At 41.8% G+C, this 44,739-nt stretch carries 16 protein-coding genes; 5 read left to right on the top strand and 11 right to left on the bottom strand.

Annotation, left to right across the window (positions count from 1 at the left end):
- The first annotated feature begins 813 nt into the window (after positions 1-813).
- Complete coding sequence (locus ACFX4X_RS19600) at positions 814-2,301, top strand: flavin monoamine oxidase family protein (protein ID WP_377385601.1); 1,488 nt, start codon at positions 814-816, stop codon at positions 2,299-2,301.
- 189 nt (positions 2,302-2,490) lie between these two features.
- On the opposite strand, the gene ACFX4X_RS19595 is transcribed toward ACFX4X_RS19600, so the two are convergent.
- Both ACFX4X_RS19595 and ACFX4X_RS19590 read right to left on the bottom strand, forming a co-directional pair.
- The gene (locus ACFX4X_RS19595) at positions 2,491-3,141 is read right to left on the bottom strand and encodes a Ger(x)C family spore germination protein (protein WP_377385598.1); all 651 of its coding nucleotides are present in this window, start codon (positions 3,139-3,141) and stop codon (positions 2,491-2,493) included.
- A gap of 1 nt (position 3,142) precedes the next feature.
- Entirely contained in the window at positions 3,143-3,493 is a 351-nt protein-coding gene (locus tag ACFX4X_RS19590; RefSeq protein ID WP_377385595.1) for a spore germination protein, read from the bottom strand.
- 241 nt (positions 3,494-3,734) lie between these two features.
- On the opposite strand from ACFX4X_RS19590, the gene ACFX4X_RS19585 reads away from it, so the two are divergent.
- Genes ACFX4X_RS19585 through ACFX4X_RS19575 form a run of 3 tightly spaced genes read left to right on the top strand, consistent with a single transcriptional unit; the run spans position 3,735 to position 7,420 of the window.
- On the top strand, positions 3,735-5,228 hold the full coding sequence (locus ACFX4X_RS19585; protein WP_377385604.1) for a spore germination protein: 1,494 nt from the start codon (positions 3,735-3,737) through the stop codon (positions 5,226-5,228).
- Positions 5,229-5,246: 18 nt separating this feature from the next.
- On the top strand, positions 5,247-6,338 hold the full coding sequence (locus tag ACFX4X_RS19580) for a GerAB/ArcD/ProY family transporter (RefSeq protein ID WP_377385592.1): 1,092 nt from the start codon (positions 5,247-5,249) through the stop codon (positions 6,336-6,338).
- Positions 6,335-7,420 (top strand): Ger(x)C family spore germination protein, encoded by a 1,086-nt coding sequence (locus ACFX4X_RS19575; protein ID WP_377385589.1) that lies wholly within the window; start codon positions 6,335-6,337, stop codon positions 7,418-7,420. The genes ACFX4X_RS19580 and ACFX4X_RS19575 overlap by 4 nt, the downstream gene beginning before the upstream one ends.
- A gap of 176 nt (positions 7,421-7,596) precedes the next feature.
- Here the strand turns inward: ACFX4X_RS19575 and cysI are convergent, their stop codons facing one another.
- Together cysI and ACFX4X_RS19565 are read right to left on the bottom strand one after the other, a co-directional pair.
- Entirely contained in the window at positions 7,597-9,315 is a 1,719-nt protein-coding gene (gene cysI / locus ACFX4X_RS19570) for an assimilatory sulfite reductase (NADPH) hemoprotein subunit (RefSeq protein WP_377385586.1), read from the bottom strand.
- A gap of 26 nt (positions 9,316-9,341) precedes the next feature.
- Positions 9,342-11,156 (bottom strand): assimilatory sulfite reductase (NADPH) flavoprotein subunit, encoded by a 1,815-nt coding sequence (locus ACFX4X_RS19565; RefSeq protein WP_377385583.1) that lies wholly within the window; start codon positions 11,154-11,156, stop codon positions 9,342-9,344.
- Positions 11,157-11,511: 355 nt separating this feature from the next.
- Here ACFX4X_RS19565 and ACFX4X_RS19560 point away from each other — a divergent pair, with 355 nt between their 5' ends.
- A complete protein-coding gene (locus ACFX4X_RS19560; RefSeq protein WP_061463051.1) occupies positions 11,512-12,420 on the top strand; it encodes a LysR family transcriptional regulator in 909 nt (302 codons plus the stop codon).
- A gap of 460 nt (positions 12,421-12,880) precedes the next feature.
- Here the strand turns inward: ACFX4X_RS19560 and ACFX4X_RS19555 are convergent, their stop codons facing one another.
- The 7 genes from ACFX4X_RS19555 to ACFX4X_RS19525 form a co-directional block, all read right to left on the bottom strand.
- Positions 12,881-13,303, bottom strand: a complete 423-nt coding sequence (locus tag ACFX4X_RS19555; RefSeq protein ID WP_377385580.1) for a hypothetical protein — start codon at positions 13,301-13,303, stop codon at positions 12,881-12,883.
- Positions 13,293-14,804, bottom strand: a complete 1,512-nt coding sequence (locus ACFX4X_RS19550; protein WP_377385577.1) for an FTR1 family iron permease — start codon at positions 14,802-14,804, stop codon at positions 13,293-13,295. The genes ACFX4X_RS19555 and ACFX4X_RS19550 overlap by 11 nt, the downstream gene beginning before the upstream one ends.
- A gap of 311 nt (positions 14,805-15,115) precedes the next feature.
- The gene (locus tag ACFX4X_RS19545) at positions 15,116-15,625 is read right to left on the bottom strand and encodes a DoxX family protein (RefSeq protein ID WP_377385574.1); all 510 of its coding nucleotides are present in this window, start codon (positions 15,623-15,625) and stop codon (positions 15,116-15,118) included.
- Positions 15,626-17,169: 1,544 nt separating this feature from the next.
- On the bottom strand, positions 17,170-32,040 hold the full coding sequence (locus tag ACFX4X_RS19540) for a non-ribosomal peptide synthetase (protein ID WP_377385572.1): 14,871 nt from the start codon (positions 32,038-32,040) through the stop codon (positions 17,170-17,172).
- Positions 32,037-38,507 carry an amino acid adenylation domain-containing protein gene (locus ACFX4X_RS19535; RefSeq protein ID WP_377385569.1) on the bottom strand — a complete coding sequence of 2,157 codons (6,471 nt, stop codon included), beginning with the start codon at positions 38,505-38,507 and terminating at the stop codon, positions 32,037-32,039. Before ACFX4X_RS19535 ends, ACFX4X_RS19540 begins: the two co-directional genes overlap by 4 nt.
- A 2-nt stretch (positions 38,508-38,509) precedes the next feature.
- On the bottom strand, positions 38,510-43,069 hold the full coding sequence (locus ACFX4X_RS19530; RefSeq protein ID WP_377385566.1) for an amino acid adenylation domain-containing protein: 4,560 nt from the start codon (positions 43,067-43,069) through the stop codon (positions 38,510-38,512).
- A 14-nt stretch (positions 43,070-43,083) separates the two neighbouring features.
- Positions 43,084-44,331, bottom strand: a complete 1,248-nt coding sequence (locus ACFX4X_RS19525) for an MFS transporter (protein ID WP_377385563.1) — start codon at positions 44,329-44,331, stop codon at positions 43,084-43,086.
- Positions 44,332-44,739: the final 408 nt, after the last annotated feature.

Raw genomic sequence — 44,739 nt, 5'->3', positions numbered from 1 at the left:
TCACAGCAGCTTGGGCTATCAAACCCCACAAGCCATTGAAGATCGAATTAGGAATACAGCTTAAGATTTAACTTTTTAGTGTCCAAAATATTGACCCAAATCCACTGTAATGGAAATAAGGAATACTAAAAAAAACTCTATCATAGAATAGAATTTTGTAGGCAAAAGGAGTTCTATCCAAATTTTTAAACATAGTTGATTGGATCGGGTGTGCGAGACTCCTGCGGGAATAGCGAGTCCAAGGGAGACCCCACAGGCGCAAGTGCGCCGAGGAGACTCCCGGACCGCCCGCGGAAAGCGAGTGCCTGGAGTGGAAAATCAACGGCCAAATTGTACAACTCATAAAAAATAGACAAACTCGATTTTCATCGAGTTTGTCTACAGTCTGAAACTCTATCATAGAATAGAGTTTTTTATTATATGTTCTGGGATTAGCACTTTTCGAATGATGATAATAGTGTATCCCCCACCAAGTATAAATAAGATCCGAAATAAGTTTGTGAATAGCAATCTTCGTTATTTCATCACATGTTCAATAAGGCGGAACAATGCTTCCCTACCTATCTAAATTAATTTCGGCTCCATCATAAATCGCAGTCTTTAGAAGTTAGCTTCAAAAAAATGGCTTCATCTTTTAACAATAAATCAGCTTATTCATCTTGAGCATTCCACATAAAGGATAAACCTAGAGGAATATGATAGCAATAATAAATCATGACAAATTATTGAAGATCCTTCATAAATGGTGACCCAATAGGAATAAGATAGCTTAAATCCCCTATAGAAAGTGTAACAAGAGAGGAGAACAACCCTTTGTCCCTTTACAAAGATCCGCTTTCAACCGACCAAAAGCTGGCTTTCATCAGAAATGGACTGGGACCATCCAAAATACCAAAAAAAATCATTATCATTGGTGCCGGCATGTCTGGGTTAGTTGCAGCATCCCTTTTAAAAGAAGCCGGACACGATGTAACGATATTGGAAGCAACCGGGAGGGTCGGGGGGCGTGTTTTGACCATACGGGAGCCATTTTCGGATGGTTCCTACCTTGAAGCAGGTGCCATGCGCATTCCGAATTATCATTACTTAGTTGCTGAATACATCAAGAAGTACGGTTTACGAATCATCCCTTTTGTGAACGCGACTCCTAATGATCCCATTTATGCCAATGGAATCAAAACGACCGCTGCCATATATCAACGGAACCCGGATATACTGAAGTACCCAGTAGCTCCCCATGAAAGAGGTAAAACAGCTGAAGAATTATTCAACATGGCAATTAAACCAGTGACTGATTTCATCATTCAAAACCCAAGTAGAAATTGGGAAATAGTTATTAAAGAATTTGATAAATACTCCTTGAGCTTCTTTTTACAGTACAATCCAGTAGGGATGAGTCTATCAACCGGTGCAATTGAAAGCATTAAAGTCCTAATGGGTTTAGAAGGTTTACCTGAACTTTCCTTTACTGCCATTCTTCGAGAGTTTTTGCCACTCCTTGATCCAAACATCGTTTTTTATGCAATCGAGGGGGGAAACGACCGGCTTCCTTATGCTTTTGTACCCGAATTGAAGGAAAATCTAAATTTCAGATATGAAGTGACAAAAATTGTTCAACATGATAATCGAGTAACCATCCATTCTAAACACACTCAAAGCGATAGACCCTTAACCGTTACCGGTGATCTTGCCATCGTGACAATACCTCTTCAATTGTTGTCATTTATGGATATTGAACCCCGCAATTCCTTTTCCCATAATAAGTGGAAGGCAATAAGGGAACTCCATTATCCTGCTTCAACAAAAATCGGACTTCAGTTCGGACATAGATTTTGGGAAAGGGAAGGAATATTCGGGGGTAAATTGATGACCGATTTACCCATTAGATTTTCTTATTACCCCTACCAAACGGTAAACCCAAGTGAATCTGGTATCATTTTAGCAAGTTATACATGGGAGGATGATGCCACTTTATGGGATATCCTCCCGGAAAAAGATCGTATACAAAACGCATTAAAAAATTTGGAAAGGGTCCATGGAAAACAAGTATACGATCATTTTTTATCAGGAGCTTCTTTTAGCTGGACCCGGAATCAGTACGCATACGGAGCTTTCTCCATGTTTAAACCTGGTCAGGAAACGGACTTGTTTCCATACATCCCAACTCCTGAAGGAAGGGTCCACTTCGCTGGAGAGCATACATCAACAGTACCTGCTTGGATTGAAGGAGCCATTCAATCCGGCATCCGGGTTGCACATGAAGTGACGAATCTTCCAAGAACTTTCGATGAGCCTTTTTAAATGATGGGACTTTTTCTTTGATGAGCCTTGACAAAAAAACCTTCCCATCCAATAAAAAATCAAAGGGTTTCGGAATGAGAACATCCCGAAACCCTTTTGTCTACAAACTGAAGCCTTCCCATTTGGAAGGTTTTTCATTCTTATGAATTGCCTGTCCATTTATGGAATGTTAGCCTTTACCCTGACAATTCACTTCACCCCTCCTTTTGAACCAAAGTCTATAATCCTTATGTCAACTTGATAATTAATATCAGCTTTACTGAAAATTTCATCCCATTTCTGCTTATGTTTCTCCCAAAACTTCGGATGCTGATTTTCCACATACAGAAATAATCCAGCTACCCCTGTTTTATATTCATGCTGTAATTTGTCTACGATTTTCTCGACATCCTTCTCAACTTCAGCCTCGGCAATACGCTCAATCTCTTTTAAATAGGTTTCATTAAATGAGTTTTCCTTACTATACCAATCTTCCGAAAGTCTTGCTGTATACCCGACCTTAACATTGATCGTCAAATGATTCCCGTTCAATTTTGTCGTGATTTTCCTCCTAGTCCTTTTAAGCACTTCAACACTTAAAGGCTTGCCGTGGTGGACTGATTCGATTATTCCACCTTTAACCATTCCGTTCAACCAATTTAATGCAGCTATATCCTCATCATTCATAACCCCGACCAACTTTGAATTGTTGATCACCCCTGCACCCTTCAATATTAATTTCTTACCTTTAATATCCACTGCCTGAATGGCAAAGCTTCCATCTGATTGCAAACTTGAGGAAACTTTGCCCATCGTTAAAGGCGGAAGGATTTTATTCGTTCTGTGCTCATTATCTTTCAATTCATAAATTTGCCATTCCATCTATAAATAAAAGTGTTTTCCCGTCAAAAATATGCTCTTTGGCTTTTTCATATGTTTCCACATCCTGTTCCCTGACTGAACAGACTTTGGAAATGACCAGCATCTCGATGGAAACCGGGTGCCTTGATTCGACCTGCGCAGCCGATAAATCCAGGACTATTTCATTGAAGGCTGGATAATTCATCGTTCCATTGACAAATACAAATAATACTGAAACTTCATAACCGGGAATGAATACCTCTTTAAAAACAACATCATCCTGCATATCCAATTCAGATTTCAATTTTGCCTGTTTTTGATCCAATTCTATATGCAAGGGTTTACTTTTCATCGTGAACTCCTTTGGTTAATGAGTTTTTTTTTAGTTTCCTCTATTTTCAATTTTTTTATTCGATAAGGAAATGTTGATAGCTTTTAAAACAAAGGTTCTTTTAATGAATCCCCTTTACGAAACGAGCAGCATGTGCAAACTAAAATGGTTAATATGTAATTAAATTGCAAATGCTAGGATAATAAGCTTTAGTTTAGAGGTGACAGCATTGTTTAACCGTAGAAAGTTCAAAAAAAAAACCATTCAACATTCTGTTAAAAATGACGAATTATATAAAGCTTCGGATGTAAGGGACCTATTCAATTCCCTTTCTTCATCCAATGATTTCATAAACCATCAAGGAACATATAATGGCGTCGGCTATTGGGTATCGTTTTATCGCTCTTTAATTGATGCACAGGTACTTCACGAAAGTGTTCTTTCTGTCATACCAACTCTGGAAACGATAAATTTGGAGCAAATTAAAGAGAACGTTCCTATTGAAAATACACTTATCACCTGTACTAAGGTTGTAATCGAAGAAAGGATCATGAGAGGTGCAATTGCCATTCGTTTAGATGGAAATCTTGATGAATGCCTATTAATCAATGCTGCGGCCCAACGAGACAGGCAAGTTAATAAACCTGAACTTGAATTTGGAATCATAAGTGCTCAAGAAGCTTTTGTCGAGGATATTGATATTAATCTGAATCTAGTCAGAAAAAGGCTGCCTATCCCTGGGTTGCAAGTAAATGAAATGACTGTAGGGTCCTTGTCTAAAACGAAAGTGGCAGTGTTATCGATAGAAGGGATCGTTAATCAGGAAAGTGTTGATAATGTTATACAAAGGATCAATGACGTAGAGTTTGATGAAATATTGGACGGGTCACATCTCGCGCAAATGCTATATGATAATTCAAATACCTTATTTCCCCTTTTTCTAAATACGGAAAGGCCTGATCGCATCGCAAGTGCATTGGCTGAAGGTAAAGTAGCCTTGTTAATCGATAGGTCATCCTCTGTACTTATTACTCCAACCATATTGTTGGAATACTTTGTCACCATGGAAGATTATGATATGCCTTGGATTCCGGCATCTGCTTTCCGTTTATTAAGGATATTCGCGGTCGCTTTTTCCATATTTGCAACTCCCATTTATGTAGCCGTGCTGACCTATCATTATGAACTGATTCCTATAGATTTGTTGGAAACGATCGTCTCTTCAAGGAACTTAATACCTTTTCAGCCTTTGATCGAAGCGTTATTCTTAGAGATTTCCATTGAGTTATTACGTGAAGCAGCAGCCAGGCTGCCAACTAAGGTAGGTCAGACATTAGGTATCGTCGGCGGTATCGTTATCGGTCAAGCGGCAGTTGTAGCTGGTCTGACCAGTAATATCTTATTAATCATCGTTGCCCTCTCGGCATTGGCATCATTTGTTACTCCTATTTATAAAATGGGGAATGCCATTCGGTTACTGCGCTTCCCCTTTTTAGTGGGGGCCCAAATCTGGGGGGGACTTGGCATTATCATAACGGCCGTGTTTTTGGTTACCCACCTTATCAAATTAACGTCAATGGGACACCCGTACCTTGAACCCATATATCCATTTCGCATCCAAGATTGGAAAGATAGCTTTGTTCGGCTTCCTTATAATCTTTTTAAATCCAGACCTGAAAATTTACATCCTGATGATATGTCCAGACAGCCAACGCCAAAAAAAGCGAAAATCAAAAAAAATGATTTTAATGAATGATTTAAATGAGGGTCCTATATGAACCAAGTAGAAGTTAATGAAATGTATAAGGTATCACCGTTCTATGTGTTTTTTTTAGTGCATTCCATGCAAATGGGAGTAGGCGTTTTAAGTTTTCAAAGAGTTTTAGCAAAGTCGGCGGGAACGGATGGCTGGATTTCGATACTACTTGCCGGACTGATCGTTCATATATTGATCTGGATCATATATAAAATATTAAGTATCGTCCCAGGTGATATCATTTCTGCCAATAATCATGCATTCGGAAAATGGATTGGGAATTTTTTCAGTCTATTATTCATTCTTTACTTTTTGATCCTTGGGATGGATATGATTATCAGCTATATAAATGTCATACATGTATGGATGTTTGCAGAGGTAGCTTCTTGGGCGTTTACAGTGGTTTTATTGCTTCTGATTTATTATATAAATACGGGAGGCTTCCGTACAATTACGGGAATTGCCTTTTTAAGCGTCATTTTGACTTACTGGATTTTCTTTGTCCTATTCTATGCCATGAAATACTCTGAATTCACCAATTTGCTCCCTATATTCGACCACAATCTATTGGATATACTGAAGGGAACCAGAAGTACTTCCTTAACTTTTCTTGGTTTTGAAATGATCCTGATGTTTTATCCGTTCATTAAAGATGCTAAAACTTCACAAAAATATGCTCATGGAGGTGCCTTAACAACAACCTTATTAACCGTATTCATTTATTTAGTTTCACTGATTTTTTATTCACAAAAACAGTTGGCAATGACTATATGGCCGACACTTACATTGACCAGCATTGTCGAATTGCCCTTTATTCAGCGATTTGAATATATAGAAATTTCTTGGTGGGCCATTTTTATCATACCCAACATGACCATCTACTTGTGGGCTGCCAGCAGGGGTATCAAGCGCATATTCAATGTTCAGCAAAAGTATCCATTATGGGCGATGTCCATTATTATCCTGCTCACCAATATATTTGTTTTTGATGAAGATTCCCTATATATATTGAATAAAATAATCAATCCATACGCCGTGCTCTTCCTTGGATTATATTTGCCTCTTCTTTTGGTCATCATTTATATAAAGAAAAGGAGGAAAAGTTTATGAGAAAATTCTTTCTTGTCATCTTGGCTTTTTCCCTCCTTTGCAGCTGTGCCCAGCCAAAAGTGGTTGATGAAGTCAATATGGCCCAAGCCATTGGCTACGATATACGAAAGGATAAAATAATCGAAGGAATGTTCGTCATCCCTATCTTCCAACAGGACAAGATGGGTATGTATCAAATCTTAACTGGAACATCGACGACAACGAGTGATGTTCAGGCCATCGTATCCAAAAAATCGGATAAGCCGGTGATGCTAGGACAGACACGCATCTTTTTATTTAGCGAGAAAATGGTACATGAAATAGGTATGACAGAACTGACCGATTATCTCTACCGTGAACCTCAAATTGGAAACAGGGTCTTTTTGGCAATCGTTGAAGGAAAGGTCAAGGATTTCATAAATACCAAACCACCAAATACGAATGTAAATATTGGAATCTTTTTATCTGACTTAGTCAATCAACAAATTGAAACTGGGAATGGACCGGATACAAACCTCCATCTTTTTTTAAGAAACTCCCTGGAAGATGGCGGAGATTCGTTTCTTCCTTTATTTAAAATAATTAATAAAGAAGTTGCAGTTTCAGGAGTGGCCTTGTTTCATGAAAATAAAATGGTCAGTAAAGTTCGAACGGATGATATGTTCATTTTCAAGACATTAGTTCAATTTCATAAACGGGGAATTTACAAGTTTAAATTAAACGACAAGCAGAAAAGTGATATCGTCGTGGAAAGTATTCGAAGCAGTTCAAATTATGAGGTATCCAACTCCGAGCGAAATCCGTCCATTACGATAAAGCTCAAAATTAAAGGACAAATTAAAGAATCAATGCGAAAGGACAATCTTACCAATAAAAAGATGATAAAAATAATTGAAAAGGAAATGCAAACTTCTTTAAACAGGCAGGCAAACCGTCTTATTAAAGATTTTCAGAAAAAAAACATTGACCCGATTGGCTTGAAGGCAAAATATCACGCCAAAAATAAAAAAATGACCTATGAACAATGGAGAAAGATCTATCCCATGATGGACATTAAAGTAGAAACCAAAGTTGACATCATCCAAACCGGGGTCTCTGAATAATCAAGAGGGCATACTATCGATGTCAATTGCCTGTTTATTAAGGCTCCTATGCCGCCAGTAAGTAACCATACTCTGTTCAATCTCTAAAATAGTCAAAGCTAGGTTATATCTCGACTTCCGTTAACATTTCCATTAAAAAGAGACAGGAATCCATTCCTGTCTCTCGTTCGTTATAATTAATCATGAAAATTCGTACCATCCGTCACTTCTTTAACAATGCCCGCATTGATGACAAAGTCCCCAAAATGCTCTCCTTGCTGACGTTCTTTCGCATAACGGGAAAGAAGTACACGCAACTCTTTTAAAATCTCTTCTTCACCGATGTTTTCACGGTACATTTTGCTTAGCCTGCTTCCATCAAATGCTGCACCGAGATACATATTATATTTGCCAGGTGCTTTACCTATAAAACCAATTTCTCCGAGTGCATGCCGGGCACAACCATTCGGGCAACCGGTCATTCTTATCGTGATTTCTTCGTTCCGCAGTCCGTTTTCATCAACGATGATCTCAATTTTATCAAGCAGAACCGGCAAATAACGCTCTGCTTCTGCCATTGCCAATCCGCATGTTGGAAGCGCCACGCATGCGATCGACCTGCGGCGGAGGGCTGAATGATGTGCACCATCCGTCAAACCGTATGTTTCAAGCAATTCTATGATCTTTTTCTTTTGCTGACTTGATACATCGGCAATGATCAGGTTTTGATTGGCGGTCAAACGGAAATCACCCGTATGGATTTTTGCGATTTCGCGCAAACCGGTCATCAGCTTGTAATCATTGATATCGGCGATTCGGCCACCCTCGACGAATAATGTAAAATGCCATTTTCCTTGCATGCCTTTTACCCAGCCATAGCGGTCACCATTATTATCAAAATGATATGTTCTCGCTTCCTCCAGCTTCCATCCTAACCGATTTTCAAGTTCAGCCTTTACCGCTTCGAGCCCAAGCCTGTCAACCGTATACTTGAACCGTGCATTTTTCCGGACGGAGCGGTTTCCGTAATCACGCTGAATTGTAATGATCTTCTCAGCCACATCCACTATTTTGTCTGGCTGGCAAAATCCAATTACTTTGGCTAGCTGGGGGTATGTCGCCTTATCACCGTGGGACATTCCCATACCGCCCCCGATCGCCACATTAAAACCAACGAGTTTTCCACTTTCAACAATTGCTATGAAGCCAAGGTCCTGGGAGTAAACATCAATGTCATTGGATGGAGGAACCGCAATGCCTATTTTAAACTTCCTTGGTAAATAAAGCGGTCCGTACATTGGTTCAACTTCTTCCAATTCAGGTGTACCGACGACTTTTTCTTCATCTAGCCAGATTTCATGGTACGCCCTTGTACGTGGCAATAAATAATCACTCAATTTTTTCGACCATTCATATACTTCCGAGTGGATTTCGGATTGAAATGGAATCGAATTACACATTACATTCCGGTTTACATCTCCGCATGCAGCAATTGTATCCAGCATGGACGCATGAATTTCCTGAATGGTTTTTTTCATATTCCATTTTAAAATACCGTGCATTTGAAATGTCTGTCTTGTTGTCAATTTCAATGTACCGTTACCGTATTTCTGAGCAAGGTCATCCATAACAAGCCATTGAGAAGGCTGTGCAACCCCGCCGGCCATCCGGACACGCAACATGAACTGATAGGCAGGCTCAAGTTTTTGTTTTTGACGTTCATTGCGCAAATCCCGGTCATCCTGCAAATAGCTGCCGTGATGTTTCATTAATCGATTGTCATCATCTGGAATACCGGCGCTGATCCGATCCTGCATAACTTCTCCAAGTGTTCCTCGCAAATAATCACTTTTTTCTTTAATTTGCTCAACATCACTAGGCAGGCCTTCTGGTGCTTTTAATAGTGGGTTCACCATGTCGTTATCTCCTTTTCATCCAAATTTCAGTAAACATCACGCTGATAACGTTTAGTCTGTTGCATATCGTCAAGATAAGCTTGCGCAGCAGCATGGCTCATCTGACCTTCTTTTTCTATGATCTCAATTAGCGTATTATGGACGTCATGTGCCATGTTTTTCTCATCGCCGCAAATGTAAACCGCTGCCCCTTGTTGAAGCCATTCGTATAATTCCCTGCTGTGCTCCAGCATCCGGTTTTGAACATACACTTTTTCATCCGCATCACGAGAAAAGGCAACATCCATTTTCGTAAGTACACCTGTTTTCAACCACTGTTGCCACTCAGTCTGATATAGGAAATCCGTCACGAAATGCTGATCGCCGAAAAAGAGCCACGTTTTCCCGTTCGCTTCCGTTTCTTCGCGATCCTGGATGAAGGATCTGAACGGAGCAATGCCCGTTCCAGGTCCAACCATGATAATGGGCGTGTCTGGGTTCTTAGGCTGCTTAAAGTTCTGGTTATGCTGGATGTAAACAGGCAGCATGTCCCCGGGCTGTATTCGGTCCGCACATAAAATGGAGCAGACACCTTTTCTTTGACGACCGTGACTTTCATACCGGACAGCACCGATTGTCAAATGCACTTCATCCGGATATGCGGATAAGCTATTCGCAATTGAATATAGTCGGGCAGGCATTTTCCGGAGTATGGATACGAACTCTTGCGCCGATTCACCCCATGAGCCATAATCACGGATAAAATCAAGCAAATCACGGCCTTCACGATATTCATTCAGTCTCTCTTCATTACCAGGTAATAAAAGTTCCTTTAAATCCTCGTTACCTGAAAGCTGGGCCGCTCGCTCAAGGAGAGATTTTGTTAAAACCGTAATTTCAAAATCGGAGATGAGTGATTCCTTTAGCCGACGAAGTTCTCCCTGCTTATTGACCTTCACGGTTTCTTCAGGGTCCAAATTGAGTTCCAAAAGAAGTTTATCCACTAAATCCGAATCATTTTTCGGATAAATACCAAGGCTGTCACCAGGTTCGAATGTAAGGCCAGAGCCTTCAAGTGATAACTCGAGATGATGTGTCTCTTTATTAGAGCCACGGCCGTTCAAGTTTATATTTTCCAGTACTTCCGCTTTAAACGGATTTGTCCTGGAATAAGTGTGTTCACCTGCTGAAGGTATCGCTACGGGAACTGCAGCAACGGTACTGCCTTGCCCTTCACTTAAACTGGAAATGACTCCTTCCAGCCATTCGCAAGCAGGCTCATCATAATCAAGGTCACAGTCCATTCGCGGAAATAGTCGTGTCCCGCCAAGTTCCTCCAAGCGTTTATCGAATTGTTTTCCCGTTTCACAGAAAAACTCATACGAGCTGTCCCCTAGCGCCAATACTGAAAAGCGGAGACCTTCAAGGCTTGGTGCCCTTCTACCATGGAGGTACTCATGGAAGGAAAGCGTATTATCCGGCGGATCACCTTCCCCATGCGTGCTTACGGCAATAAGAAGATTTTTGACTTTTTTCAAGTTGTTTACTTTAAAGTCACTCATGGATGAAATGGTAACCTGAAAGCCATTACCCTCAAGCTTTCTCGCCGCATTTTCCGCCAGCCCTTGAGCATTCCCTGTCTGTGAACCATAAAGAATGGTAACATCTTTTGATACTGTCTGCCCGCTGCCTTGAGCCTCCATTACCGGGGCATCGGCTGTTCCAATATTCGAAACTGATAAAGATGCGGTCAGATAACCGCTCAACCAAATTTTTTGTGTTTCTGTCAAACTAGGCAGAAGACTGTTAAGAAGCTCTGCCTGTTCATGATTAAAGGGACTGTTCATTACCTGAAGTTGCACCATTTCCACCTCACAAAAGAATATAAACTTATCTTAATTGACTCTTATATACAACGAGCGGATTTAATATTTATTCCCATCCATTTAATTAACTCGTTTACTCCTATAGACCAAGTCGGTTTTAACTGCAAAAAAAATCAGAAAGTACAGTACAGTTCATACAGGAAGGGAACACTTTTTCAAACCACGATACAAATAAAATAAAAAATAAGGTTATAAAGGACGATAGCCTTGCCCCGCTTGAACTCTTCCTAAAATAAGTTTCTCATTAAACTTTACTGGAATGTACATCATTAGTAAAATATATATAATTTATTGCAACTATTAAGAATATTAATAATAAGGAGGAATTCCTATGTACTATGATGCTTTAAAAACATTTGTAACCCTTGTAGAAGTCAAGAATTTTACAAAAACAGCAGAAATCCTTCTTATGTCGCAACCAAGTGTTAGTTTGCACATAAAAAAATTAGAAGAAGAGTTCCAAACCAAACTATTTCTCCGCTCTCCTAAATTCCTAAAAGTCACCTCAACAGGTGAAATTCTTTACGATCGGGCTAAACAAATGATCACAATCTATGAGCAGACCCGAGAGGACATTCAGGAACATGATAAGTCCATAAAAGGCGAATTAAAGATAGGGGCAAGTTTTACAATAGGAGAGTATATCCTCCCTTCGTTACTCATTGACCTTCAAAAGGACTATCCTGAGCTTGAACTTCAAGTTGTAATTGGAAACACCGAAGAAATCGTTCAAGCCGTTCGGCTATACAAAGTGGATATTGGTTTAATCGAAGGTCAAACTAATGAAAAAGAGCTTTCCGTACACCCCTTTATGCAAGATGAGCTATTCGTTGTTTCTTCAAATGGTCATGAACTTGCTTATAAAGACGAAGTGGCGATTACTGATTTACATGACCAAGCATGGGTAACCAGGGAAGTTGGATCTGGTACACGTGAGTACCTTAACCACGTCATACGCACTAATGGTTTGAAAATTAAATCGATACTGACAATAAGCAGCAATCAAGGAATTAAAGAAACACTTATAAAAAACGGCACAGGGCTGGCTCTCCTTTCCCAAAGTGTCATTGAAAGGGATGTACAAAATAAAATCCTTTCTATAATTCAATTAAAAAATGAATCCTTTAATAGAACACTTTCATACGTTTATTCACCGATTATGGAAGATAAAAAGAATGTTAAAACTTTTATAACTGAATTAAACAAAAAATGGCCAATGAAAGCAAAGCCGATAGTTTGATCATAGCGAAAGATACAGTCTTATGAATGAAGTACATGCTGGGGAACCTTATGAAGGAAATCGTTTTAGTGGTTGCTTGTGTACTCTGTTTGCATTTACAGTCCTTAATGACCGGCTAAATAATTGGATATGTGCAGCTAAATAGGAAGTTCGCATTGTCATACCGCTTGGGGATACTTATAGTTTTGTTCGGCAGCTCCGTACGATTTTCATGCAAATGTTTGGTTGATAGTTTTAAAGGCGCGACTGAGAGTTCCGGTGGTAACAGATGGTTAATGGAGGATCAGACGGAGGTGGACTGTATCCGCTTCCTAACATAACAAAATGATAATGTTATTATCTAAATAGCTGTAATATACATATAGTTCGTTACTGAATTACTATATAGATTTTATTAAAAACAAAAAAAAGAGCGCTTTAGTCTATATTAGTCATAGATAAAGCACTCCTTTTCATTATTTTATTTCAAATTTTGTACTTCTGTTAGTACACCGTCTAACTCTGTTGCTGCTTTGTCTAGCGTTTTTGCATCAAGTGGTTCAACCTTTGCTCCAGCTTCAATTGTATGAAGTGGCGTTTCTACCTTTTCATATAAATCAGGACTTTTCTCTTTTACTGAGTCCTCAAATACTTGCCATTTCTCCTCTAATTCCTCTCCACTATCTTTTACTTTCGCAGCATCTTTTGTTGTAAGTTGTGTTTTCATATCAGCAAGTACTTGTTTCATGTCTTGTGCACCGTCAGCAATTGAAACTGCTTTTGAATTCGATGCTTCTTCTGTTGTTTTTGGAGCTTCTTTCTTTGTTTCTTCTTTTGTTCCGCACGCTGCTAATGTTAAGGACGTTGCTAAGATGATTGGTACAATAAGTTTTTTAGATTGCATGTTTTGATTCCTCCTGATTTGTCTGTTGTAATTTTGTTATTTTATCCTTTTTTTTATTCAATATCATTGCGACAATTGCCACTATAAGTAGAATGATTTGTGGAATTAAACCCTCCCATGTTGAATAAATCGCAAAGAAATCTATAGTAGGGATTGGAGCTTGTGTAGCTGGTAATAGTCCAGCAAGTTGTAGCCCGTGAATGCCCATACCTGCAAATTTGAAGCATAGGTAAAACATTAGAATACTGGATACTAGGAAAAATGGGCGCATTGGAATCTTCAATCCAACTTTTAATATTAAGTAAGAAAGTACAATCAATAGTACTAATCCAATAGCTATGCCTGCTAAAAGTGTTGATACTTTAATGGATGCAGCCATCCCGATAAAGAATAACACGGTTTCTGTTCCTTCCCGGAAAACAGCAAGGAAAGAAAGAATAGCTAACGACCATAGACTCCCTTTATCAATGGCCTTTGTACTTTGAGTCTGAATGTATCGTTGCCATTCCGCCGTACTTGATTTACTGTGAAGCCAATAACTCATGTACAGAAGCATCATTGAAGCAAAGACTCCGGTCCAGCCAGCAATTAAGAAGTTATTACTCCCAAATGCACCGGCAGAAAACAACATGTTTACGATTACGCCTAAGATAATGCTTACTCCTAAACCTGATCCAACGCCGATCCAAATCCATCTACTCTTATCTGCATGACCAGCCTTTTTCAAAAAACCTAAAAGTGCTACTACAACAAGTAACCCTTCTAAACCTTCACGCAAAAGGATAGTTGTAGCATCTAACATGTTATAACTTGTTTTAGATGCAAGCGGAGAAAGATAATCACGCATTCCTTCAATTGTTTTTTTAGCTCCCTTTACGTCGGGGGTCTTTGAAGTAAGCATTGCATACGACGTTACCATGTCCCTCTCAGCGTTTGTATAGACTTTAGAAGACTGTGTTAATACAACGCTTTCTATATCCAGCCATGAGGTACGAAACTGCTCAATATCAGCTTTTGCACCTTTCACATCATTATGATCCAATTTAGAAAGTGACTGATTTAATAGCACAATCAAATCGGCTACATTCCCCTGATTTTCCCCCGCATCTTCAGTTTTTGCAACAGTATGAGGGAATTTTCCTGCAATGAACTTTTCATTGGTTTGCTTTAATTTGTTGAGGGAATTTTCCAAACCCCTTTTTTTCACAGGTTGTTGGGCTAAAGCAAACTGTACTTGCCCCATCCCGTCTTCTATTTCACGGTAGGCATCTTGAGACTCGTCTTTCACTCCACTTTCAATCGACATCCATGTAGATGAAAATGATTCGTATTGTTTTTTAGCCTCTTCCATTTTCCCATTTTGTACAGAATGCATTGCTTCAATAATGTTTTTGTTTGCACCTTGTAAGTCATTTTCTGCACTTGCTGCAAAACTACGAAACGGGAATGCCATCATTGCAACTACCAAAATAATTATGTATAGACTGGTTCTGCCTTTCATTATTTTCCCTCTTCCCCAAAGAAATAAATTAACCATTAAATGTATAAAACGAAAATGAAAATCATTATCATTTATTAATTCTTTAAAATTATAAATTCTTTTTATCTGTTAAGTCAATAACAAATTATTACATTAAATATAGCTAGCTGAAAAAGGGATATATATATGGATATCAACACAAGAAACATGAACGTAGATAAAGACTTGTGTTGGTCCTTACTTAAAGCTGTATTAACCTCTTATGACCATAAATCTAAGGACGGTAACAAAAAAGACCGCCTATACCAGCGATCTTTCGAGTGATCTAAAAACTAAACTGCATCTTTCAGCACTTTAATTTTGTTAGCAAATAGTTTGTCTTTAAGAGATGCCATCAAAAGACCATCCACTCCAAATCTTCCTGCATTTAAAGCAGAAACAAGAATGAACATAGATAATAAAATTAGTTGTGTGTTGGTACTTGTCGAACCACTAAACAAATAAGAAAAATTCATAACAAGGCCAAAGAATACGGCTGTTTTAGTAAAGCAACCTATCAATAAACCTATTCCGACTAGTAATTCTCCCCAAGGTACAAATGTGTTAAATAGTTCTACATGAGGAATGGCTAGGTTTTCTAGAAAGACAACCCACCATCCCTGGACAGCCGGATGCTCTCCAGTTGCTTGTGCTAATGCTCCTTTCAAGAAACCGGAAGCATCAAACTGTCCGCCTGCTATTTTCTCCCATCCAGCCATTAACCATGTATATCCAAGATATACACGTAACACTGCCAAAAGGATAGAGACTTTCTGGTTTTGTCTTAAAACATCAATAAACATGTTGTTTCCTCCAATAAGTAATAAAAAATATAATTTCCAAAATTATAATAACACAATTGAAAACGAATATCATTATCACTTTTAAAAAAATATGTAAAAAAACTCCCGTAGTAAATTTAAAATCATCCTCTATGTTAATAACCGAGGATTAAAGGCTTTATAATGCTTAATTCTAAACCCTTTTTCTATTCATACATTCTTAAAAACCGTTCGCAAATGTGTACTTTTGCGAACGGGTGATTGATGGCTAGTTTGAACAGCACTAATCGTGGTCTAGACGAAAAAACGGGAATATCACACGAAGATTCATTTTTAGAAAATAAAACTCCGGATTTTCTATAAGATCTTTGGAGAACTCATGTCTTATGCAACTAATGCATCCGTTAGTTGAAAAGAGTGAAAGTTTTTGAGAATATTTTCTCCCACTCACTTAAATAAAGTAGTTTATCAGATTGATCAATCTCTTTTTATGGATCTAAGCTTTTTATACTTCCATGAAAAGAGTGGAAGAGCTAAGATGCCTACAGCAAACCTACTTAGTACCTTTATACCTGACCATCCAAGACTTCCGGCCTTGCTGAAACCATAAAGTAATGCACCGAAACCAATTGTAAAGTGGTTACATAAGGATATGTTTTACACCGCAATTTCTCGCTAAGAGGTTGAAATATACTTTTTAAATTGAGGAATAAAGAATTTTGAATAAAAGGTAAGCAAGTAAAAAGAGGATGAAAATTAAAGAAGCTGTTCTATTTAATTAGTAAGCCTGCCCTTAATCAATTAGATTATAATATTTATTGGATGAGAAGGGTTTTGAGATTTTTTTAAGCATCATTAATAAATTCAAGGAAATACACAAACAAAGAACCCGTTGGAAGAATTCCTTCTTAACGAGTTCTTTTATTTCTTGGCTGTTTTCACATACTATGTTGCTATTTACCAGGAAGTGAGTTGTGGTTGATTTCCCCTCCAGATGCTCGCTTTCCGCGGGGCGGGCGGTGAGCCTCCTCGGCGTAAACGCCTGTGGGGTCTCACCTGTCCCGCTGCTCCCGCAGGAGTCTCGCACTTCCGCTCCAATCAACCTTAAATAGTTTCGTTTTAAAAACAACAATCTTTACGAAAAGAGCCTATTTCTTTATATAAACTCTGTTTACATAAAATCAACTATCAGAAGTACGCCAAAGAACCAAATCCTTATGTATTTAAAGGTTTGGCTCTTGTCTGTTTTTTATCGATTATGCATGATTTTATACATCGTAGATAAATCAACATTTTTGGCTTCTTAAGAAATCTGGCACCATTAGATTGGAAACCACATGGACATGGTGGTTTCCAAACTGTCCTGGTTGGTCAACATCCGGATGTTCATCCGCCTAGATTAGGGTAACTTCATCATATTTTTGATTCCAAATAAGAAAATGAAACTAAGTCAACGCTGCAATCTCCACCTTGAACTACAATTCTTTCAGGATGAGTGTTTCTCTAAAATATCTTTGGCAGATTGAATTTGTTCAAGAAAATTTCTTTTCCAAAAATATTTTCTTTCACCTGGAAATCTGAGTTATGCTCCCTTTAAACTCATTTACGAGATTTTTGGCTATCTTTTCCACTGCTGGGGAGAAGACGATCTCCTCGTGCGGCCCTGGAACCGAATGTTTATTCACTTTCCCCTGTAATAACGGCTTCCAATCCGTGAACAACTCTCTGCCTTCTTCAGCACTGAAGTAGATGACCTCCCCAAAATATGGCGTTAAAATATGTTCTGCCATTAAATTTAGACACTTCCTGTGAGCATTGGTAATCTGCTTTAGACTCGTAAGATCCGCATCGGGCCGGAGCACTCCTTCCGCGATCAACTGATCAACAAGCATGCCCTGTTGATGGACGAGCTCTTCTTCCTGCTTCACTAGCTCTAAATGGGTGAAATGCTCCAATATATAAGATAGCATTTCATCCTCTGTCTTGTAATCCTGTTCTGAAGGCACCTTGGTATCCATGAGTACCAACACCTCAACTTCTTCTCCCTGGTTCCGTAGCATAGTTGCGATTTCATAGGCGATGGCACCGCCAAGAGACCATCCTCCCAGACGATACGGCCCCTCTGGCTGAGCGCGCTTCATTTCCTCGATGTAGAGTTGAACTACTTCCGATAAAGTCAACCCGTTCATTCCTTCTTTCTCTACGAGAGGATTCTGTAGACCATAAAATGAGCAGTGATCCTTGAGTAACCTTGCTAGCTGAATGTAACAGAATACATTACCCAAAAACGGATGAACACAGAAGAAAGGTCTTTTCTCTGATTCTTGTAGTGGAACCAGAACCGATAACGATTTTGCCATACCATGATTCTCACGGATGAGATAAGCGATCCCTTCCACTGTCGGGTTCTTAATCAGTGCGGACACCTTAATCTCTTTTCCAAATTTCTCTCTGACCTTTGAAATCAATTTGATTACAAGGAGAGAGTGACCCCCTAAATTGAAGAAATCATCGTTTACATGGACATCTTCTATCTGTAGCAAATCCTGCCAGATCGTAATCAGCTGATACTCGATTTCATCCCGTGGGATGATTGGTGTAGAAAAGGTACTTTCTCTTTGAATCGTTAAGCTGTTCAGTGCCTTTCGATCAACCTTCCCATTTGTTGTAAGCGGAATCGCGTCTACCTTAATAAAGTGTGCAGGAACCATATAATTCGGTACTTGTCTCTTGAGATGCTCACGCCATTCATGCATACTTCCTTCACCCACCACATAGGCAACCAATCTCTGATCTCCTGGTTGGTCCTCTCTTATCAAGACTACTGCCTCTTTCACCGATGGATGACTTTCTAAATTCGCTTCAATCTCTCCAAGCTCAATCCGGAAGCCACGGATTTTCACTTGATTATCGAATCTTCCCAGATAATCCAAATGGCCATCAGGTAAATAGCGGACTAGATCTCCCGTCCGGTATAACCGTTCCCCTTCATTAAATGGATGAGGAATAAAACGTTCGGACGTTAACTCTGGACGATTCAAGTATCCTCTCGCTAGGCCTGCTCCGCCGATATAAAGTTCACCCGTTACACCAACTGGAACAGGTAACAAATTCTCATCCAATACATAGGCTTGAACGTTCGGCAACGGACGCCCAATGGTTACCCGCCTACTCTCTTTTTTGATACGATAGCACGTCGCATCGACAGTACATTCCGTAGGACCATACACGTTATAAAAATGGACCTTGTCAGCCTCTACTAATTGTTCCCACAGTGACGGTACAATTGCTTCGCCACCGACCAGTACCTTGCTTGGAACATGAACACCATCGTTTGTTTCTAACAACCCGCCATCTATGAGTAATTGGAGTAATGAAGGGGTCGTATCGAACATTTCCAACTTATTCTCCCGGATATAGGTTACAAACTGTTGGGGATCACTGCGAACTTCGTTCGGAATAATATACAAGCTTGAACCATACAAAAGCATTTGTAATTGTTTAACGGAAGAATCAAAGGCGATTGAGGCATTTAGACCAACGCGCATGTTAACAGGTGTCTCATGCGAAAAAACCTCTTTCTGTAAACCACAGGATAGATTTAATACCGAATGATGCTGCACCAACACCCCTTTTGGATTCCCGGTCGAACCTGAAGTGTAGATAACATACGCCAAGTTTTCTCCTGTCACTTTACATATTGGTGAAAGCGTGTTTTCTTGCGAAATCATTGCTTGATCCCGGTCCAAACAAACTGTTTCAACTTCTTCAGGTATCCAACCTTGCGATACTTCGTTCGTAACCAATACTTGAATCCCTGTGTCCTCCAGAATATATCGCAGGTGACTTTCTGGATACGATGGATCCAACGGAACATAAGCTGCTCCAGCTTTCAAGATTCCCATGAGACCGACAATCATCTCAACTGAACGTTGGAAACAAAGCCCGACCAATGATTCGGTCCCAACCCCACATTTTTGGAGATAATGGGCCAATTGGTTTGCTTTTTCATTCAGCTCTCGATACGTCAACTGATGATTTTCATCCACTACCGCCACCGTGTCAGGTGTACGATCCACTTGATCTTCAAACAGTTTGTGGATCACACTCTCACGTGGATATGCTGCTGCATTATCATTCCATTCTTCCAGTAGTTGTTTCTGTTCTATTTCCGTAACATACACCAGCTCCGACAGAGTTTGATCAACGTTCTCGATCATTTGCTTTAACACCTGGCTTAAATGACCCAGCATCCGTTCAATGGTTAGGCCATTAAACTTGCTACGATCATACTTCAACTTTAACGACAACTGACTTCCTGGAACAACTGTCAATCCCAATGGATAATGAGTTTGCTCTACTCCTTCCAGCTCACCAATTTCTAGATTTCCTGAAGACTCCCCTTTCACTGGGTAGTTTTCAAACACATACAAGCTATGGAACAGCGGGGTTCCTCTAGGAACTTCACTCCATCCTTGAATCTCTGTCAAAGAAGCATATTCATATTGTCTTCTTTCTATCTCTTCCTCTTGTATCTTCTGCAACCAATCCATTACTTTTATATCATCTATCAACTGAATTCGCGTCGGTGATGTGGTAATAAAAGGACCTACAATGTTTTCAACATCAATAATCTCCGTAGGGCGTCCTGAGCTAGTTACACCATAGACAATGTCATCTTCTCCACTATACTGGCTCATGAGATACGCCCACGCACCTTGAATTACGGTATTCAAAGTGAGCCTATTGCGCTTGGCCCAGTTTTGTAACGCTTGGGTTTGCTCTTCTGATAAATAAGTTACCTTCCCTGTGTAACCTTTTTCTTGCTCCTTACTTTCTAACCCAAGCAGGGTTGGCGCTGTAAAGCCTCTGAGTTTCTCTCTCCAGAATTGTTCCGCTTGCTCCTGATCCTGCTCTTTCAGCCATTGAATATATTTCTTGAATGGCGGTGACTTAGGTAAATCCACAGCCTCTCCTTTTATCCTCTTCTGATACACTGTAAGCAATTCGTTAAAGACCAGTGGCAGGCTCCATCCATCCAACAAAATATGGTGATGCGTCCAAACAACCCGATATTCTTCCTCCGCTTCTTGAATGACAGTCACCCGCATCAGTGGCGCTTCATCAAAAAGAAAGGCTTGTTTTCGATCCGTCGCCAAAAAGGCTTTTCGTTTCTCCTCTTTTTCTTCAGCAGACAGCGCACGCCAATCCACTTCATTCAGCTTAAATGGGATATGTGCATACACCACTTGTAAAGGATTTTCAATCTCATCCCACACAAATGCCGAACGAAAGATCTCATGCCGCTGGATCGTCGATTTCCACGCCTGCTCGAAAGTAAGGATATCCAATTTCCCTTTAAACAGGAAACTTAATTGCACCATATACGGCGCGGAATGTTCATCCCCTTGATCATGCAGCGTATGAAAGATCATGCCTTCCTGCAAAGGTGATAGCGGATACAGGTCGATAATCGGATAATTCTTTCCACGATTCATCTTAAATAGTACTTTGTTCAAATCTGCTGGGGTGAGATTTGCGATCGCAAAATCCGAAACGGTCAGCGTAGATTCTCCACCCGAAGAATGAATCAATCCACTCAGTTGATGGAGCATATTCTCTGCAACACTTTGAATGGTCGACTTCGCAAACTGTCCAACATTGTACACCCAAGTGAAATGAAGTTTTCCATCGGTTACAATCCCGATTACATCGATCAAATGTGATCGCTTGGAACCAGGAGCATGATCTAAGCGCGTAAACCCGGTCTCCGGAGCAAACATTGCATCGTCAGAGAACATTTGGTCAAATTGTCCAAGATAGTTAAAACTAATGGACGGAGTGATTCGAGACTGGAATCGCTCACGCATCGCTGGATTCAAGTACCGCAAAATCCCATAGTCAACGCCCTTATTAGGAATTTGGCGCACTTGTTCTTTGACCGCTTTTAATGCTGCGGTGGGCGTGTTAGCACCTGTAATATTCAAGTGAACAGGATAGATACTTGTAAACCATCCCACGGTTCTTGATAGGTCAACGTCTTCGATGATCTCTTCCCGGCCATGACCCTCCAAATCCACGGTCAGCGTCGTATGACCTGTCCATGCTGCCGTAGCCTGTACCAATGCTGTCAATAGCACTTCATTGATTTGGACACGATGAGTGCTTGAAATCTCTTGCAATAACGCACGGGTCTCTTTCTCATCCAGCACCACGGTAATCTCCTCGGTTCCTGTGTTTGCTGGAACTTCGAGGGTGGTATCCATTGGTAGCATAGCCACTTCTTGTTCGGATTGCTGCTCCCAGTAATCACGCACTTCTTGCACAATCCCAGCTTCAGCGTAATGATGCAATTTCTCCGACCACGCTTTAAAGGATGTACTCTTTGTAGGTAATTGGATCATCTGAGCATGGCTCGCTTGATTATACGCCGTTTGCAGATCCTCCAGTAAAATCCGCCAAGAAACACCATCCACTGCTAAGTGATGAATCACCCAGAATAATCGGCCGGCTCTCTTCTCGCCTTCATCAAAATACACCATTCTCATTAGCGGTCCTGCGTGTAAGTGTACGCTTGCTTGTGCAGTGTCAATCTCCGCTTGAATTACTTGATGCCATTCTGCTTGTGGCACTTCTTCTAATGAAATCACGGTCAGCGTCGATTGTTCTTCAATTCCTTCATTCCGCTGTTTCCAAGCTCCATCCGGTAAACGTTCATATCTTAAACGCAAGGCATCATGGTGAATCAGAAGGTTACGCACAGCTTTCTCCAGTAATACTATATCCAGTCGCTCTTTTGTTCTAAAAAACATGGATTGATTCCAATGATGTGGGTTAGGATGATCTTGTGCAAAAAACCATTGCTGAATAGGTGTAAGAATCAGGTCTCCAGTTACAACTCCTTGCTCCGCTTGTACACCCTGCTCTTCTTTGACTACTTGCGCCAACTCGGCAATCGTTTGGTGTTCAAACATTTGCTTCGGTGTCAATTGCAAACCTACTTGCTTCGCGCGGGAGACAATCTGAATGCTGAGAATCGAGTCTCCACCGATTTCAAAAAAGTTTTCATGAATGCCAATCGTTTTTGTACCTAACACACGTCCCCAAATCACCGTAAGTATTTGTTCACGCTCATTTCTTGGAGCCACGTAGCCTCCTTCTGTCCCTTGACGATCTGGCACAGGCAAAGATTTCCGGTCAATCTTTCCATTTAGGGTCAGTGGTAACTCTTCCATCTCGACAAAGTAGGCGGGAACCATATGGGTTGGCAGTTGTGCTTTGAGATACTCGCGCCATTCTTCTTTACGCCCTTCACCCACTACATAGGCTACAAATCGTTTATCTCCTGGCTGATCTTCCCTCACCATCACAACGGCCTCTTTTACCGAGTGATGTTCCTGTAAGGTTGCCTCAATTTCCCCAAGCTCAATCCGGAATCCTCGAATTTTCACTTGGTTATCCATTCTTCCTAGATAATCCAAGTTACCATCAGGAAGGTACCTCACGAGATCTCCTGTTCGATATAGCCTCTCTCCTTCTTTGAATGGATGAGGAATAAAACGTTCGGACGTTAACTCTGGACGATTCAAGTATCCTCTCGCTAGGCCTGCTCCACCGATATAAAGTTCACCCGTTACACCAACTGGAACAGGTAACAAATTCTCATCCAATACATAGGCTTGAACGTTCGGCAACGGACGCCCAATGGTAACCCGCTTACTCTCTTTTTTGATACGATAGCATGTCGCATCGACAGTACATTCCGTAGGACCATACACGTTATAAAAATGGACCTTGTCAGCATCTACTAATTGTTCCCACAGTGACGGTACAATTGATTCGCCACCGACCAGTACCTTGCTTGGAACATGAACACCATCGTTTGTTTCTAACAACCCGCCATCTATGAGTAATTGGAGTAATGAAGGGGTCGTATCGAACATTTCCAACTTATTCTCTCGAATATAAGATACAAACTGTTGAGGATCACTGCGAACTTCGTTTGAAATAATATACAAACTAGAACCATACAAAAGCATTTGTAATTGTTTAACGGATGAATCAAAGGCGATTGAGGCATTTAGACCAACGCGCATGTTAACAGGTGTCTTATGCGAAAAAACCTCTTTCTGTAAACCATAGGATAGATTTAATACCGAATGATGCTGTACCAAAACCCCTTTTGGATTCCCGGTCGAACCCGAAGTATAGATCACATACGCCAAGTTTTCTCCTGTCACTTTACATATTGGTGAAAGGGTGCTTTCTCGCGAGATCATCGCTTGATCCCGATCCAAACAAACTGCTTCGACTTCTTCAGGTATCCACCCTTCTAATGCTTCGTTCGTGACCAATACTTGAATCCCTGTATCCTCCAGAATATATCGCAGGCGACTTTCTGGATACGATGGATCCAACGGAACATAGGCTGCCCCAGCTTTCCAGATTCCCATGAGACCGACAATCATCTCAACTGAACGTTGGAAGCAAAGCCCTACCAATGCCTCCTCCCCAATCCCACATTTCTGGAGATAATGGGCTAATTGGTTTGCTTTCTCATTCAGCTCTCGATACGTCAACTGCTGATTTTCATCCACCACCGCCACGGTGTCAGGTGTACGATCCACTTGATCTTCAAACAGTTTATGGATTACACTCTCACTTGGGTACGCTACAGCATTATCATTCCACTCTACTAGCAGCTGCTGCTCCATTTCCGATAGCATCGTCAACTTCGTCAGTGATTTATCAGGATGTTCCACGATTTCATTCAACCAGTTTTCAAAATGCTCAGCCATGCGTCTGATAGTTACAACGTCAAATAAATCAGTCTTATAGACAAAAGAAAGGACCAAACCCTCTTCCACCTCTAGGGCGCTTAAACTCAAATCAAACTTGGCGATCGAAGCATGAATTTCCATCGCTTCTAAACTTCTTCCATGAAGCTCTGGTAGCTCTTGTTTCGTGTTTTGCATGGTAAACATGGTTTGGAAGATCGGAGAATGACTTATACTTCGCTCGGGTTGTATGACTTCTACAATCTTTTCAAACGGAACATCTTGGTACTCATACGCCTTCAATGCTTTTGTCCGTACCTGAGACAACAACTCTTGGAATGTTGGTGCGCCACTCAGATCAGCCCGATAAACCAACGTGTTGACGAAGAAACCAATCAATTCTTCAATCTCGCGATAATTCCGATTTGCAATCGGGCTTCCGACAAGAATATCCGATTGTCCTGTATAACGCGAGAGGAAGCTTTGATACGATGCCAGTAAGGTCATGAAGAGCGTCGATCCTTCTTGACGGCTAAGTTCATTCAATTTGTCGCGTAACGCGCGTGACAGCAACACAGTGTGTGTCGATCCGCTATGTGTTTGCACCGCAGGACGAGGACGATCCATCGGCAACATTAAGACTGGTAATTCGCCAGACAGCTCTTCCTTCCAATATGCAAGCTGCTGATCAAGTACTTCTTCTTTTAACCATTCCCTTTGCCATTGGGCAAAGTCAGCATATTGTACCGGTAATGGTGCGAGTTCTGCTGGTTTGCCGCCAACCGCATCTTCATAGAATGCCATCCATTCTTGGAGCAAGATTTCCATCGACCAGCCATCCGAGATAATATGATGCATCATACAAAGAAGAATCCATTCTTCTTCAGCGATTTGCATGATTTGCCCACGAATCAACGGACCTTGTCCTAAGTCAAATGGCGCTTCGACTTCGTTTTGGATCCATTGTTCCATTTCTCTTTCTCGCTCTTCCGGAGAAAGCGTAGTTAGATCCATTTTGGGAAGGGGCCGGAGAGCATACGGTTGAATTTGCTGCACAGGATGACCATCCACTTCATGGAACACCGTCCGCAAAGATTCATGACGCTCTATCAGCTGATTCCATCCCGTCTCCAATGCTTCGGGTACCCAATTCCCTGTAAGACGGCAAACCATCGGCATATTATATAGTGCACTATTGGGCGTGAATTGGTCGATGAACCACAGGCGCTGTTGGGCATAAGAGAGCGGAATGGCTTCTCCCCGTTCCATCGGTATAAGCGATGGAATCTCTCGTTTTTTGTCTCCTTTACACAATTGGTCCAGTCGCTTCGCCAACGCCTCCACCGTTGTATGCTCAAACAGTTCACGCACTAGCAGTTCGATTTGTAATGCTTCTTTTAACCGGGAGACAACTTGCGTAGCAAGTAGCGAGTGTCCACCTCGCTCGAAGAACGAATCCTGAACACCAATATTTTCTATTTCCAGTACTTGACTCCATACCGAAGCGATGAGCTCTTCCATCAGAGTTCTTGGGTATACGGTATTTTCAGTAGATGGTTCATCAGGCATAGGTAATGCTTTCAAATCGAGTTTTCCATTCGGTGTGAGTGGTAAAAATGCCATCTCGACAAAGTGTGCCGGAACCATGTAATTCGGTAAATGTGTTAGCAGATGCTCCCGCCATTCATGAACACTTCCTTCACCAACTACATAAGCTACCAATCGCTTGTCTCCTGGATGATCCTCTCTCACCAGGACAACAGCTTCCTTCACAGACAAATGCGCCTGCAGCGTTGCTTCAACTTCTCCCAGTTCAATCCGGAAACCACGAATTTTTACTTGGTCATCCATACGACCATGGAATTGGAGATCACCTCCAGGAAGATAACTTGCTTTGTCCCCGGTGTAATAGAGACGTTCCCCTGACTTGAACGGATGCAGAATGAATTTTTCCTCTGTGAGTTCCGGACGATTGGCATAGCCGCGAGCAAGGCTCTTTCCTCCGATATAGAGATCTCCAATCACACCCACCGGCACCGGCTGAAGGTGAGAATCTAACACGTAAACTTCTGTATTCGCAATCGGCCGACCAATAGACGGAGTACCTGTTGACATTCCTACAGGCACGTAACAATCAGTGGCAACGACGGTATTTTCCGATGGACCATACTGATTAATCACTGCAAAAGGGATTTGTTCAGATGGATACTGTGTTAACTGATCTCCTCCCGTAATGATAAAACGGAGATCCGTCTTCTCTGGCCAAGATAATTTCAAGAGTCTTTCGAGTATAGGTGTAGGCGCAAAGCTAGCCGTGATCCGTGAATCAATGAGCCAATCTCTTAGAGCCTCTGGATTGATCCGCAACTCTTCTGTTGATAGGTATAGTGCTGCACCAGCAGTGAGATAAGGCCATATCTCCTGGACAGCTGAGTCAAAGGCAATCCCCGCAATCTGAGTCGCACGATCCTGTGCTGTAATTTGGTATACCGCTTGATGCCAAGAAACCATATTCATCAATGACCGATATTCGACCATGACACCCTTTGGCTTTCCAGTGGAGCCAGAGGTGTAGACGATATATGCTAAATGCTCGGGTTTCACCCGCCGCTTCGGTGCGATCAAGCTTTCATCTGTCATTTCTTCTAATCTCACCGTTTCGACCTGTTCTGAAAGGCTTTCTTGCGCTGCTGTCGTCACCACGATTTGGATCCCTGCATCTTCAATCATGTATTGTAACCGTGATTTCGGATACAACGGATCTAGGACGACATAGGCCCCGCCAGCTTTTAATATGCCAAGTAAACTTGCCATGAGCTCAGCCGATCTCGGGAGGTAAACGCCCACAACTGATTCAGGAACAACCCCTTTTCTCTGCAAAACATGTGCCAACTGATTTGCTCGCGCATCCAGTTCACCATAGGTCCACTCTCTCATTTGATCGACCACTGCAATCGCACCGGGACGTCGTGCTACTTGGTCCTCAAATCCGTCGCAAATAAGACCCACTTGGGACATTTCCATTGCGGTGTCATTCCATGTCTCTAATAACAGATCACGCTCAAATTCGGATAGCATACCAAGACTATTCAACGGTTTTTGTGGATGATGAGAAACTTCATTTAGCCATGTCTCAAAATGTCCTGCCATTCGTTCGATGGTTGTAACATCAAATAAATCCTTATTGTATTCAAAAGCGAACATTAATCCTTCTTCCGTCTCTGCTGCCATAACACTTAAATCAAACTTCGCGATCGGACTATGGCTTTCTATCATTTCGATCCTTCTACCAGACAAAACCGGAAGCTCTTGTTTCATATTTTGTAAGATGAACATCGTCTGGAAGATCGGAGAATGACTTGTACTCCGCTCGGGCTGCACAACTTCCACAATTTTTTCATATGGAATATCTTGATATTCGTATGCTTTCAGTGCCTTTTGACGCACCTGAGACAATATATCTTGGAAGGTCGGTGTACCACTCAGGTCAGCCCGATAGACCAGCGTATTCACGAAGAAGCCGATTAATCCTTCACTCTCTCTGTAATTACGATTCGCAATTGGGCTTCCGACGAGAATATCTTCTTGTCCTGTATAACGGAAGAGGAAGCTTTGATACGCAGCCAACAGGGTCATGAAGAGAGTCGATCCTTCTTGACGACTGATTTCGTTCAGTTTGTCGCGTAATGAACCTGACAGCAACACAGTGTGTGTCGATCCGCGATGGGTTTGTACCGCAGGACGAGGGCGATCCATCGGCAGTTGTAGCAAGGGCAGCTCACCAGACAATTCTTCCTGCCAATAGTGGAGTTGCTGTTCAAGCACTTCTTCCTTCAACCATCCCTTTTGCCACTGAGCAAAGTCCGCATATTGGATTGGTAAAGGTTCAAGTTCCGCTGCCTTCTCACCCATTGCTTCCTCATAGAAAGCTATCCATTCTTCAAGTAGGACTCCCATCGACCATCCATCCGAAACGATATGATGCAGGGTGCAGAGGAGGACCCATTCCTCTTCTCCCACTCGCAAGAGGATTGTCCGAATCAGTGGGCCTTCTTCTAGGTCAAATGGCACTTCTGTATCTTGCTGCAACAAACGCTTAACTTCCGCTTCTCGCTCTTCCGGAGAAAGCATAGTTAAATCCATTTGAGAAAGGGACCGAAAAGCATGCGGTTGAATCTGCTGCACAGGATGACCATCCACTTCATGGAACACCGTCCGTAAAGATTCATGACGTTCTATCAGCTGATTCCATCCCGTCTCCAATGCTTCGGGTACCCAATTCCCTGTAAGACGGCAAACCATCGGTATATTATAAAGTGCACTATTGGGCGTGAATTGGTCGATGAACCACAGGCGCTGTTGGGCATAAGAGAGCGGAATCGCATCCCCCCGTTCCATCGGCATTAGCGGTGGAATCTCCCGTTTTTTGTCTCCTTTACGCAACTGATCCAGTCGCTTCGCCAGCGCCTCCACCGTTGAATACTCAAATAGTTCACGCAACGGTAGTTCGATTTGGAAGACTTCTTGTAAACGTGAGACAACTTGGGTAGCGAGTAGCGAGTGGCCACCAAGTTCAAAGAAGGAAGCCTGAACACCAATATTTCCTATGCCTAACACCTGACTCCATACAGACGCGATGAGCTCTTCCCCTGGTGTCCGCGGCAAGACAATATCGGCACTCACGGACTGTCCTTCCAATGCCAGTAAGGCTTTGCGATCGATTTTGCTATTCGGAGTGAGGGGCATCGCTTCCATTTCGACAAAGTATGCCGGGACCATGTAATTCGGTAATTGCGCCTTAAGGTGCTCGCGCCATTCTCCAGTGTTTCCTTCACCCACCACATATGCTGCTAACCGCTTGTCTCCTGGACGATCTTCTCTTACCAGCACGACAGCCTCTTTCACAGATGGATGATCATGTAGGACCGCTTCAATCTCTCCCAACTCAATCCGGAAGCCTCTGATTTTCACTTGATTATCTACTCTTCCGATATACTCCAAGTTGCGGTCATTCAGATACCTCACCAGGTCCCCGGTCCGATAGAGTCGCTCCCCTTCCTTAAATGGATGCGGAATAAAACGTTCAACAGTTAACTCTGGACGATTGAAGTAACCACGTGCCAAGCCTACACCACCAAGGTAAAGTTCCCCAGCCACACCAATCGGTACCACCTGTTGGTTTTGATCCAATACATACAATTCGGTATTATCAATCGGACGACCAATTGGAATGAGCATCAGTTCTTTTTCTAAATCACAATTATAGTAAGTAACATCTACAGTCGCTTCGGTAGGACCATACAAGTTGCATAACTTCGTTTGCTGAAAATCATAAAATACACCCTTAAACCGGCGAACCTGTTCGGAATTTAACGCTTCTCCACTAGTGAAAACCTGACACAAAGACGATACGTCCTTTTTCGCTTTGGATTGTTCCATATAATCCAAGAATGCAGATAACATCGACGGAACAAAGTGCATCGTGGTCACACGATATCGCTCAATGCACTCCTCAATCATTGCAGGATCCTTCTCTCCACCCGGCGGAAGTAAACAAACACGCGCCCCTACAAATGACCACCAAAATAATTCCCAGACAGATACATCAAACGAAAACGGCGTTTTTTGAAGAATCGTATCCTGTTCAGATAATGGATAGTTTTTTTGCATCCACTGTAATCGGTTGATAACCGAGTGGTGTTCGATCATCACTCCCTTCGGATTCCCTGTCGAACCCGAAGTGTAAATGATATACGCCAAGTTTTTTGCTGTCACTCCACTCACTGGCGCCAATCCACTCTCTTTAGAAATCGCTGCTTGATCCCGATCCAAACAAATCGCTTGGATCCCTTCGGGCAACCAACCTAGTAGCGCTTCCTTCGTTAAAAGCACTTGGATCTGTGAGTCCTTTAATATGTATCTCAGGCGATTTTCGGGATAACTCGGATCCAGCGGGACATAAGCCCCGCCGGCTTTGAGAATTCCTAAGAGACCAATCATCATATCGGGTGAACGCTCGAAACATATCCCGACCAATGATTCAGGACCTATATCCCGTTTTTGTAAATAATGGGCCATTTTGTTCGCTTTCTCGTTGAGTTCTTGATACGTCAGCTGTCCACCTTCATATACTACCGCCACCGCTTCAGGTGTACGCGCAACCTGCTGTTCAAACAGTTCGTGAATCATGCTCTCATGGGCATAAACTGCATCAGTGTCATTCCATTCTTCCAAGAGCTGCTTCTGCTCTGTGTCCGATAGCATCGTCAGGTTTGTATATGATTCATCTGGATGATGAACGATTTCGTTCAACCAGTTTTCAAAATGCCCCGCCATACGTGCAATGGTTCTACTGTCAAATAAATCTGTATTGTACTCAAAAGTGACATGTAGGTCTTCCTCCACCTCATACGCGGTTAGACTCAAATCAAATTTCGCGATCGAGATATTACTTTCTATCATTTCCAAACTTCTCCCAGACAGCTCTAATCGTTCTTGTTTTATATTCTGTAGCGTAAACATGGTCTGGAAGATGGGCGAATGGCTAGTGCTCCGTTCAGGTTGTACCGCTTCTACCACTTTTTCAAACGGAATATCTTGATATTCATATGCCTTCAACGCCTTTTTCTTTATCTGAGACAAAATCTCCCGGAACGTAGGAGCCCCATTCAGGTCCGCCCGATAGACTAACGTATTAGCAAAGAAGCCGATTAATTCCTCTACTCCTTTATGATTCCGATTCGCAATCGGACTTCCGACGAGAATATCATTTTGCCCCGTATAGCGAGCAAGAAAGCTCTGATACGCAGCCATTAAGGTCATGAATAAGGTGGATCCTTCTCGCTGACTTAAATTCTTCAATGCACTGAGTAGTGTGTGAGGTAGAATCACACGACATGTGTCCCCATCGTACGTTTGCGTAGCCGGTCTAGGGCAATCCAACGGCAGTTGGAGTATAGGAAGCTCACCGGACAATTCTTCCTGCCAATACGTGAGTTGTCGATCCAACACTTCACCCTCCAACCACTGCTTTTGCCATTTCGCAAAGTCTGCATATTGAATCGATAGCGTATTTAGTCCAGCAGGCTTCCCACTCGTTTCCTCCTCATAGAAGGCAAGCAATTCATTGATCAATATGCCAATGGACCACGCATCAGAAATAATATGGTGCATGGTACATAGCAATAACCATTCATCTTTCCCTAATTGAACCAGTTGATTGCGGATCAAAGGGCCATTCATTAAATCAAATGGCTCCTGCGCTTCTCTTGCAATCAAACTCTCTATCTCTTTTTCCTTTACTTCCAGAGGAAGGTGAGAATAATCCTCTACAGGTAGTTTTCCAGGAAGATATTCCACAATATGTTGTACCGGTTGGTCTCCTACTTCCTTAAAAACGGTGCGTAATGATTCATGACGCTCAATGAGTCGATTTAATCCCTTTTCCAATGCTCCAGGTAGCCAATGCCCTTTCAGACGCCATACTGTCGGAATATTATATAATGAACTGTTTGGGTTAAATCGGTCCATAAACCATAATCGTTGTTGTGCATAAGACAACGGAAGCGTTTCTTTCTCCTTTTTTTGCATCTGCTTCTGAAGCCACTCCCTTTTCTCAGGAGAAAGCGAATCCAGCTTCGCAAGTAAATCACTTCTCATTTTTTTACCCCTTCCTCAACCAAGCTGCTCTCGAATATACCTTGCGCTTCTTCCTCTGATAACTCTTCCAATTGCTTAAGAAGTTCAAGTAACTCTTCATCATTACTCGCTGCTGCTTCTTTTTGAATATAGTCTTGAAAACTTACATTCCCCTTACTATCATTCTGTGCTTGCTCATTTCCACTGCATTCCAGCTGATTAACCCGTTCTGCCAATTCCTGCACCGTAGTATACGTAAATAAATCATGCAGTGGTAACTCAATCCCAAAGGCTTCTTTCAGGCTAGTAACAGCTTGTGTAGCGAGTAATGAATGGCCACCAAGTTTAAAAAAAGAATCATGAATCCCGATATTTTCAACGCCTAAAACTTGATGCCATATCGAAACAATTGCTTCTTCCGTAGGTGTACGAGGGGCAACATAACCACCCTCTGCTCCCTTGCGCTCTGGTGCAGGTAAGGCTTTCCGATCGATTTTCCCATTTGGGGTGAGCGGGAAAGCTGTCAATCCGACAAAGTGTGCCGGAACCATGTAATTTGGTAACTTTGTCTTGAGATAATCACGCCAATCATGAGCATTTTCTTCTCCCACTACATAGGCAACCAAACGCTGATCACCCGGATGATCTTCGCGTACCATCACAACGACTTCGTTAACCGATGAATGACTTTGTAACGTCGCTTCAATCTCACCTAGCTCAATCCGGAATCCACGGATCTTCACTTGATGATCGATCCGACCGAGATAATCCAAAGTCCCGTCCGGCAGGTACCTCACAAGGTCCCCCGTCCGATATACTCGCTCCCCTTCTTTAAATGGATGCGGGATAAAACGCTCGTTTGTTAAGTCAGGGCGGTTTAAGTAGCCACGCGCCAAGCCTGATCCCCCAATGTAAAGCTCACCGGCTACACCAATCGGTACCATTTGCTGGTTTGCACTGAGGACATATACTTCCGTGTTAGAGATGGGTCTGCCAATCGGTGGTACCTTGTACCTGACACCCTTTTCTACCTTCATATAAGTGGAATAAGTAGTATCTTCGGATGGACCGTACAGGTTGTACACCTTTTCGATTGGACTACCCTCATACAAGTGCTCGACTAATGACTGCGGCAACGGTTCTCCAGCCAAATTCATCACCTTTACCGAAGAAGGGATTGTATTTGCCCGAACCAGTTCCTTCGCAGCTGATGGTACAGTATTGACCAAAGTCACATCCTTCGTAGACAACTTGTCCAGATGAAGAGCACTTTCAGCTACAATCACCTTGCCACCCATCGTCAATGGAACAAACACTTCAAAAACCGATAGATCAAAGGATAGGGAAGTTGAAGCCAGCACTCCAGCTAATTCCTGTCGGGAATAGGTTTGATGTGCCCAATGGATCATCGTCAACGTACTCCGATGCTCAATCATCACTCCCTTAGGATTACCCGTTGATCCTGAGGTATAGATGATATAAGCTAGGTTATCGCTTGTCACTTCACTCGTACATGCAGTCGTTACTTCCTGTTCGATCGCCGCTCGATCACGATCGATACAAATCATGTCAACGGATTCCGGTAATGTCATTTTTTGCTGCAACTTTTCCTGTGTCACCAGTACTCCGATATGAGCATCCGCTAAAATATACCGTAATCGACTCTCCGGATACGAAGGGTCAATCGGTACATACGCTCCTCCTGATTTCATGATTCCTAAAAGACCGACAATCATCTCGGATGAACGTGTAACGCTGATCCCAACCAATGATTCACATCCCACCCCACGCTTATGGAGATAATGGGCCAACTGATTGGAACGCTCGTCCAGTTCCCGATATGTCAGCTCCTCATCTTCGCACACTACCGCGATTGCTTCTGGCGTTTTCTCCACTTGTTCCTCAAACCATGTATGAATCGTTTCTTCACGCAGGTCGACAACATCTGTGTCATTCCATTCCTCTAGTAACCGCATATACTCTGATTTCGGCAGCATATTCAGTTTTGTTAAAGAATCTTTTGGATGAGATACAATTTCAGATAACCAATGTTCAAAATGGCCTGCCATTCGTTCAATGGTTGCAGCATTAAACAAATCGGTATTATATTCAAAAGTTAGCAATAGCCCCTCTTCCGTCTCCGATGCAAACAAACTCAAATCAAATTTGGCAATCGAAGTATGACTTTTCATCATCTCCATGTTTCTTTCAGATAGCTGAGGCAACCCTTGTTTCGTATTCTGTAAGGTAAACATGGTCTGGAAAATCGGCGAATGACTGGTATTCCGTTCAGGTTTTACGGCTTCTACCACTTTCTCAAACGGAATGTCCTGGTACTCGTATGCTTTTAGTGCTTTTATTCGTATCTGCGACAGTAGTTCTTGGAACGTCGGATTTCCACTGAAATCAGCTCGATAAACCAACGTATTTACAAAGAAACCAATTAATCCTTCAATCTCTCTAACATTCCGGTTCGCAATCGGGCTTCCAACCAAGATGTCGTCTTGTCCCGTATAACGAGCAAGAAAGCTTTGATACGCCGCCATTAAGGTCATAAAAAAGGTGGTTCCTTCTTGCTTACTTAACTCCTTGAGCTTTTCCCGTAGGAAATACGGCAATATCAGAGTCTGACTTGCACCACGGTGAGTTTGAACAGCAGGTCGAGGACGATCCATCGGTAATTGCAAGACCGGTAATTCACCATGCAATTCTTCCTTCCAATATTGAAGGTGTTGATCAAGATCCTCTTCTTTTTGCCATTCTTTTTGCCACAGGGCAAAGTCCGCATATTGAACAGGTAACTTCTTCAGCTCCACTGGCTTTCCACTTAGCGCTCCTTCATAAAAAGCCATCCATTCTTCGAGCAAGATTCCCATTGACCATCCATCCGAAATAATATGATGCATCGTGCAAAGGAGTACCCATTCCTCTTTGTCCATTTTCAAAATTCGCGTTCGAATCAAGGGACCTTGTCCCAAATGAAATGGTTCTTCCGCTTCGTTTTGAATGAATCGCTTCATCTCTCTTTCTCTGTCTTCCAGAGAGAGAATTGTTAAATCCATTTGGGGGAGGGGCCTGAAGACATGCGACTGAATCTTTTGGATCGGTTGACCCTCTCGCTCTTGAATCACCGTCCGCAATGATTCATGACGTTCAATCAACTGATTCCATCCCGTCTCCAATGCTTCAATTGACCATTTCCCTGCCAGTCGGCATGCTGCATGAATATTGTACATCGCACTATTTGGCGTTAACTGATCAATGAACCATAGGCGTTTCTGTGCGTAGGAAAGCGGAATGGATTCTTCCCGTGCCATAGGTACAAGTGGCGGAATCTCTCGTTTTTTGTCTCCTTTACACAACTGATCCAGTCGCTTCGCCAATGCCTCCACCGTATCGTACTTGAAAAGTTCGCGTAGCGGGATTCTGATCTGGAATGCTTCTTGTAATCGAGAGACGATTTGGGTAGCAAGTAGTGAGTGCCCACCCCGTTCAAAGAAAGAGTCCTGAATGCCGATATTTTCTATTCCTAACACCTGACTCCAAACCGAGGCGATGAGCTCTTCCGATGGCGTTCGCGGCAGGACGTTAACGGCTCCCATAGGCTGTCCATCCGGTGCTGGTAAGGCTTTTCGGTCGATTTTCCCATTCGGAGTAAGCGGGAAATATTCCAACTCTACAAGATGTGCTGGAACCATGTGATTCGGTAATTGGTTTTGGAGATACTCTCGCCACTTTTGGATATTTCCATCGCTGATCACATACGCTACCAATCGCTGATCACCTGGGCGATCTTCTCGAACGAGCACGACAGCCTCTTTGATAGACGTATGCCTTTCTAAAGTCGCTTCAATTTCTCCAAGCTCTATCCGAAAGCCACGCATTTTCACTTGATGGTCGATTCTTCCTATAAATTCTAAATTCCCATCAGTTAGATATCTTACTAGATCTCCGGTTCGATATAGCCGTTCTCCTATTTGAAACGGATGCGGAACGAATCGTTCAGCAGTTAGATCAGGTCGGTTTAAGTAACCACGTGCTAAGCCTGCACCACCAATATACAACTCACCCTCTATCCCTATCGATTGCAAACGTTGATCCTGATCTAATACATATAGCTGGATATTTTGTATCGGATTGCCAATAGAAACATATTCTTGACTGTGTTGACAGTCATATGCATTCACGTAAATGGTTGCTTCTGTTGGTCCATAAAAGTTGGTCAATTTAACTTGTCCGCCCTGATCCCACTGCTTTTGAAATCGTCTAACCAACCCTGGACTAAGCTCTTCCCCACCAGAAAACACATGTCGTACGGATGAACATTTCCGTTTCAACTCAATATGTTCGAAATGTTCTAAGAAAACGGATAGCATCGAGGGAACAAATTGGACAACGGTAACCCGATGGTTCTCTATCACTTCAGCTATTATGGAAGGATCTTTCTCCCCACCCGGTGGCAGGAAGGAAACACATGATCCTACACTAATACCCCAAAATAACTCCCAAACAGATACGTCGAAAGAGATCGGTGTTTTCTGCAAAACCACATCCCTTTCAGAGAGTGGATATTGATGTTGCATCCATTCAAGATAATTAATCACCGAATGATGCTCGATCATCACTCCCTTTGGTTTTCCTGTAGATCCTGAAGTATACATGACGTATGCTAAATTTTTTCCTGCTACACTGCTTATACATGCGGTCGGTTCTTCGTTTTCAATCGCAATGCGATCTTGATCCATACAAATTATTTCGATTTGTTCGGATACACCTATTTTTTCTAACTTTTCTTGTGTCACTAGTACTTCGATTCTAGCATCTTCTAATATATAGCGTAGCCGACTCTCGGGATACGTAGGATCAAGCGGAACGTAAGCTCCTCCTGACTTTAGAATCCCTAGCAACCCTATCATCATTTGCGGGGATCGTTCCATATAAACACCAACTAAAGACTCAGGACCCACACCACGCTTCTGCAAATAATGGGCCAGCTGATTAGCACGCTCATTCAGCTCTCTATAGGTAAGTTGCTCATTTTCATACATAACCGCGATCGCTTCTGGCGTTTTCTCCACTTGCTGCTCAAATAACGCATGAATCATGCTCTCACATGAATATTCTACTTGGGTATCATTCCATTTCTCTAGCAGTTGTGTCCGCTCTTCCATTGTTAAATAGGTAATTTCGGATAGCTTTGGGTCTGAGCTTTTCGTCATCTGGATCAATGTTTGCGATAGATGACCCTGAATCCGATGAATGGTCTCTTCATCAAAATGATGCCGGTCATACATCAACTTCAAAGTGATTTGCTTACCTGGCATTGCAATGAGCGTCAAAGGATAATTTGTTTGTTCTGCACTTTGGACTTCTAGTAATCTTAAATCAGCATTGCGCTCTCCTTGAATCGGATAATTTTCGAACACATACAAGGTATGAAATAAATCACTACTCCTTGGAACTTCACTCCAACCTTGAATATCGACCAACGAATTATACTCGTATTGTCTCCGTTCCAGTTCTTTCATCTGTATCTTACGGAGCCAGTCCACTACTGAATTATCATCCGTTACCCGAATTCGGCTAGGCAATGTGTTTATGAATAGACCAACCATCTTCTCTGCTCCTACTAATTCAGTAGGACGTCCAGAGCTAGTAACACCAAATACGATGTCGCTTTCGCCGCTATACCGGCTCATCAAGTAAGCCCAGGCTCCTTGTACTAACGTATTTAATGTTAGCTGACTATTTCGCACCCACTCTTGTAAAGTCTCAGTCAGTTCCTCAGAAAGCCGATAAACGCTCTCTCCATAACCCTTCTCCCGCCCCTGGTCACTTCTTTCCATCGCTAATGGCGTAGGTGCATGAAACCCTTTTAATTCTACTGTCCAGAATTTCTCAGCTTTACTTCGATCTTGTTTATTAATCCACTGGATATATTTTTTATAGGGAAGAGACTTGGGAAGGTCGAATGCTTCTCCCTTTATCATCTTGAAATAAACTTCCATCACTTCACTGAAGACCAGGGACACACTCCATCCATCCAACAAAATATGATGATGTGTCCAAATGATTCTCGTTTCTTCTTCTGCTTCTTTAATCGCAGTGATCCTCATCAATGGTGCTTCGTCTAACGAAAACCCTTGCCTCCGATCAGCATTCAAAAACTGGTGTAATTTCTTTTCCCTCTCTCCACATGGAAGAGCGCTCCAGTCTTCTCGACGAATGGTAAAAGGAAGACGTTGATACACAGCTTGCAATGGCTTTTCTACTTCCTCCCACACAAAAACAGAACGTAGGATCTCATGTCGGTGAATGATGTATTCCCAAGCCTTTTCGAAAGTAGCGACATCCAATCGACCACCAAGTAAGAAATCTACCTGTACAATGTAGGAAAAAGAATGATCATCGTCTTGATCATATAAAGTATGAAACAGTATCCCTTTTTGCAAGGGTGATAATCCGTATATATCGATAATGTCGCTCATCGTTACACCCTCTTCTTTGTTAATTTAAGTAATACTTTACTCAAGCTTTCTTCCGTCAGAGCCTCTGCATCAGCAAAGTCAGATACCGTAAAAGCAGACTCTGCAGCTGGTGGATTTATCAGCAATCGAAGCTGATTTAACATGCCCTTTGCCATCTCTTGAATTGTCAATCTAGAAAACTGTTCTCTACTGTACATCCAAATAAAATGTAGCTTCCCGTCTTTTACCATACCGACAACATCAATCGGGTGAGATGGTTTCGATTCTGGAGCATAGTCTAAGCGTGTAAATCCTGTCTCCTGCATAAACAAAGATTCTTGGGAAAACACTTGATCCAATTGTCCCAAATAGTTAAAGCTTATCGATGGTTTTTGCTGCTGATAGAACGGAAGCAATTTTCTGCCCAAGTAACGTAAAATACCATAATCAACGCCATGATTCGGAATTCGACGCAATTGATCTTTCACAGCCTTTAATCCCTCAATAGGTGTCGTTGTTCCTTGAAGATCAAAGTGAACCGGATAAATACTCGTGAACCAACCCACTGTCCGCGATAGATCAACACCTTCGATCATCTCTTCTCTCCCATGTCCTTCCAAGTGAACAGAAAGCTTATGCTGATTTGTACTGTCGGTTATAGCTTGTACTAATGCCGTCAATAGTACCTCGTTGATCCGAGTCTTATAAGTCGCAGGAACTTCATGTAACAACGCGTGGGTCTCTTCTACTCCCAACGTCATCGTCACTTGATCAGTCGATGCTTCTGTCGTTTCCTGTATAGGGTAGTCCATCGGAATCGTCATCACTTGTTTTGCTGCGTGTTCATGCCAATAATCTTGTACTTCTTTTGAAATATCTGACTCACTGTATGCCTGTAGTCGTTCCGACCATTCTTTAAAGGATGTACTTTTCGCAGGGAACCGAACCTTCTGACCTTGTTTCATCTGGTTGTATACGGCCTGTAAATCTTCCAATAGAATTCGCCATGATACCCCATCTACTACTAAATGATGAATCGTCCAGAATAATCGATCGTTCCCATTGGAACCATCATCGAAGTACACTACTCTCATCAACGGACCTGTAAGTAAATTGAAACTGGCTTGAGTGATATCCATCTCTTCTTGTATGATTTGATCCCACGCTTGTTGATCAGCATTGTTCCGCTTTACCACACGAAGTACTGACTGTTCATCGATCCCCTCATTTCTCTGCTTCCAGTCTCCATTGGGCAACTGTCCATATCGGAAACGTAAGGCGTCATGATGTTTGAGTAAGTTTAATAGGGCTTCCTCTAGTAACTCCACATCCAATCTCTCTCTTACTCTCAAAAGCATCGACTGATTCCAATGTTGTGGATGCGGATGTTCTTGCTCGAAGAACCAGTATTGGATCGGAGTGAGCGGTACCTCTCCCGTCACAACACCCTGCTCCGCTTGTACTCCCTGATCTTCTTTGACTACTTGTGCCAACTCGGCAATCGTTTGGTGTTCAAACATTTGCTTAGGTGTAAGTTTTAAGCCCAATTGACTCGCTCGTGATATGATCTGAATGCTGAGAATCGAGTCTCCACCAATTTCAAAGAAGTTATCATGGATCCCCACCTTTTTAATTCCTAATACCTGCTTCCAAATGGTAGCCAGTGTTTTTTCGTTACCATTCCGTGGGGCAACACATTCACTTTCGATTTTCCTCTCCTCTGGTACAGGAAAGGCCTCACGATCAACTTTACCGTTAGCAGTTAGTGGAATGGCTTCGATCATCACAAATTCTGAAGGAACCATATAGCTTGGTAGTTCCGCCTTGAGATAATCTCTCCATGCACCTACATTCCCATCACCCACGACATATGCCACTAATCGTTTATCACCTGGCTGATCTTCTCGAACGATTACAACAGCCTCTTTTATGGATGCATGCGCGTGTAAAGCAGATTCAATTTCCCCGAGTTCAATTCGGAAACCACGGATCTTCACCTGGTGATCAATCCGCCCAAGATAATCCAGATTTCCATCCGGCAAGTATCTCGCTAAGTCCCCTGTCCGATATAATCGCGCTCCCGGGTCACTACTGAATGGATGAGGCATGAAACGTTCTGCAGTCAATTCGGGTCTGTTTAAATACCCACGTGCGAGCCCTGCTCCGCCAATATATAGTTCGCCAGCAACGCCAATAGGCACAGGCTGTTGACAAGCGTCTAGCACATACACTTCTAAATCTGGAATCCGCTTTCCGATATTACTTCTTGAAGAATGCTGCACATCATCTTGAGTAATTGGATAATAAGTAACATGAACGGTGGTTTCTGTAATTCCATACATATTGTTTAGCTGTGGCTTCTGCTCTCCATACTTTTGAACCCATGGAAGCAAGCTGGTAGGATCGAGTGCTTCCCCACCAAATATGACATAGCGCAGATTCAAGTTTTTATTCTCATCTTCTTGTTCACACACCTGTATCAATTGTCGAAATGCGGATGGTGTCTGATTAAGAACCGTAACCTCTTCCTTTACTAACAGTTGATAGAAATCCTTGGGCGATCGACTGATCCAGTAAGGAACAACGACCAATCTTCCACCATAGAGCAATGCCCCCCAAACTTCCCATACCGAGAAGTCAAACGCATAAGAATGGAAAAGCGTCCAAGTATCTTTTTCATCAAACTGATACCAGCATTCCGTTGATTTAAATAAACGAATCACATTGTGATGCTCTACCATAACTCCCTTCGGATTCCCTGTTGATCCTGAAGTATAAATCACGTAAGCGAGATGTTGAGGACTAACATCAGAAATCGGTAGAACAGTACCTTCTTTCTCAATCTCAACTTGATCTCGATCAAGGCAAATCGATTTGATATTCTTTGGTAACCATTTCGATCCTTTTAAACTTTCTTGCGTTACGACCAACTGAATGCTAGCGTCCTCTAAAATATACCGAAGTCGCTGCTCTGGAAATGTTGGATCGAGTGGAACATAAGCTCCACCAGCCTTCAGAATTCCCAAAATACCTACAACCATTTCAGAAGAACGTTCAACACAAAGTCCAACCAACGAATCAGGTCCTACTCCTTTTTTCTGCAGATAGTGAGCTAATTGATTCGCACGATCATTAAGCTCCCTATAGGTAAGCCTCTCCTTTTCATACATAACTGCAATGGCATTGGGATGAATCATCGCTTGCTGCTCAAACAACTCATGAATGGTTGCTTGAGGTGGAAATTCAAGCTTAGGATCATTGAACTCTACTAAACTTTTTCTTTTATCTTCTTCTGAAAGGATTTCGATCTCAGCAACCTTCTGCTTTGGATTTTTAAATGTGTTTTCCATTAATGCTAGCATGGTTTTAAAAAAGCGAATCATCTCTTCTTTGGAAAATAATTCTTCACGATAATCAATATGTACTTGCAAAGAGTCTATATCAGTCAAATTTTCGATATGCACTGCAAAATCTTGCACTTCTTCACGATTTGGAATCCAAAGAGAGTCACCACTTTCACCACGCTCTCTATAATCGATCGTAGTTCCAAAAAGTCGAACATTACTGTTATTCTCTTGATTCATCTGCTTTAATAACAAATCAAATGGATATTTCTGATGTCGTAATGCTTTACGTTGTTTTCTCGACACTCGACCAATAAATGAGAGTGCTTCTTCTTCAGGATCGATATCCATTCTCAGAGGAACTGTACTCACCATCATTCCAATTAATTCCCGCTCCATTTTAGTCTTACGATTGCCATAAGCCATTCCCAAGGCAATATCAAGCGACGAGGTCCATCGATACATCGACAACGAAAGCGCAGCAACAAAAAGAGTATATATACTAAATCCGTAATGATCAGAAAATTCCTCTAACTTCCTCTTCGAATATTCGGATAATTCGAACGTCTCACGTGATGCTCTCGTACTAACTTGGTAAGCATTATAGGGTTTCAATCCCGTTACGGATGGAAGTGTTTTGAATTCCTCTAACCAGAAGCTTTGATCTTTTTGAAAACGACTGCTGTTCAAGTACGTCTGTTCATTGACTAGAAACTCAACATATGAGTTCCTAGGGATGCTCACATCTTTCTCACTATGAAACTCATGATAATATTTAGCAATCTGACTAGTACAATTTTGGATTGATAAACCATCCATGATAATGTGATGAACATTGCCAAAGACGGCACACTCATTATCGCTTATTTTTATTAAAGCAAAATAGTATAATTCAGAATCAAATAACGTAAACGTCTCATGCTCCTTCTGCTCAATCCATTTTTCCAGCAAATCCGAATCTCTCACGGAACTGAAGTCGAAGAAGTCAAATTCTCGTTCTTGATGTTTAACAAAATATTGCTCAGGTTCCTGGTGCATATTTTCTTTCAGCTTGATACACAGGCCATCATTTTCACTGATGACACGATTCACGACTCGATTTAATATCGAATAATTCATTTTTCGATTGATCTTGAACAAGAATTTTAGATTACATATCCCTTTACCTGAATTAATAACTTCTGTATACCATATTCTCCTCTGTGGATGACTTAAAGGATAACACTCCTCATTGGACATAAAAGATCCTCCCTTCAAAGATTATTTACACTTATTTGTTCGTGTTTAACCCAAAAATGTTTATGTAATAAGACCCCAATTACTCCAATGATGATGAGCCCAATACCCACATAAAAATAGAGTTGAGTTACTCCGAAAATGTGGACCAGTGGACCGCTCATAGCAGGAGAAATGATGAGGACTGCATTTGTTAAACTGCTTTGAATCCCAAATACTCTTCCGACCTGTTCTTGATGGGATTCTTTTTGCAGAATGACTTGATTGGATACAAGCATAAGTCCACTTCCAATACCAGCGATAAAACTAATCAGATAGCCAAAAATGAAGGATGTACTGGGACTTATCAGACCAATCCCACCAATGCCAATTCCCATTAAAGCAATACCTCCGCATACTGCCCAACCATATTGAAAATGTTTTAATTTCTGAGTTAAGAATGCGCCAATTATTCCCCCAAGACCAATAATAGAAATGAAGTATCCCATTTTACTCTTATCATTTGGGAACAAACTCTTAAATAAAGTAGGGAACTGTGAGTCTACTAATTGTAATACTGCCATAGCTATTGTAACGAAAATCATGGTTGATAATATCATCCGATTGGATAATACATAACCCCAACCTTGTAACCAAGCAGTCCATGTACTTTGCTGTTGCTTTTCCATATGTTCTCTTGACAGAGATTCCTTTAACCTTATTGTGGGTAACAGAACCAAAACAGCCAGTAAGCAGCATATTGCCCTTATAATTAGGCAAAACTCTGGCTGAAACCAGCCCAGTAACATTCCTCCTATAAGTGGACCCACTATCTTGGTTCCTTGCTCAACTACCCCATTGATACTTACCGCTTTGGTAAGCAGATCAGGGGAAACAATCTGTCGTGTTAGTGTTTGCTGTGCAGGATAATAGAAAACGGTAAAAATGGAACGAATCATTAATGCTAACAAAAGCCAATGAATATTTTGGACAAATAAAAGAACTATTGTTAATAGACCAACCATAAGGTTGCAAAACATCATAATTGGAATTTTTCTAAAGCGATCAGCAATCACACCTGCCCATGAACTAAATAAAATTCCAGGAAGTGCATACGCAACAGGAATCAATCCAATCATGGTGGGGTCTACTTCCCATTCAAAAGCAATAATGGTCATAATGGCTAACATGTCAATAAATACTCCGAGCATAAGCAGTGAATACGCAGAGAAAACTTGTAAATAAATTGTATTTCCCCATAGACTTTTTGAGTCGGTAGGTTTCATGAAAACGAGCTCCTTAAGTTTTTAATGTAGTTTGAACATCCAATCCGTATCCCTCTTTTCCAAAATTATCTAGATTTTCCATCTAACATAATATCATACAAAATTTCCTCCTACTACAAAAAAGTAGTAAAAATTACAATTATATACTTATATCCCTATTACGCATTTAAAGCGATTTAATGATGAAGTTATACACAAAAGAAAAGATAATCGTCTTTAAATCACAATCTCGGCGACTCACTTCCCTTCACACTTTTCCAGGCCCTAAACGCTATTAATCGTGTAGAATAAAATCCGAATACAATACACACTCATAAAGAAAGAGACTCACTGCACATAACCCTGTCAAGTAGACAATAAAAAAAGAGTATTTTAAGCTGCGGCCTTTTCTCGGTATTCAATCGGGGA

This window comes from Peribacillus sp. YIM B13481 (genome assembly GCF_042787985.1).
In the GTDB taxonomy this organism is placed as follows: Bacteria; Bacillota; Bacilli; order Bacillales; family DSM-1321; genus Peribacillus; species Peribacillus simplex_A.
The sequence above is the reverse complement of the archived record's forward strand: the minus strand, read 5'-3'. Positions and strand labels throughout refer to the sequence as shown.

Bases quoted from the DNA above. Each gene is read 5' to 3' on its own strand.
- ACFX4X_RS19545 (WP_377385574.1), bottom strand. From the start codon at position 15,625: ATGTTTATTGATGTTTTAAGACAAAACCAGAAAGTCTCTATCCTTTTG.
- ACFX4X_RS19560 (WP_061463051.1), top strand. From the start codon at position 11,512: ATGTACTATGATGCTTTAAAAACATTTGTAACCCTTGTAGAAGTCAAG.
- ACFX4X_RS19590 (WP_377385595.1), bottom strand. From the start codon at position 3,493: ATGAAAAGTAAACCCTTGCATATAGAATTGGATCAAAAACAGGCAAAA.
- ACFX4X_RS19540 (WP_377385572.1), bottom strand. From the start codon at position 32,040: ATGAGAAGTGATTTACTTGCGAAGCTGGATTCGCTTTCTCCTGAGAAA.
- ACFX4X_RS19525 (WP_377385563.1), bottom strand. From the start codon at position 44,331: ATGAAACCTACCGACTCAAAAAGTCTATGGGGAAATACAATTTATTTA.
- ACFX4X_RS19535 (WP_377385569.1), bottom strand. From the start codon at position 38,507: ATGAGCGACATTATCGATATATACGGATTATCACCCTTGCAAAAAGGG.
- ACFX4X_RS19530 (WP_377385566.1), bottom strand. From the start codon at position 43,069: ATGTCCAATGAGGAGTGTTATCCTTTAAGTCATCCACAGAGGAGAATA.
- ACFX4X_RS19555 (WP_377385580.1), bottom strand. From the start codon at position 13,303: ATGCAATCTAAAAAACTTATTGTACCAATCATCTTAGCAACGTCCTTA.
- ACFX4X_RS19575 (WP_377385589.1), top strand. From the start codon at position 6,335: ATGAGAAAATTCTTTCTTGTCATCTTGGCTTTTTCCCTCCTTTGCAGC.
- cysI (WP_377385586.1), bottom strand. From the start codon at position 9,315: ATGGTGAACCCACTATTAAAAGCACCAGAAGGCCTGCCTAGTGATGTT.
- ACFX4X_RS19550 (WP_377385577.1), bottom strand. From the start codon at position 14,804: ATGAAAGGCAGAACCAGTCTATACATAATTATTTTGGTAGTTGCAATG.
- ACFX4X_RS19580 (WP_377385592.1), top strand. From the start codon at position 5,247: ATGAACCAAGTAGAAGTTAATGAAATGTATAAGGTATCACCGTTCTAT.